This window comes from Pseudonocardia yuanmonensis, from assembly GCF_039542425.1.
In the GTDB taxonomy this organism is placed as follows: domain Bacteria; phylum Actinomycetota; class Actinomycetes; order Mycobacteriales; family Pseudonocardiaceae; genus Pseudonocardia; species Pseudonocardia yuanmonensis.
In genome coordinates, this window is record NZ_BAABIC010000001.1 from 172,174 (window position 1) to 229,844 (window position 57,671).

Annotated in this window: 47 protein-coding genes and 3 tRNA genes (2 of these 50 only partly in view); 24 read left to right on the plus strand and 26 right to left on the minus strand. The window is 72.9% G+C overall.

Features of this window, described 5'->3' with window-relative positions; all coding sequences use genetic code 11:
* The 3 genes from ABD990_RS00785 to ABD990_RS00795 form a co-directional block, all read left to right on the plus strand.
* Nucleotides 1-68, plus strand: partial view of a M14 family metallopeptidase gene (locus ABD990_RS00785; RefSeq protein ID WP_345377656.1) — the end only. Its footprint begins 1,054 nt before the window's first position; the window shows 68 of its 1,122 coding nt (coding positions 1,055-1,122); its start codon lies off the left edge, out of view; its stop codon occupies nt 66-68.
* A gap of 30 nt (nt 69-98) precedes the next feature.
* A complete protein-coding gene (locus ABD990_RS00790; protein WP_345377657.1) occupies nt 99-359 on the plus strand; it encodes a hypothetical protein in 261 nt (86 codons plus the stop codon).
* Nucleotides 360-517: 158 nt separating this feature from the next.
* Entirely contained in the window at nt 518-3,592 is a 3,075-nt protein-coding gene (locus ABD990_RS00795) for a TIR domain-containing protein (RefSeq protein WP_345377658.1), read from the plus strand.
* Nucleotides 3,593-3,657: 65 nt separating this feature from the next.
* On the opposite strand, the gene ABD990_RS00800 is transcribed toward ABD990_RS00795, so the two are convergent.
* The gene (locus ABD990_RS00800) at nt 3,658-4,503 is read right to left on the minus strand and encodes a hypothetical protein (protein WP_345377659.1); all 846 of its coding nucleotides are present in this window, start codon (nt 4,501-4,503) and stop codon (nt 3,658-3,660) included.
* Nucleotides 4,504-4,632: 129 nt separating this feature from the next.
* On the opposite strand from ABD990_RS00800, the gene ABD990_RS00805 reads away from it, so the two are divergent.
* Nucleotides 4,633-5,436 carry a neutral zinc metallopeptidase gene (locus ABD990_RS00805; RefSeq protein WP_345377660.1) on the plus strand — a complete coding sequence of 268 codons (804 nt, stop codon included), beginning with the start codon at nt 4,633-4,635 and terminating at the stop codon, nt 5,434-5,436.
* A gap of 90 nt (nt 5,437-5,526) precedes the next feature.
* Here ABD990_RS00805 and ABD990_RS00810 read toward each other — a convergent pair whose 3' ends face one another.
* Both ABD990_RS00810 and ABD990_RS00815 read right to left on the minus strand, forming a co-directional pair.
* Complete coding sequence (locus ABD990_RS00810; RefSeq protein WP_345377661.1) at nt 5,527-7,128, minus strand: serine hydrolase; 1,602 nt, start codon at nt 7,126-7,128, stop codon at nt 5,527-5,529.
* Nucleotides 7,129-7,298: 170 nt separating this feature from the next.
* On the minus strand, nt 7,299-8,528 hold the full coding sequence (locus tag ABD990_RS00815; protein ID WP_345377662.1) for an MFS transporter: 1,230 nt from the start codon (nt 8,526-8,528) through the stop codon (nt 7,299-7,301).
* A 131-nt stretch (nt 8,529-8,659) separates the two neighbouring features.
* On the opposite strand from ABD990_RS00815, the gene ABD990_RS00820 reads away from it, so the two are divergent.
* Nucleotides 8,660-9,289 carry a class I SAM-dependent methyltransferase gene (locus ABD990_RS00820; RefSeq protein WP_345377663.1) on the plus strand — a complete coding sequence of 210 codons (630 nt, stop codon included), beginning with the start codon at nt 8,660-8,662 and terminating at the stop codon, nt 9,287-9,289.
* Between the two features lie 3 nt (nt 9,290-9,292).
* Here ABD990_RS00820 and ABD990_RS00825 read toward each other — a convergent pair whose 3' ends face one another.
* The gene (locus ABD990_RS00825) at nt 9,293-10,642 is read right to left on the minus strand and encodes an NAD-dependent epimerase/dehydratase family protein (RefSeq protein ID WP_345377664.1); all 1,350 of its coding nucleotides are present in this window, start codon (nt 10,640-10,642) and stop codon (nt 9,293-9,295) included.
* A 429-nt stretch (nt 10,643-11,071) separates the two neighbouring features.
* On the opposite strand from ABD990_RS00825, the gene ABD990_RS00830 reads away from it, so the two are divergent.
* The 5 genes from ABD990_RS00830 (at nt 11,072) to ABD990_RS00850 (ending at nt 17,739) form a co-directional block, all read left to right on the plus strand.
* Nucleotides 11,072-12,109 carry a UDP-glucuronic acid decarboxylase family protein gene (locus ABD990_RS00830; RefSeq protein ID WP_345377665.1) on the plus strand — a complete coding sequence of 346 codons (1,038 nt, stop codon included), beginning with the start codon at nt 11,072-11,074 and terminating at the stop codon, nt 12,107-12,109.
* Between the two features lie 239 nt (nt 12,110-12,348).
* Complete coding sequence (locus ABD990_RS00835; protein ID WP_345377666.1) at nt 12,349-14,133, plus strand: glycosyltransferase family 2 protein; 1,785 nt, start codon at nt 12,349-12,351, stop codon at nt 14,131-14,133.
* Between the two features lie 16 nt (nt 14,134-14,149).
* On the plus strand, nt 14,150-15,172 hold the full coding sequence (gene galE / locus ABD990_RS00840; RefSeq protein WP_345377667.1) for a UDP-glucose 4-epimerase GalE: 1,023 nt from the start codon (nt 14,150-14,152) through the stop codon (nt 15,170-15,172).
* A gap of 16 nt (nt 15,173-15,188) precedes the next feature.
* Entirely contained in the window at nt 15,189-16,505 is a 1,317-nt protein-coding gene (locus tag ABD990_RS00845; RefSeq protein ID WP_345377668.1) for a UDP-glucose dehydrogenase family protein, read from the plus strand.
* 91 nt (nt 16,506-16,596) lie between these two features.
* The gene (locus tag ABD990_RS00850; protein ID WP_345377669.1) at nt 16,597-17,739 is read left to right on the plus strand and encodes a glycoside hydrolase family 53 protein; all 1,143 of its coding nucleotides are present in this window, start codon (nt 16,597-16,599) and stop codon (nt 17,737-17,739) included.
* Between the two features lie 174 nt (nt 17,740-17,913).
* Here the strand turns inward: ABD990_RS00850 and ABD990_RS00855 are convergent, their stop codons facing one another.
* Entirely contained in the window at nt 17,914-18,411 is a 498-nt protein-coding gene (locus ABD990_RS00855) for an HNH endonuclease (RefSeq protein WP_345377670.1), read from the minus strand.
* Nucleotides 18,412-18,657: 246 nt separating this feature from the next.
* Entirely contained in the window at nt 18,658-19,506 is an 849-nt protein-coding gene (locus tag ABD990_RS00860) for an SDR family NAD(P)-dependent oxidoreductase (protein WP_345377671.1), read from the minus strand.
* Between the two features lie 167 nt (nt 19,507-19,673).
* Between ABD990_RS00860 and ABD990_RS00865 the strand changes: the two genes are divergently transcribed.
* Genes ABD990_RS00865 through ABD990_RS00875 form a run of 3 tightly spaced genes read left to right on the plus strand, consistent with a single transcriptional unit; the run spans nt 19,674 to nt 20,781 of the window.
* Nucleotides 19,674-19,904: a hypothetical protein gene (locus tag ABD990_RS00865; RefSeq protein WP_345377672.1), complete on the plus strand. Its 231-nt coding sequence runs from the start codon at nt 19,674-19,676 to the stop codon at nt 19,902-19,904.
* Between the two features lie 33 nt (nt 19,905-19,937).
* On the plus strand, nt 19,938-20,267 hold the full coding sequence (locus tag ABD990_RS00870; protein ID WP_345377673.1) for a DMT family transporter: 330 nt from the start codon (nt 19,938-19,940) through the stop codon (nt 20,265-20,267).
* A complete protein-coding gene (locus ABD990_RS00875) occupies nt 20,257-20,781 on the plus strand; it encodes a TetR/AcrR family transcriptional regulator (protein WP_345377674.1) in 525 nt (174 codons plus the stop codon). The genes ABD990_RS00870 and ABD990_RS00875 overlap by 11 nt, the downstream gene beginning before the upstream one ends.
* A gap of 240 nt (nt 20,782-21,021) precedes the next feature.
* Here the strand turns inward: ABD990_RS00875 and ABD990_RS00880 are convergent, their stop codons facing one another.
* The 4 genes from ABD990_RS00880 to ABD990_RS00895 all read right to left on the minus strand — a co-directional run bounded on the left by ABD990_RS00880 (nt 21,022) and on the right by ABD990_RS00895 (nt 24,568).
* On the minus strand, nt 21,022-21,582 hold the full coding sequence (locus ABD990_RS00880) for a YdeI/OmpD-associated family protein (RefSeq protein WP_345377675.1): 561 nt from the start codon (nt 21,580-21,582) through the stop codon (nt 21,022-21,024).
* Between the two features lie 48 nt (nt 21,583-21,630).
* Nucleotides 21,631-22,737 carry a cystathionine gamma-lyase gene (locus ABD990_RS00885; RefSeq protein WP_345377676.1) on the minus strand — a complete coding sequence of 369 codons (1,107 nt, stop codon included), beginning with the start codon at nt 22,735-22,737 and terminating at the stop codon, nt 21,631-21,633.
* Nucleotides 22,738-22,805: 68 nt separating this feature from the next.
* Nucleotides 22,806-23,813 (minus strand): NAD(P)H-dependent glycerol-3-phosphate dehydrogenase, encoded by a 1,008-nt coding sequence (locus tag ABD990_RS00890; protein ID WP_345377677.1) that lies wholly within the window; start codon nt 23,811-23,813, stop codon nt 22,806-22,808.
* Nucleotides 23,810-24,568 carry a lysophospholipid acyltransferase family protein gene (locus ABD990_RS00895; protein ID WP_345377678.1) on the minus strand — a complete coding sequence of 253 codons (759 nt, stop codon included), beginning with the start codon at nt 24,566-24,568 and terminating at the stop codon, nt 23,810-23,812. Before ABD990_RS00895 ends, ABD990_RS00890 begins: the two co-directional genes overlap by 4 nt.
* A 94-nt stretch (nt 24,569-24,662) precedes the next feature.
* Here ABD990_RS00895 and cofC point away from each other — a divergent pair, with 94 nt between their 5' ends.
* The 4 genes from cofC (at nt 24,663) to ABD990_RS00915 (ending at nt 29,821) form a co-directional block, all read left to right on the plus strand.
* Nucleotides 24,663-25,292 (plus strand): 2-phospho-L-lactate guanylyltransferase, encoded by a 630-nt coding sequence (gene cofC / locus ABD990_RS00900; protein ID WP_345377679.1) that lies wholly within the window; start codon nt 24,663-24,665, stop codon nt 25,290-25,292.
* Between the two features lie 72 nt (nt 25,293-25,364).
* Nucleotides 25,365-26,384: an SPFH domain-containing protein gene (locus tag ABD990_RS00905; RefSeq protein WP_345377999.1), complete on the plus strand. Its 1,020-nt coding sequence runs from the start codon at nt 25,365-25,367 to the stop codon at nt 26,382-26,384.
* Nucleotides 26,385-26,524: 140 nt separating this feature from the next.
* Nucleotides 26,525-28,885, plus strand: a complete 2,361-nt coding sequence (locus tag ABD990_RS00910) for an RNA degradosome polyphosphate kinase (protein ID WP_425569349.1) — start codon at nt 26,525-26,527, stop codon at nt 28,883-28,885.
* Between the two features lie 15 nt (nt 28,886-28,900).
* Entirely contained in the window at nt 28,901-29,821 is a 921-nt protein-coding gene (locus ABD990_RS00915; RefSeq protein ID WP_345377681.1) for an NUDIX hydrolase, read from the plus strand.
* Between the two features lie 40 nt (nt 29,822-29,861).
* Here the strand turns inward: ABD990_RS00915 and ABD990_RS00920 are convergent, their stop codons facing one another.
* From ABD990_RS00920 to leuC, 3 genes are all read right to left on the minus strand, one after another.
* Complete coding sequence (locus ABD990_RS00920) at nt 29,862-30,428, minus strand: HU family DNA-binding protein (RefSeq protein ID WP_345377682.1); 567 nt, start codon at nt 30,426-30,428, stop codon at nt 29,862-29,864.
* Nucleotides 30,429-30,577: 149 nt separating this feature from the next.
* Entirely contained in the window at nt 30,578-31,168 is a 591-nt protein-coding gene (leuD, locus tag ABD990_RS00925; protein ID WP_345377683.1) for a 3-isopropylmalate dehydratase small subunit, read from the minus strand.
* Nucleotides 31,168-32,592: a 3-isopropylmalate dehydratase large subunit gene (gene leuC, locus ABD990_RS00930; protein ID WP_345377684.1), complete on the minus strand. Its 1,425-nt coding sequence runs from the start codon at nt 32,590-32,592 to the stop codon at nt 31,168-31,170. The genes leuD and leuC overlap by 1 nt, the downstream gene beginning before the upstream one ends.
* Nucleotides 32,593-32,667: 75 nt before the next feature.
* On the opposite strand from leuC, the gene ABD990_RS00935 reads away from it, so the two are divergent.
* Both ABD990_RS00935 and ABD990_RS00940 read left to right on the plus strand, forming a co-directional pair.
* Nucleotides 32,668-33,369 (plus strand): IclR family transcriptional regulator, encoded by a 702-nt coding sequence (locus ABD990_RS00935; protein ID WP_345377685.1) that lies wholly within the window; start codon nt 32,668-32,670, stop codon nt 33,367-33,369.
* A gap of 86 nt (nt 33,370-33,455) precedes the next feature.
* Nucleotides 33,456-35,444, plus strand: coding sequence for an Hsp70 family protein (locus ABD990_RS00940; RefSeq protein ID WP_345377686.1), 1,989 nt, complete (start codon nt 33,456-33,458; stop codon nt 35,442-35,444).
* A 603-nt stretch (nt 35,445-36,047) separates the two neighbouring features.
* On the opposite strand, the gene ABD990_RS00945 is transcribed toward ABD990_RS00940, so the two are convergent.
* The 4 genes from ABD990_RS00945 to gltX all read right to left on the minus strand — a co-directional run bounded on the left by ABD990_RS00945 (nt 36,048) and on the right by gltX (nt 37,918).
* Nucleotides 36,048-36,120: transfer RNA gene (locus tag ABD990_RS00945), tRNA-Glu, on the minus strand.
* Nucleotides 36,121-36,194: 74 nt separating this feature from the next.
* Nucleotides 36,195-36,267: transfer RNA gene (locus ABD990_RS00950), tRNA-Glu, on the minus strand.
* A gap of 40 nt (nt 36,268-36,307) precedes the next feature.
* A tRNA-Gln gene (locus tag ABD990_RS00955) sits at nt 36,308-36,379 on the minus strand.
* Between the two features lie 66 nt (nt 36,380-36,445).
* The gene (gene gltX / locus ABD990_RS00960) at nt 36,446-37,918 is read right to left on the minus strand and encodes a glutamate--tRNA ligase (RefSeq protein WP_345377687.1); all 1,473 of its coding nucleotides are present in this window, start codon (nt 37,916-37,918) and stop codon (nt 36,446-36,448) included.
* Between the two features lie 55 nt (nt 37,919-37,973).
* Between gltX and ABD990_RS00965 the strand changes: the two genes are divergently transcribed.
* On the plus strand, nt 37,974-39,254 hold the full coding sequence (locus tag ABD990_RS00965) for an FAD-dependent oxidoreductase (protein WP_345377688.1): 1,281 nt from the start codon (nt 37,974-37,976) through the stop codon (nt 39,252-39,254).
* 165 nt (nt 39,255-39,419) lie between these two features.
* Here the strand turns inward: ABD990_RS00965 and cimA are convergent, their stop codons facing one another.
* The gene (gene cimA, locus ABD990_RS00970) at nt 39,420-41,045 is read right to left on the minus strand and encodes a citramalate synthase (RefSeq protein WP_345377689.1); all 1,626 of its coding nucleotides are present in this window, start codon (nt 41,043-41,045) and stop codon (nt 39,420-39,422) included.
* Between the two features lie 285 nt (nt 41,046-41,330).
* On the opposite strand from cimA, the gene ABD990_RS00975 reads away from it, so the two are divergent.
* Complete coding sequence (locus ABD990_RS00975) at nt 41,331-41,645, plus strand: EthD family reductase (protein WP_345377690.1); 315 nt, start codon at nt 41,331-41,333, stop codon at nt 41,643-41,645.
* 63 nt (nt 41,646-41,708) lie between these two features.
* Here the strand turns inward: ABD990_RS00975 and ABD990_RS00980 are convergent, their stop codons facing one another.
* From ABD990_RS00980 to ABD990_RS01015, 8 genes are all read right to left on the minus strand, one after another.
* Nucleotides 41,709-42,704, minus strand: a complete 996-nt coding sequence (locus ABD990_RS00980; RefSeq protein ID WP_345377691.1) for an iron-siderophore ABC transporter substrate-binding protein — start codon at nt 42,702-42,704, stop codon at nt 41,709-41,711.
* Between the two features lie 103 nt (nt 42,705-42,807).
* Complete coding sequence (locus tag ABD990_RS00985) at nt 42,808-43,860, minus strand: 3-isopropylmalate dehydrogenase (protein WP_345377692.1); 1,053 nt, start codon at nt 43,858-43,860, stop codon at nt 42,808-42,810.
* 236 nt (nt 43,861-44,096) lie between these two features.
* Entirely contained in the window at nt 44,097-47,246 is a 3,150-nt protein-coding gene (locus ABD990_RS00990; RefSeq protein ID WP_345377693.1) for a S8 family serine peptidase, read from the minus strand.
* Nucleotides 47,247-47,626: 380 nt separating this feature from the next.
* Nucleotides 47,627-49,234 carry a phosphoglycerate dehydrogenase gene (gene serA / locus ABD990_RS00995; RefSeq protein ID WP_345377694.1) on the minus strand — a complete coding sequence of 536 codons (1,608 nt, stop codon included), beginning with the start codon at nt 49,232-49,234 and terminating at the stop codon, nt 47,627-47,629.
* A 146-nt stretch (nt 49,235-49,380) separates the two neighbouring features.
* The gene (locus ABD990_RS01000; protein WP_345378001.1) at nt 49,381-50,370 is read right to left on the minus strand and encodes an LLM class flavin-dependent oxidoreductase; all 990 of its coding nucleotides are present in this window, start codon (nt 50,368-50,370) and stop codon (nt 49,381-49,383) included.
* 204 nt (nt 50,371-50,574) lie between these two features.
* Nucleotides 50,575-51,579: a ketol-acid reductoisomerase gene (gene ilvC, locus ABD990_RS01005; protein WP_345377695.1), complete on the minus strand. Its 1,005-nt coding sequence runs from the start codon at nt 51,577-51,579 to the stop codon at nt 50,575-50,577.
* 75 nt (nt 51,580-51,654) lie between these two features.
* Nucleotides 51,655-52,164, minus strand: a complete 510-nt coding sequence (ilvN, locus tag ABD990_RS01010) for an acetolactate synthase small subunit (RefSeq protein WP_345377696.1) — start codon at nt 52,162-52,164, stop codon at nt 51,655-51,657.
* Nucleotides 52,157-54,106: an acetolactate synthase large subunit gene (locus tag ABD990_RS01015; RefSeq protein ID WP_345378002.1), complete on the minus strand. Its 1,950-nt coding sequence runs from the start codon at nt 54,104-54,106 to the stop codon at nt 52,157-52,159. The genes ilvN and ABD990_RS01015 overlap by 8 nt, the downstream gene beginning before the upstream one ends.
* A 296-nt stretch (nt 54,107-54,402) precedes the next feature.
* On the opposite strand from ABD990_RS01015, the gene ABD990_RS01020 reads away from it, so the two are divergent.
* The 3 genes in view from ABD990_RS01020 to ABD990_RS01030 are tightly spaced (at most 40 nt apart) and all read left to right on the plus strand, a layout consistent with a single transcriptional unit that may run on beyond the window.
* A complete protein-coding gene (locus tag ABD990_RS01020) occupies nt 54,403-54,900 on the plus strand; it encodes a PH domain-containing protein (protein ID WP_345377697.1) in 498 nt (165 codons plus the stop codon).
* Nucleotides 54,901-54,906: 6 nt separating this feature from the next.
* Nucleotides 54,907-56,748, plus strand: a complete 1,842-nt coding sequence (ilvD, locus tag ABD990_RS01025; RefSeq protein WP_345377698.1) for a dihydroxy-acid dehydratase — start codon at nt 54,907-54,909, stop codon at nt 56,746-56,748.
* Nucleotides 56,749-56,788: 40 nt separating this feature from the next.
* Nucleotides 56,789-57,671: the 5' portion of an aldo/keto reductase gene (locus ABD990_RS01030; protein ID WP_345377699.1), read on the plus strand. It continues 95 nt past the right edge of the window; only the first 883 of its 978 coding nucleotides appear in the window; the start codon lies at nt 56,789-56,791; its stop codon lies beyond the right edge, outside the window.

Consider the following 57,671-nt stretch of genomic DNA (forward strand, 5'->3'; position numbering starts at 1 on the left):
CGTGCTGGGAGGAGAACCGCCCGGCTGCTCACGCGTTCATCGGGCACGTACTGGAGAAACCGGCGTGACGAGCACGGGCATGACGAGAAGGAGCTCCGGTGGCCGGCAGGGGCGAGACCTGGATCGCACGTCTGACGCCCGCGTCGGGCAGGAGCGTCGACGACCTCCTCGCCGCGCGGCTCGGGCTGGACGTGTGGGAGCGGCACCCGGACCACCTCGTGGTCGCCGCGACCGAGGGCCAGCTCGGGGAGGTGGAGCGGCGACACCTCGCCGAGGTCGAACGGCTTGTGACCCGCTCGCAGTACGAGGCGCGCACGGACGACGGGCCGGGAACGACGTCGTCCGCGACATCGCCGTGAAACCAGGCCGCAAGGTCGCAGAAGTACGTATGTGAAGGCGCTGTGGGTGCGGGTGCGTATGGACAGCGCCGGACCGTCAGACGTGCCACCGGCCCGCGTAACGCACCGGACACTCTCCGCGACCCTGGTGACACGTGTGTCGAAGGTCAGGGGAGTCGGTGGGCCGCGAGGGCTACGCGCTGGGCGTGGACGTCGGCATGTCCACAGTGGCCGCTGCGGTGTGTCGACAGGGGATCACCGACACGGTCGTCCTGGCCGGCGCGGCTGCCGTCGTGCCCGCCCGCTACCGGCTCGACGAGCACGCGCAGGCGGTTCTCGGTGAGCCCGAAGGGCCGATCCGACCTCTCGGCGACGACGCCCCGCCCGGTGCCCTCGTCCGTCTCCTCCGGACGATCGTCGACGTCGTCTCCGAACAGGAGGGCGGCCCGCCGGACGCGGTGGTGATCGCGCACCCGACCTCGTGGGACGGGGCGCACCGGGACCGGCTCGCCACCGCCGTCCGCCTCCTCGACCTGCCCACGACGCGGATCGTCACGGCGCACGAGGCCGTGGCCGCATACCTCGCCGACACCGAGGAGGAGGGCGACGCACGCTCCGTGGCCGTGCTCGACGCCGGCGCGACGCAGTGCACCGCGGCCGTCGTCGTGCTGCGCGCCGGTCGGTACGAGCTCATGCCCCCGGAGTCGACGCCCGGGGCCGACGAGGCCGACGAGACGCTCGGCGACACACTGCGCCGGCGTCTCGGTCCCGACGTCGACCTGCCCGCCTCCGCGGTACGCCGCACCCGGGAGGAACTGACCACCGCCTCCGAGACGACGCTCGAGGTCGAGGGCGGCGAGGTCCGCCTCGACCGACGGCAGCTCGAGGTGGTGCTGGCCCTGCCGATCAGCAGCGCGGTCCTCGCGCTGATGGCGACCCTCCGAGCGGCCGGCTTCGCCGAGGGGCGGGGCGACGGGCTGCGATGCGTGGCGGTCGTCGGCGGCTGGTCGCGCACACCGCTCCTGCGCGAACTCCTGGAACAGCACCTCCCTGCCTCGGTACTGCGCTTCCCGCCCGAGCCGGACACCGTCGCCGCACGAGGCGCCGCCGTCCTCGCCGACCACGACCGTCCGGCGCTCGCGGAGCCGAAGCCCCCCGCGTGGGACGACGACGTCCAGTTCACCGTCCACCGGCCCGCGACGGTACGGGCGGCGACCTGGACCCCGCTGCTGGTCTTCGCCCACAAGACCGACGCGGTCGTCGACCCCGACTCGGGGGAGACGGTCGACCCGACGCACCTCGTGCAGAAGGCCGCCGAGCGGGCCGTCGCCGACCGTCCCGAGCCGTACGGGTCCGTCGCCGCGCCCGCCGCCCAGCCGTTGGCCCACGGCGACGAGATCGTGGTCGAGCCCTGGCTGCGGGAGGGCGAGGTCAACCCGCCGTCGGCCGCCTTCCGCTGGGAAGAGGCCGTGCACAAGGTCGAGTTCCGCATCCGGGCACCGGAGCGGGCGATCGGCCGGTCGGTGAGCGGCGGGGTGCGGATCTTCCTCGGCGTCCTGCTCGTCGGCGAGGTCACGTTCCGGATCACCGTCACACGGGACCGGCAGGCGGCGAGCCCTCCGCGGGAGCGCGACGTCGCGGTCCGGTACCGCAAGATCTTCGCCTCGTACTCGCACCGGGACGCGGACATCGTGCGGGCCGTGTCCTCGGCGGTGTCGGTGATCGGGGACCGGTACATCGTGGACTCCGCGGCGCTGCGGGCCGGGGAGCGGTGGGAGCCGCGGCTGCGGGAGCTGATCGAGGAGGCGGACGTCTTCCAGCTCTTCTGGTCGCACAACGCGATGCGCTCGACACACGTGCGCGACGAGTGGGAGTACGCCCTGGGGCTGGGCCGCGAGGGGTTCGTCCGGCCGGTGTTCTGGGAGGATCCCCGGCCCGAGGACGTGGCCGCCGGGTTGCCCCCGGCCTCGCTCGACCGGCTGCACTGGTCGTGGCTCCACTCCCCCGTGCCGACGGCGGAACGGCGGCCCACCGGTCCGCCGCCACGTCCGGCAACCGAGCCGCCGGACGCCGTGACGATGCCGCACTTCCGGCCACCGCCCCCGGCTGCGGCGCCACCTCCGGTCCCGCGTGCGCCGCTACCGTACGGACCCGTGAGGGTCGGGTCCCCCGACCTCCAGCCACCGTTCGGGGCACCGGGCGAACCGCAACCCCCGACGGCCGCACCGCGCCGGAGACGGCACCTCGCCCTCGTGGCCGCCGCGGCGGCGGTCGTGATCGCCGGCGGCGTGGCGGTGGTCGGCCAGGTGAGCAGCGGTCCGTCGGGCGGCGGAGCCGTGGCAGCGCCGCCCGCGGCCGTCGCCGAGGCTCCTCCAGCCGCAGGCGCCGCAGCAGTCGGGTCGTTCACGACCATCGGGACCGACCGCTCCGCCCTCTCCCCCGACGGCGCGACCCTCTACCTCGCGGCGAGAGGTGGGGTGCGCGCACTACCGACCACCGACCTCGCCGGCGGAACCACCATCCCGGTCGCGGGCGGCGAGGTCCGAGCCCTGTCGGTCTCCCCCGACGGGACGCAGCTGTTCGCGAGCGTCGGCGGTGCCGCGCCGGCCGTCGTCGTGCTCGATCCCGTGGCGCGGTCGGAGATCGGGCGCTTCCCGCTGCCTGCTGCCGCTGCTTCGGTCCGACCCGTCCCCGGACGCCCCCAGGTGGTGGCGGCCCTTCCCGGTCGCCGGGCGGTCGCGCTCGTCGACACGAGCACGGGCACCGTCTCGACCACGCCCTCGCCCCTCGCGGCGGACTGGCTGCGGATCGGGCTCGACGGCCGGGCATGGTTCCTCGCGAACGCCGACACGCCCGCCCTCGGCGTGACGCTCGCGGACACCGCCGTCGGCACCACCATCCCGCTGCCCGGTCCACCCGCGGTCGTCGCGATCCGGGAGACAGGTGTCCGGCAACAGCTGGCCGTGGCGACCGGGGCGACCGTCGCCGTGCTCGAATGGCCGGGCGGCGCGGCGACCGCGTCCGTGCAGGTTCCGAGCGGGCCGCGCGCCCTCGCCTGGGCACCGGAGGGCCCCACGCTGTACGTGGCGGACGGCCAGGGCTCGCTCCTGGTCGTCGACGCCGCACGGGCGACCATCACCAGAACCATCCCGGCCGGAGCGGTGGCGGCGGAGCTCGTCGTGAGTCCCGACGGGCGCTACGGCTACCAGTACAACGCGGACGGGTCCGTGACCAAGGTGGCCCTCGCCGGCTGACGGGAGCGCTGCGGAACGATCATCTCGGTGCTCACGGTGGAGCGCTACCGACGCCCGACTCCGAGCTATCCGTCGTCGTCCTCGTCGCCGTCGTCCTGGGACGTCGAGCTACTCGTGCTCCCGGTCGTGGTCGTGGTCGTCGTCCGCGAGGTCGTGGGCCTCGGTGTGGTCGTGGTGGGGCGTGTCGTCGTGCGGGGCTTCGGTCGGGTCGTCGGAGTCGTCGGGGTCGGTGCAGGCGCGACGGTCGTCGGCCTGGGCCGAGTGGTCGTCGTGGGCTTCGGCTTCGTGGTCGCGGTCGTAGTCCTGGTCGGAGGACGCGACGACGAGGTCGCTGGGGCCGCGGGCGGTGGGGCCGGAGGTGCGGCCTCGTTCTCCGGAGTCAGCGGGTTGTCCGTGACCCCGGCCGCGGAGCGGACGAAGACCGGGCTCGCGCCGCCGGGGCAGCTCACGGCGGCGGGCTCGACGCGGTTCAGCGTCACGTTCAGGGCGGTGAAGACCGCACAGCGGGGCAGCCGCCGGTCCGGGCCGAGACCGTTCCAACCGAAGGTGCTCGCCTTCTGGAAGTGCGCGAGGGCGCCGGACTGGTCACCGCGGCACATCTGGATCGCGGAGGCGAACAGCAGGACCTCGCGCGGGCTGGTGAGCCGGTCCCACCGCGACTCCAGGGCCTTCTGCCCGGCATCGCACCCAGTCCGCAGGGCCCGGTAGACCTCGGCATCCGGGCCGTCGCCGCTGATGTCGGCGACCAGCGCCCAGTCGTGGCTCGGCGGAAAGGTCGGCAACGGCCGGGTGCCGCCGCCCGCGGCACACCCGGCCGGCAGGAGGACCACCCCCGCCGCGAGGACGGCCAGCAGGCGAGACCCGTCCCGGCGGACGGACCGAGCCGTACGGCGCGCGTCCTCGCCGGCCATCCGGCGAGGGTCCCAGTCGAGGCGGCAGGCGTCATCGGCCTGATGGCGGAGGCAGGAGACAGGTAGGTGGGGACCGGGCGAGGTCCGTGCGTCGCAATCGTGGACGACACCGGAAACGAATGCGCAGGAGTGTGCGACCCAGCCCAGACACCGGCCGAGGACGGCGGAGGCGGCCGGTGGAGAGGCTTGGGGGCGATGAGCATGCGGATCACGCAGAGCGTGCGGCAGGTCACGGGGGTGCTCGCCGCAGGCGCGGTACTGATGCTCGGACTCAGCGGGACCGCGACGGCGCAGCCGGCCCAGGCGCCCGCCTGCCCCACGCTCGAGGGCTGCTACGGCTACCAGGACATGCAGGCCTTCTACGACGAGCTCATCGCGCTCGTCGACGGGTTCTCCGCGGCCAGCTATTCGAGCATGTCGCGCCCGGTCTACCGGTACGTCCCGAGCGGGACGCAGCGATCGACGGCCTGCATCGACACCACCGGCGCACCCGCGGTCGCCGACGGGACCACCTTCAACTACTGCCCGGCCGACCAGACCGTGTACGTCGGCCAGGACTCCCTCCACGAGCTGTACTCCCTGTCCGGCGACGCGGCCGCGGCGCTCGGGTTGGCCCACGAGTGGGGCCATCACGTGCAGACCGTCGTCGGAGTCTCCGCCACCGTCGTCAGCCAACTCGGCGCGATCCAGTCCGAGAACCAGGCCGACTGCATCGCCGGCGCCTTCCTGGGCCACCTCGATGCCCGGGGGATCCTCGAGCCGGACGACTACGCCGACGTCAACACGGTGCTGCCGAAGATCGCCTCCGGCGAGGACGACCTCGGACGCGTCCACGGGACCATCTCGGAGCGTGCAGCGGCGGTGGACCTGGGTCTGGGGCAGGGGCTCGGGGCGTGCAACACGTACTTCCCGGACACGCCCGTCATCGTGTGAGCCGGGGCTGCCTGCTCCAGCCGCCCAGGACCGGACCGACGGGACGATCTTCTCGACGTCTGTGATCGACGACGGGTCCGGGCAGCACCACTACGCCCCGCGCGTGAAGGTGCCGAGCCCGCGCTGGTCGTAGAAGGTCAGTGTCACGCCGTCGATCCGGCCGTCCGGGCCCGGCTTGAAGATCGCTCCGGAGGTGCCGGTCGCGTTCTCGCCGATGCTGGCGAACGTGAAGGTGTCGCCGTCGTAGGCGGTCAGCGGGAAGGTCGTCGGCTTCTCCGGCGGCCCCATGGTGATCTGCAGCTTCCCATTGCCCTCGGCGACGGTGAGGGGGCCGTAGTAGGGGCTGTCGTAGGTCCCGGTGTAGGCGGTGAGGGCCTGCGGGGGCTTCGGGTGGGCCGGCGCGGTGTCGTACGGGTTCGGCGGCTGCTCCTCCGACGCCGCCAGGGCCTTCCCGTAGAAGCCGAGCCAGTCCACCGTGGGCCTGCCGTTCTGCGCGGCGTCGAAGAAGGCGTTGTTGACGGCCTCCGGCACGCCGATCGGGTAGCCGTTGGTGAACGTGACGATGCCCAGCTGCTCCACCGGCAGGAGGGCGACGTTGGTGGCCGCACCGAGGGCGAAGGCGCCCGAGTGGTCGAGCCGGAGCCGACCCTGGTCGTCATAGGAGACGTTCCAGCCGAGCCCGTAGAACTGCGTCCGCGCGCCGGGCTGCTGCGGCGTGTGGAGGTCCTGGTGCGGGATGTGCGTCTCCTGCAGGGCCGCGGGGTCGATCACCTGGGTGCCGCCGAACTTCCCGGCGCCGAGCTGCAACCGGATGAACTGCGCCATGTCCCGCACGGACGAGCTGAGCCCGCCGGCCGGGGCCTCGGCGTCGGCGTCGCGCAGGTACTTCGCCTGCCACGTGGCGCCGTTCGCACCGTCCTCCCGGACGTGGATCAACGCCTTGTTCGGCCGCGACTCGTAGACGCTGTGCTCATAGCTCGACGAGGTCATCCCGAGTGGTCCGAACAGGGTGTCCTGGGCCAGGGCGTCCCAGGACTGCTTCGCGGCGTCGGCGGCCGCGACGCCGCCCTCCGTGTAGCCGAAGTTGCTGTAGTTGTAGCTGGCGCGGAAGGCGTCGAGGGGCTGCTGGTTCAGCCTGGGGAGGATGTAGTCCTGGTCGAAGCCCAGGTCCTCGAGCAGGTCCCCGGCCCCGGTGTAGAGCCCGCTCCGGTGCGACATCAGGTCGGCGAAGGACGCGTTGGCGGTCACGAACGGGTCTCGCAACGAGAACGACGGGTTGTACTTGATCACCGGGTCGTCCCACGCGATCGTCTTCCGGCCGACCACGCCGGCGACGATCGTCGAGGCGACCGGCTTCGACACCGAGGCGACCTGGAAGACCGTGTCGGGGTCGACGGCGTCGGGCTTGCCGACCTCCCGGACGCCGAACCCCTTCGAGTACACGACCTGGTCCCGATACACGACCGCCACCGCGACGCCGGGGACGCCGGTCCGGGACATCGCGTCCTGCACGATCGAGTCGAGCTGGCCGACCGCGGTGTCCACCTGCTGCTCGCCGAGCCGTGCGGTCGGACCGGGTGGCTGGGGCAGGAGGGACCGGGTGCCCGAAGTGGGGACGGCGGAGCTGCTCGTCGCGGTGTCGGTACACCCGGCGGCGGCGAGCGCCAGCACGGCCACCGCCGCGAGGACCACCGGTCCACGATGGATCCGAGACGGACGGGTGGTCATGGGGTCTCCTGGCGTCGTGGACGGGGGCTCGGGCGATCACTCGTGCGTGGCGATCACTCCGTTACGCCGGAAGGCGCAAAGCCGTGGTCCGGCCTCCTCCCCGTAGTGCGACATTCCGACGGCTCGAGATCCGGTCAGAGGCGAGGTGAGGCGCGGCGGCCCCTCCTGGCAGACAGACCGCCGCCGAACACCCCGGCCGTTGCTGCCACCGCAATCCCCAGCCCGCCGACGGTCAGGACCGCCATCGCAGGCGAGGCCAGGTCGATCAGCAGCCCGGCCAGCGGGGTGCCGGCGGCCGCACCCAAGGTGATCGCCGAGGCGTGCAGCCCGGTGACCACGCCGCGCGCCGGCTCCGGGGCCAGCCGGCTGACCGCCTCCGAACTGGCGGCCAGCGACGGGGCGAGCAGCAGCCCGCACGGCAGCAGCAACAGCGCATAGGACCACCAGACCCCGCCCAGGGCCACCGGCAGCGCCGCCACCCCGACCGCGGCGGTGATCACCGGGAGGGACGGCGCCCTGGTCATCGCTCCGTAGACGAGGCCGCCGGTGAGCGAGGCGAGGCACCACACGGTGTTGACCACCGGGATCCAGGCCGCCTGCCCGCTGCTCTGGAGCCCGGCGATCATCGTCAGCTCGGTGCCGAACACCACGATCACCGCGGCCGCAGTGGCCAGCAGCGCGGCCAGCAGGCGGCGGTCGAGCCATTGCCGGATGGGCGGGGCAGCGCCCTCGTCGTCGGTGCGCGGGGCCCGGGTCAGGGGGTTGAGCAGCCACAACGCGGCCCCCGCCAGCACCCGCCCGCCGCCGACGGTCCACACGGCCAGCGGGGACGACGTCTGCAGCACCAGCACGGTGCCCAGGGCAGGCCCGATGATGTAGGACAGCTCGACGGCCATCGAGTCGACGGCGAAGGCCGGGCGCCGCTGCGCCTCGGGCACCAGCGCGCCGATCGACTGACGCACCACCGAGAACAGCGGAACCCCGAGGGTGCCGGCCAGCAGCGCGCCCACCACCAGCGCCGGGTAGGGCAGGACGGGCGCAACCGACCAGAACGCGGTCTCGGTGACCATGCCGAGCACCAGCACGGGGCGCAGGCCGACCCGGTCGATGAGTCGGCCGAGCAACGGCGCGCCCACGGCCATGCCGATCGTGCTGGCGGCCCCGACCGAACCGGCCGCGGCGTAGCCCTGGCCGAGGGTGAGCACGACGTGCAGGGTGAGCACGATGGCGGCACCGGACGCCGGGATGCGCGACAGCAGCGACAGCCCCAGCAGCGGCGGCAGCCCCGGTATCCGCAGGACCGCCCGGTACGGCTCGAACCTGCCCCTCGTCCCCGTCCTCGCCTTCCCGGCCGTCACCGCCACCTGGTCATCGTGCCTGCCGGGGCCGACCGGACACGACTCGATTCGGGCGCGTCCTCCCACGTCTGCCGCCGGCGGTGACGGGGCGGGTGCCGGCACGAGAAGATCCCGGTGGACGGGACGGGGGAACACGGGTGGTCACGGACAAGCAGCGGGCGCGGTGGGCGCGGTGTTGGGACAAGGGCGTCGACGCGACGGACCGATCCATGCGCCGGCTGGACAAGGTGCTCTTCCGCGACAGCCGTGCCTGGGTCTGCGGGCAGGCGGAGGGGACGGTCCTCGAGATCGGCGTGGGCACCGGGTTGAACCTGCCCCACTACCCGTCCGACGTCCGGCTGACCGGCATCGACCTGAGCCCCGGGATGATCCGAGCGGCGCAGGAGCGCGCGAGGGCACTGGGCCGCGAGGCCGATCTGCGGACCGGCGACGCGGAGCATCTCGACCTGCCCGACGCGTCCGTCGACACCGTCGTGTGCACCTTCGCGCTCTGCAGCATCCCGGACGACCGGCGGGCGCTCGACGAGATGGTGCGCGTGCTGCGGCCCGGCGGCCGCCTCCTGCTGGCCGACCACGTCGCGTCGTCCGTTCCGCCCCTGCGACTCGTGCAGCGCATGACGGAGTGGATCTCGATCCCGGTCGGCGGGGAGCACTTCCGCCGCCGTCCCCTGCTCCACGTCCTCGCCGCAGGGCTGCAGGTGGAGCAACGCGAGCGGTTCGCCGCCGGGATCGTCGAGCGGCTCGTCGCACGCAGGCCCGGCGTCTGAGCCTCAGACCCCCGCGGCCAGCCCGCCCGGGCGCACGGCCTCGGCGACGGCGTCGTCGATCAGGACGTGGTCGGGGTCGATCACCTCGCCCGGGTGGGCGGAGGCGGCGAACCGGCCGAAGCGCTGCAGGTCCTCCGCCGGTGCGGAGTGGAGGCTCGCGCGAAGTGCCGACCACGTCGCCGCGGTCAGGATCGCGCGCAGCCGGGCGTCGGAGGCGCCACCTGCGCAGGCCGAGGCCAACTCCGCGACGCGCACCTTGACCGCCTCCGACTGCCTGCCCCGCAGACTGATCCGGTTCGCCTGGTCCGCGAGGATCGCCTCGCACGAGTACGACTCGAGGGCGTTGATCAGCGGGCCGGCGTCACCTGCCGTCGCCGGGTCGTACGAGGCGGGGTGCACGCCGGCCTCGTAGCCCGCCTCGTACCCGCAGAAGTAGATCGGCGCGTTGCTGCCCGCATCGCTGCGGACGCCCAGTGCGAGGTCGAGCAGCGAGAAGGGCCACTGCAGGTTCCGGAGCGTCACCAGACCGGACCGCTCGGCCGCAGCCGTCATCAGCTGCGCGGACTCCAGCGCCGACTGGCCGTAGAAGGCGATGTCCGGTGAGTGCAGCCGGATGGTGCCGCCCTCGCACCATCGGCGCAGCTTGCCGAGGATGAGGCTGTTGTCCACGACGTGCGTGAAACGGACGGCCGAGGTCACCGGCAGGGACACGCCGGACAGCAGGGCCTCGCCGATCTTCTTGGTGGCGGCGTAGACGTCGCGGGTGAAGTAGCGCACGGCCTTGCCCGTCGAGGCGAACACGAGGCGGCCGGCCCGCACCTCCTCGGCCGCCCTGAACACGTTCCGGCTCCCGAGCACGTTCGTCTCGACGGTCCGGCGCACCTCACGCTCTGCCGCGCCCGGGTCACGGACGGCCGCCAGGTGGAAGACGGCGTCGGGCCGGATCCGGCGGAACGCCGCGCCGACGTCGTCGGCCGACCGGACGTCGACCTGTTCGTACTCGACGCCGGGCACGAGGCGTCGAGGACGGGTCAGACCTCGGCTGAGACTGACGACGCGGCGGCGCGGGGAAGTTGCGAGCTGTTCCAGGAGCGCGGTCCCGATGCACCCCGTCCCCCCGGTGACGAGCACCGTCTCCCCGGCGAGGTCCAGGGACCGGAGCCCCGCGACTCCCCGCCGGGTGACGGCTCTGAACCGGTCGTACTCGGCGGACCCGTCGGAGGTCCGGGCGAGCTCGTCGGCAAGGACGGACAACCGGGACGCCTGCTGCACATCCAGTGTGGACAGAGCAGGAGGGCCGGTGTCCCGCATGCGGCGGACGATCTCGGCGCGGGTGCCCGTGGGCGGGGCCATGCGGGTCTCCTCCGGGTATGGACGAGGGAGCGACGGATGTTTCCTCGACGTCTCCCATTGCCGAAAACCGAGCATCATCGGGCGGTCACAATGGGCGACGTCCGCGGTCGATCGACCCGCGAACACGCTCCAGTTCGTCCGCCCAGCGGAGATCGTTACCGTTCTCGGGACCACCGATGCCGAGCTGAGACGATCTCGCGCCCGACATCCTGTCCGTGATCACCACTGCGACGGGTCGACCACAAAGAGTGAACAGCTCTGTACCAATTCAGGTCGTTGCGCTGCGATGACACTTGCTTGCTGTGATCGCCACCACGTGAGGTAACGACTGAGCGTGGCAAGCCGAGCCTTGCCGCAACGTGACGACGCCGTCCGTGTCCGCTCCCCCGGAACAGCACGCACACACTCACTCCCGCCCTTGGAGAAATCATGCGAATTGTGGTGACCGGCGGCGCCGGATTCCTGGGATCACACCTGTGTGACGCCCTGATCGCACGCGGTGACACCGTTGTCTGCGTCGACGACCTCTCGACCGGTCGCGCCGGAAACGTCCGGAATCTGACCGGGAATTCACGCTTCTCCCTGATCGTCGCGGATGTGTCGGCGGAGCTCGAGGTTCCCGGTCCGGTCGACGCCGTGGCGCACCTCGCCAGCCCGGCATCTCCGCCCGACTACCACCGCCGTCCACTGGAGACGATGGCGGTGGGTAGCCGTGGGACCGAGAACGCGCTGCGCCTGGCCGAGGTGAACGGCGCCCGGTTCGTGCTCGCCTCGACCAGCGAGATCTACGGCGACCCCCTGGTACACCCGCAGCCGGAGTCGTACTGGGGCAACGCCAACCCCATCGGGCCGCGCAGCATCTACGACGAGGCCAAGCGCTTCGCCGAGGCGTTGACGTCGGCGTACCGGCGGACCCTGGACGTGAACACCGGCATCGTGCGCATCTTCAACACCTACGGCCCTCGCATGCGGCCGCACGACGGCCGCGTGGTGACCAGCTTCATCGCCCAGGCGCTCAACGGCGACCCGCTGACCATCTACGGCGACGGCAGGCAGACCCGCAGCTTCTGCTACGTCGACGACCTCGTGGCCGGCCTCGTCGCGATGATCGACTCCGATGACGCGGGCCCGGTCAACCTCGGCAACCCGGTCGAGCGCACCGTCGCCGAGCTCGCCGAGCTGGTCCTCGAGATCACCGGCTCCGACTCGCCCATCGAGTACCACCCGCTGCCGGTCGACGACCCCACCCGCCGCAAGCCCGTGATCACCCGGGCGCAGGAGGTGCTCGGCTGGAACCCCGAGATCCCTGCCGAGGTCGGCCTGCAGCTCACCGTCGACTACTTCCGGCGGCACCTCGACGAGGTCGTGGCGGCCCGCCCCGCGATCGCCGGCGGGCAGATGGACGGCGGCCCCGCCGTCGCGGTCCCCGCGCAGGTGGCCTCGGCCACCCGCGCAGCGGTCGCCTGACGCTCGTCCGTCCGTCCGACACCTCCATGACCAACGCGATGCCCGACGCCGGCGACGGACACCTCGCCGGAGCGCCCTTCCCCACCCGAGAGGCCCATCCGATGCACGGAGCCGCGCGCCGACCCTCGGCCGCAGAGGCTCGAGAGGACCTGGCCGGAGCGGTCACCACCCGACTGCGGGTCGTGCCGCCTGCTCCGCCGTCGCCCGGGCCGGCGCGACCTGCCGACCCCTATGAAGCCGTGATCGAGCTGTCCCAGGGCCAGATCTCGCGGGTCGACAGGAACGGCCCCTTCTTCGACCGTCACCGCAACCGCCGCCGCAGGCTCGGTCGCGGGTCGTTCGTGCCCGTCCTGTCGACGCGGGACCGGGTGGTCGTCGCCCTGCTGTCGGCCGGCTGGGTGGCCTGCCTGGCCTGGTTCTGGGTGTGGTGGTTCCAGCCCGACCACCGTGTGACCTGGGTGGGCCTGGCCATCAACAGCTGTCTATTGGTCTACCTGTCCTGCCTGCCGATCTACTTCGTCGTGGGGGTCAACCGGCTGAAGCGCATCGCGCCTCATATCGATGTACCGCCGCTGCGGGTCGCATTCGTGGTCACGCGGGCTCCCTCGGAACCGTTCGAGGTCGCCGAGGCGACGCTGCGGGCGATGCTCGCGCAGGACTACCCGCACCCGTACGACGTCTGGTTGTGCGACGAGGCGCCGACGGACGAGATCTGGAAGTGGTGCGCCACGCACGGGGTCCGGATCTCGACCAGGCAGGGCGTGACCGCCTACCACCGCGACTCCTGGCCGCGCCGGACGAAGGTCAAGGAGGGCAACCTCGCCTACTTCTACGACCACCACGGCTACGAGCACTACGACGTGGTCTCGCAGCTGGACTGCGACCACAAGCCGGAGCCCGGCTACCTCGCGGAGATGGTCCGGCCGTTCGCCGACGACGCCATCGGCTACGTCTCCGCCCCGAGCGTCTGCGACACCAATGTGGACCAGTCGTGGTCCGCGCGGGGACGGCTGCACCGGGAGGCGACGTTCCACGGACCGGCCCAGCTGGGGCACAGCGCCGGCCTGGCGCCGGTGTGCATCGGTTCGCACTACGCGGTGCGGACCCAGGCGCTCCGCCAGATCGGAGGCCTGGGCCCCGAGCTGGCGGAGGACTTCTCCACCACGTTCCTGCTGAACTCCGCGGGCTGGCACGGCGCCTTCGCGATCGACGCTCACGCGCACGGAGACGGACCGCTGACCTTCTCGGCCATGCTGGTCCAGGAGTTCCAGTGGTCCCGGAGCCTGACGGTGGTGATGCTGGGCCTGGTCCCCCGACATCTGCCCCGGCTGCCCTGGCGTCTTCGGATCCGGTTCGTCTACGCCCTCATCTTCTACGCACTCCTGGCCGCGACGACGGTCGGTGGGCTCACGCTGGCGCCGATCGCCGCGGTCGCCGGGGTGCCGTGGATCAACGTCGACTACCTGGGCTTTCTCCTGCACTGGTGGTCGATCTCGATCTGGGTCCTCGTCCTGGCGATGCTGCTCAAGCGACGAGGTCTCCTCCGACCGGCCGACGCCCCGCTGGTCAGCTGGCAGAACTACCTGTACTGCCTGACACGGTGGCCGTACATCGCGCGGGGCGTCGCCGTCGGGATCCGGTACGCGATCCGGCCCCGGCCGACGACCTTCAAGGTCACGCCCAAGGGCGCGGGTGGGCTGGAACCGCTGCCGCTGCGGCTGATCCTGCCCTACGTCCTGGTCACGCTCGTGATGTCGGGCGCCTCGCTCTACGCCGAGAGCTTCACGCAGGCGGCGGGCTACGTCTTCCTCTGCCTCCTCGCCGGGGTGACCTACGCCGGCGTCGGCATCGCCGTCCCCCTGCTGCACGCCCGGGAGGCAGCCCGCATCGCCGGGCGGCGGTTCGCCTCCGCCGCCCGCGAGACGGTCGCGGTGCCGCTGACCGTGGCCGGCCTGGCGGTCGTGCCCGTCGCCGTCGCCGTCGCCCGGTACCCCGCCTACTTCGTCGCCGTCTTCGGCGGCTGACCGGAAGGACCACCCGATGCCCGAGACCGTCCTGGTGACCGGCGGCGCCGGCTTCATCGGCAGCCACACCTGCGTCGAGCTGCTCGACCACGGCCACGAGGTCGTCGTGGTCGACGACTTCTCCAACAGCTCACCCAGCGCCGTCGACGCCGTGGCGAAGCTGGCCGGCCGGCCGCTGACCCTGCACGAAGCGGACCTGCGGGACCGCGCGGCGCTCGACGCCGTCTTCGCTGCCCACGACATCGACGCCGTCATCCACTTCGCGGCGAAGAAGGCGGTCGGCGAGTCCGCCCGCATCCCGCTGGAGTACTTCGACATCAACATCGGCGGCACCACCGCCCTGCTCCGCGCGATGAACGACCACGGCGTGCACAGGCTCGTGTTCTCGTCGTCGTGCTCGATCTACGGCGACACCAGCAAGGTCCCGCTCGACGAGGACGACCCGGCCGGCCCGACCAATCCCTACGCCCGCACCAAGTACGTCTGTGAGCAGCTGCTCGGCGACGCCTGCGTGCGGTACCCCGAGATGTCCGTGATCGCGCTCCGGTACTTCAACCCGATCGGCGCGCACCCCAGCGGCATGCTCGGGGAGGACCCGACCGGCGTGCCCAACAACGTCCTGCCCTACATGGCGCAGGTCGCAGTCGGGCGGCTCGACGAGCTGCCCGTCTTCGGGAACGACTACCCGACACCGGACGGCACCTGCGTCCGGGACTACATCCACGTCGTCGACGTCGCCGACGGGCACCGCGTGGCGCTCGACCATCTCGACGACGAGACGGGGCTGCGCGTGTTCAACCTGGGGACCGGCCGGGGTGCCTCGGTGCTCGAACTCGTCGCCGAGTTCGGTCGCGCCGTCGGGCGGCCGATCCCCTACCGCATCGAGGGCCGCCGCACCGGCGACGTCCCGATGCTCATCGCCGATCCCGGCCGCGTCGAGCGGGCGTGGGGTTGGCGGACGACCCGCGACCTCACCGCGATGTGCGAGGACGCGTGGCGCTTCCAGCGACTCAACCCGGCGGGCTACCCCGCCTCCTGATCTCACGAGGACACCCATGCGCATCACCGTCATCGGCACCGGCTACCTCGGGGCCGTGCACGCCGCCTGCATGGCCGACGCCGGCCACGAGGTCCTCGGCGTGGACGTCGACCCCCGCAAGCTCGCCGCCCTCTCCGAGGGGCGCCCACCCTTCTTCGAGCCCGGCCTGCCGGAGCTCCTGCGCCGCACCGTCGACGCGGGGTCCCTCCGCTTCACCGACTCGCTGCAGGAGGCGGGCGAGTTCGGTGAGGTCCACTTCGTCTGTGTCGGCACGCCGCAGCAGCCGGGCTCGTACGCGGCGGACATGAAGTACGTCGACGCCGTGGTCGACGGGCTGACCCCGCACCTGCGGAACGGCAGCCTCGTCGTCGGGAAGTCGACGGTGCCGGTCGGGACCGCGGCTCGGCTGGCGCAGCGCATCGCCGAGCTGAACCCGGCTGTCGACGCCGAGCTCGCGTGGAACCCCGAGTTCCTCAGGGAGGGGTTCGCGGTGCAGGACACCCTGCGTCCGGACCGGCTGGTGGTCGGCGTGACCTCGGAGCGGGCCGATGCGATGCTGCGCGAGGTCTACGCCCCGATGCTCGAGGCCGGCTGCCCCTACATCAGCACCGACCTCGCGACGTCCGAGCTGGTCAAGGTCGCCGCCAACTCGTTCCTGGCCACGAAGATCTCGTTCGTCAACGCGATGGCCGAGATCTGCGACGCCGCCGGGGGCGACGTCGTCACCCTTGCCGACGCGATCGGGCACGACACGCGCATCGGCCGCCGGTTCCTCTCCGCGGGAATCGGGTTCGGCGGCGGGTGCCTGCCCAAGGACATCCGGGCGTTCATGGCCCGCGCGGGCGAGCTCGGCGTGGGCGAGGCGCTGTCGTTCCTGCAGGCCGTCGACGAGGTCAACATGCGACGCAGGCAGCGCACGGTCGACCTGGCCCGTGAGCTGGTCGGCGGGTCCTTCCTCGGTCGCAACGTCGCCATCCTCGGTGCCGCCTTCAAGCCGGACAGCGACGACGTCCGGGACTCGCCCGCGCTGAACATCGCGGCGGCCATCCAGCTGCAGGGCGGACAGGTCCGGGTCCACGACCCGGAGGCCATCGACAACGCCCGCGCCCAGTTCCCGACGCTCGACTACGCCCTGGACATCGAGAAGGCGTGCGAGCGGGCCGACCTCGTGCTGCACCTCACCGAGTGGACGCAGTACCGGGAGCTCGACCCCGGCCGCCTGCTCACCGTGGTCCGCGAGGCGGTGCTGATCGACGGCCGCAACACGCTGGACATCGCCGCGTGGCGTGCGGCGGGCTGGACCGTCCGCGCGCTCGGCCGCTCGCAGCACTGAGCGGCGCTACGGTGACCCGGCCGGCGACCCGCGGCGGGTCGCCGGCCGGCGGCCGTTCCCTCGCACGTCCCGACCCGACCGGAGGACCTTCGTGCCCACCCGACGGCAACTGCTGTCCGCCGCCGGACTCCTCCTCGGCGGCTCGGCGATGACCGGCTGCTCCTCGGCGTCGCCGGCAGCGACCGCAGCCCGGGCCCCGGTCCGGCGCGTGGTGCGGGGTGCGGACCTCTCGTTCACCCTGCAGATGGAGGCGATCGGGGCGCGCTACCGCGACGGCGGCGCGGTCGCGCCCGTCGAGCGACTGCTGGCCGCGCGGGGCGCGAACCTCGTGCGGCTGCGGGCCTGGGTCGCTCCGCCGGCCGGGTACAGCACGCTCGAGTCGGCCCTCACCCTCGGCCGACGGGCGCACGACGAGGGCTGCGACATCCTCCTCGACCTGCACTACTCGGACTTCTGGGCCGACCAGTACAGCCAGTCCGTCCCCGCGGCCTGGGCCGACCAGGACCTCGGCCGGCTCGTCGACACCGTCCGCAGCTACACCCGCGACGCCGTCGCCGCCTTCGCCCGGCAGGGCACACCACTGTCGATGATCCAGATCGGCAACGAGATCACCACCGGCATGCTCTGGCCGGCCGGCAAGGTCTACGACCGGGGTCACGAGCACTGGGACGACTTCGTCCGGCTGCTGAAGGCGGGCCTCGACGGCGCCCTCGACGGGGCGACGGCACGGCTCGAGACGATGATCCACATCGACCGCGGGGGAGACACCGGCGGAGCCCGCTACTTCTACGACGCGATCACGGCCCGCGGCGTGACGTTCGACCTGATCGGCCTGTCCTACTACCCGTTCTGGCACGGCTCCCTCGACACGCTGGCCGCCAACCTCGGCGATCTCGCGCGGCGGTACGGGAAGGACGTCCTCGTCGTCGAGACCTCGTACCCCTGGACCCTGCAGCAGGCCGACGGCACGGAGTACTACGCGGCGCGCCTCGACGAGCTCCCCGACGTCGCCAGGTTCCCGGTGAGCCCGGAGGGCCAGGCCGCGTACTTCGAGGGACTGCGGGCCGTGGTGGACGCGGTGCCCGACGGGCGGGGCCGAGGCTTCGTCGTCTGGGAGCCGGAGTGGCTCCCGGGCGTCGGCTGGGACGTGGGTGAGGGCAATCCCTACGCCAACCTCACGATGTTCGACTGGACCGGGGCGGGCCTGCCCTCGTTGGCCGCCTTCCGGGCCTGACCCGTCATCGATTCTGGGGATTTCGGCGGCGCGGGGTTAACGGGCGGCGACCTACCGGCGACCATCCGTGCGTGGAAGGCCTCCGCCACCAGGCGGAGTCGTACTGATCGGCCCACCGCCCCGATCAGTACGCGGACGGCCCGCCCCCGCGCTCGGGGGCGGGCCGTTTGCACGTCAGGCGGCCTGGGCGAGCCAGGGCTCCCACGCCGGGTGCGGCTCGACGGCAAGCACCAGCACCCCGCCGGCCGCTCGATTGGGCGGCTTGGGCGTGATCCGCAGGGTCCAGCCGATCTCGTCGATGAGCCGGTCGGCCTTCTTCGAGTTGCAGGTGCGGCAGGCGGCGACGCAGTTCTCCCAGCTGTGCGCACCGCCGCGACTGCGCGGGATCACGTGGTCGATCGTGTCGGCCTTCTTGCCGCAGTAGGCGCACCGGCGCAGGTCGCGGCGCAGGACGCCGGCCCGGGTCATCGGAACCGCTCGGCGGTACGGCACCCGCACGTAGCGGGAGAGTCGCATGACCGAGGGGGCGGGGACGGTCAAGTTCTCCGAATGAAAGGCCGCCCCTTCGAGGGCGGCCTGCACACACTCCGCTTTACCGGAGAGCATCAGGACGATCGCGCGTTTGGCCGTGACGACGGCGAGAGGCTCGAAGCTCGCGTTGAGCAGCAGCACCCGTGAACCCGGCGGGAGAGCCGTTACCCCGGCACTCCCTGCCCCCGTCTCCCCCTCCCCGGGTTCGGGGACGGCGACGAGGGGTTGGGGTTGTCGATCCGGCACGCGACCACCTCCGCTCGGATGAGGTAAGTCGACCATACGAGAGCCGGGTTACGCACGTGTGATATTGAGGCGGACACGCGGCGCTGGTGGACGGCGCGAGCGACCGGTCGACCGGACTCGTCACTCGCGTAGGCCCGGACTTCACCGTACGTCGAGCCCGCGTGGTCCGACCGGCTCGCCCCGCCTCTCCGGGCGGTTCACGAGTTCGCGCAAGTGCTGGACTCCGGCAGTATCGCGAACACGGGGCGGAAGCCGCAGGTACGCCGATCGCGCTACGCGCATCGGAAGAGCGCGGGGTGCATGAGTACCGAGATCGACGCGCGGTCGGCCCTCGGCCCAAGCGTCGAGTGCTGCGCGTGCGACTGCCGCAGGCTGCAGCCACTCTTCGGGCCGTACCGCCGAGACGTCCTGGCCTGCTCTGCAGTGCCACTCGGTGCGCGTGTAGCCAGGGCTGACGATGGTGACGCCGACTCCACGGGCAGCGACCTCCTGACGGAGCGCCTCGAAGAACAGGTCGATGAACGCCTTGGAAGCCGCGTACGCCGCCAATCGAGGCTTCGGCCGCTGCCCCGCTGGACTGCTCACGGCGATCACTCCGCCGGCGCCTGCGTCCACCATCCGAGGTAGGGCAGCGCGAGTGAGCCGAACCGGCGCCTCGACGTTGACGGCGACCGTGGCAGCGAGTGCTCCGAGATCCTGGCCCGAGACCGGACCGTAGACGCCGAGACCAGCATTGTTGACGAGGAGGCCGACAGGCGACTCCTCGATCACCCGCTCGACGTCGGCGAGTCCCTCCTCGGTCGACAGGTCGGCCGGGACGACCCGCACGGCCGTCGGGAGATCGGCTGCCAGCGCCTCGAGCCGCTCGCGCCGACGAGCCACGACGATCAGATCGTGACCGCGGGCTGCGAGCTCGCGGGCGAAGGCCTCTCCGATGCCTGCGGAGGCACCGGTAACCAGCGCGAGGGGCCGAAGACCGCCATCTGCCATGAGGCGGATTCAACCGCTCTGAATCGATCGTTGCATAGCGCGACGGGCAGTTCGTCCGCTTCGTGCCTTTGCCACCGAGACGACGCGTCCTCATCCTTGAGGATGCCTGTCACGCGCGCCGATCGCGCGACGATGAGCATGACGAGGCCCGCCGAGAGAGGAACGCCGTGTCAAGCCCCCGCCGCCCGCTCGTCCTGCCCGACATCGAGCCCGCCACCCAGCTCCTGCCCGTGGTGCCGCGGCACGGGGTGCCCGAGCCCCGGGTCGAGGTCGACGACTACCTCGCCGAGCTGCCCGAGCCCGTCGCCGTGAGCCGGCGGCGCGATCCGCTGCTGTGGGCCGCGGCGGCGCTGCCGGTGCTGGCGCTGCTCGCGATCCTGCTGATCATGTTCCTCTGATTCTGGAGCGATCGCTCAAGTAGTCTGGCGGGCATGTGGTTCTGGCTCGCCGGTGCGATCGTGGCCGAGGTGACCGGCACGGTCGCCCTCCGCTTCTCCGAGGGGTTCTCGCGGCTCTTGCCGTCGCTGATCGTGGTGCTGGGCTACGGCATCGCCTTCTACTCGCTGTCCCGGGCGCTCGCCGGCGGGATGCCGATCGGCGTCGCCTACGGGGTGTGGGCCGCCGTCGGGGTCGCGCTGATCGCGATCATCGGGGCGGTGTTCCTCAAGGAGCCGCTGACGTGGGTGCAGATCGGGGGGATCGTGCTCGTCATCGCCGGCGTGCTCGCACTGGAGCTCGGCCGGACGCCGCATGCCGCCTGAGATCACCGACGGCCGGCTCCGCAAGGGCGCGGCCCGGCGGCGGGCGCTGCTCGACGCCGCCCTCCGGCTGGTGGGGCGCTCCGGCGTCGCGGCCGTGACGCAGCGGGCCGTGGCCGCGGAGGCGGGGCTGCCGCCGAGTGCGGTGCTGTACTACTTCGCGAGCGTCGACGAGCTGCTGGTCACCGGCCTGCGGGAGGTCAACGACCGGTACGTCGAGGACCTGAGCACGGTCGAGTCGGCCGACGACCTGGCCGGCCTGCTCGCCGCCTACTCCGCCCAGGCCCGCCTGCTGACGATCGCCGAGTACGACCTCTACCTCCTCGCCGCCCGCCGCCCCGACCTGCGCGACGAGCTGGAGCGCTGGGACCGGGCGTTGGACGACCTGGCCCGGCGCCTATGTCCCGACCGCGCCGAACTCCTCGCGGCCGCGGTCAACGGTCTCTACCTCCGCGCCGCCACGAGCGGGATCGACCGCGCGACGGTCGTCCGGGTCCTCGAAGCGGCAGGGCTGTGATCGTGGCCGGACCGACGAAGTGGGGAACGTGCGGCCACGCTGCGGAGGGGGGATCCCGCAGCGTGGCCGCACCGACGACGGGTGCCGGTGTAGGGGGGACATCCGCCGCCGTCCGTGACGTTGCGGGGTGGTTCGCCGGGTGACGGCTGGCCGTTATCAGTACGTGATGTTGGTGTGGAAGTTCGACCCGGCCGCCCCTGCTCGCGCGGTCGGCGGCTCCCCGCGGCTTGCTCGGCGCCCTCAGCGGGCCTCGCCCCGCGCTGTCGCGACCGTGGCCGCGATACGGCGCACCCGGGTCTCCGGCTTCTTGGCCCGGGCGAGGGCCTCGAGCTCGGCCCTGCGGGCGGAGGGCGACATCGCCTCCCACCCCGCGGTGGCGGCCGGGTCGTCGTCGAGCGCCGAACGCAGGTCGGGAGGGAGGATCCCGGCCTGGGCGTCGGCGAGCAGCGTCCACATGCCGGTGGCCTTGGCGGCGTCGATCGTCGCCTGCCCGGCCGGCGTCATCCGCCCCTCCGCGATCAGCCGCGCGACCAGTTCGCGGTTGATCGTGCTCCACGCGCTCCGCGGGCTCCGGGGGCTGAACCGCTGCCGTCGTGACGACGCATCGTGCTTGCGGGAGAGGCCGTCGATCCAGCCGAAGCACAGCGCCTCCTCGAGCGCCTGCCGCTGGGTCAGACCGGGCCGGCCGGAGCGGGCGTGCGGGATGACGACCCATGCCTCGCGGGCGGTCGCCGCGTGCTCGGAGAGCCACGCACGCCATTCGGCCGGGGTGGTCACGTCGAGCGGGACGTCGTCGTCCATCCGGCAAGCCTGTCAGGAGGCAGGCCGGCCGGGCACCTCAGATCCACCTCAGATCCGCACGGCGTCCAACGCCCCGAGCACGTCCGCGACCAGGTCGTCCGTGTCCTCGCAGCCCGCGGAGAGCCGGAGCAGGCCGGGCGGCACCGCGTCCCCCCACCGCTCCCGACGGTCGGCGGAGGTCTGCAGCCCGCCGAAGCTCGTCGTCGACGACACCAGGTGCGAGGCCGCGAGGAACTCCCCCACCGCCTCGGCCGAGGGCAGGGTGAACCGCAGGACCCCGTTCCAGCGGCGCATCTGCCGGGAGGCCACCGCGTGCGCACGGTCGGAGGGCAGGCCGGGCCACCGGACGTCCCTCGCGGCGGGGTGCCCGAGCAGCGCCTGGACCAGCGCGTGCGCGTTCTTCGCCTGCCGCTCCAGCCGCAGGTCCAGCGTGCCGAGGCCGCGGTGCGCGAGCCAGATCTCCATCGGCCCGGGGATCGCGCCGCCGCGGGTGCGGGCGGCCCGCACCCGCCCGGCCAGGATCGGGTCGGCGCAGGTCACGTGCCCGAGGACGACGTCGCCGTGCCCGGACAGCGCCTTGGTGTCGCTGGCGATCACGAAGTCGGCGCCGAGCGGCAGCGGCTTCTGCCCCAGCGGCGTCGCGGTGGTGTTGTCGACGGCCACCATCGCGCCCGCGGCGTGCGCGGCGTCGGCGATGGCCGGGATGTCGCACACCTCGAGCCCGGGGTTCGACGGCGTCTCGAGCAGCACGAGGGAGGCGCCGTGGAGCGGCTCCCACGCCCCCGCCGTCGCGAACTCGCGGACCTCGACGCCCATCGGCGCGAGCTCCTCGGAGGCGACGAGCCGGGCGATGTAGTAGCCGTCGCTGGGCAGCACGACCGCGGTGCCGGGGCGGGCGCACAGCCGCATCACGGTGGACAGGGCGGCCATCCCGGAGGAGAAGGCGACGCACTCCCCGCCCTCCAGCTCCCCCACCGCGGCCTCGTACGCGCGCCAGGTGGGGTTGTCGGCGCGGCCGTAGAAGAACTCCGGCTGCGGGTCGTGCGGGAGCCCCAGCTCGAAGGTCGCCGACAGCACCGGGCCGGGGTGCGCGGGCTCGCCCACCGCACCCGGCGGGTGCCCGCCCCGGACGCAGCGCGTCCCGTCCCCGCTCATCGTCCTCCCAGGTCAGTCGTGGTCGTGTGTGACGACTGCCGTTCTCCCGGGCAGTCGCCGCTCACGGGTCACTCGGGCTTCGGCGCCCGCGAGATCAGTTCCTTCGCCATGGCGGTGGCGGAGTAGCCCTCGTGGCACACCCGCCGCACGGCGTCGGCGATCGGCAGTTCCACCCCGTGCCGTTCCCCGAGCTCGCAGATCGACACGCACGACTTCACGCCCTCGGCGACCTGCCCGTGGTTGGCCGCCTCGGCCTGGGCGAGGGTCTCGCCGCGGCCGAGGTGCTCGCCGAAGGTGCGGTTGCGGGAGAGCGGCGAGGAGCACGTCGCCACCAGGTCGCCCAGGCCCGCGAGCCCGGCGAAGGTCAACGGGTCCGCCCCCAGCTCCGCGCCCAGCCGGGCGGTCTCGGCCAGCCCGCGGGTGATCAGCGAGGCGCGGCTGTTGTCGCCCAGCCCCATGCCCGCCGCGATCCCGACGGCCAGCGCGATCACGTTCTTGCCCGCGCCGCCCAGCTCGCAGCCCACGACGTCCGTGTTGGTGTACGAGCGGAAGTAGTCGTTCGAGGTCGCGGACTGCAGCTCCACGGCGCGGTCGTGGTCGGCGCACGCGATCACCGTGGCCGTCGGCTCCCCCTGCGCGATCTCCCGCGCCAGGTTGGGCCCGGACACGACGGCGATCTGGTCCGCGGGCACCTCCGCGACCTCGGCGATCACCTGGCTCATCCGCTTGAGCGTGCCCAGCTCGACGCCCTTGGCCAGGCTCACCAGCGTGCGCCCGGGCGGGAGCAACGGCTTCCAGTCCGCCAGGTTCGCCCGCAGGGTCTGCGACGGCACCGCGAGAACCACGGCGTCGGCCCCCTCGAGCGCGGCCGCCGCGCTGGACGTCGCGGACAGGTTGTCCGGCAGCCTGATGTCGGGCAGGTAGTCGGGGTTGGCGCGGGTCTCGCGGATCGCGCCGGCGACCTCGGGCCGCCGCGCCCAGAGCACGACCTCGCGGCCGGCGTCGGCGACGACCTTGGCGAACGCCGTGCCCCACGACCCGGCACCGAGGACCGCGATCTTCGCGAGCCCCGTCACGCCGGCCCGCCGTCCCGCTCGGCCTCCGGCGTCGCGGCCTCCGGCGTGCGCCCCTCGACGGCGCGGCGGTAGAAGCCCGGCGGGGGCGTCTCGTCCCGGACCTCGGCCAGCAGCTCCTTGCAGCGGGTCATGAACAGCTCGGTCACCTCGCGGAGGATCGTCGCGTCGATCGGCTTGCCGCGGTAGGCGGACAGGTCGATCGGCTCGCCGGCGCGCACCGTGATCCGCCTGCGCGGGAGCGGCCGGACCTTCTTGTTGTAGTGGTCGTACACCTCCCGGGTTCCCCAGTGGACCATGGGCAACACCGGCGCGTCCGACGACAGCGCGAGCCGCGCCGCCCCCGTGCGCGAGTGCATCGGCCAGCCCTCGGGGTCCCGCGTGATCGTGCCCTCCGGGTAGATCACCACGACCTTGCCGTTCGCCAGGCCCTCGACGCCGGCCGAGAGGCTCTGCTGCGCGTCGGCCGAGTCCCGGTAGACCGGGATCTGCTCGGTGCCGAGCAACACCTTCCCGAGCACCGGGACCTTCCACAGGCTCGCCTTGGCCAGGAACCGCGGCACCCGGCGGGCGCTGTGCACCCACAGCGCCGTGTACACGGGGTCCAGGTAGGAGATGTGGTTGGCGACGACCAGCGCGCCGCCCTGCGCGGGCAGGTGCTCGCGGCCTTCGTAGTGCGGGCTGCCGGCCGCGTACGACAGCGGGTAGAAGACCGCCGCCGCGAAGTTGACCCAGAACCCGCCCTTCTCGCGCGCCACCGGTGCCCCTCTCCTGTCGTCGATCGACGCCGATCCTTCCCTGCCGGCCCGGGCGCGGTCCACCGACACCCTGGGCGGGTGGAACGATGGGGTGGTGAGCAGCCGCGAAGTGGGTCTGGTCGTGCCCGTCAAGGGGCTCGACGCGGCCAAGTCCCGGCTGCGCGGGGCGGCCGACGGCGGGGTGGGCGACCCGGCCGCGCACGCCGAGCTCGCCCTCGCGCTCGCCCTGGACACCCTGGACGCCGTGCTGGCCGCCGGGCGGGTGGCCGCGGTCGTCGTCGTGACGAGCGACGAGACGGTCGGGCGCGAGCTGGCCGGGACGGGTGTGCGGATCGTCCGCGACGAGCCGGCGGCCGGCCTCAACGCCGCACTGGTCCACGGCGCCGCCCTGCTGCCCGCCGAGCTGCGGCACGGGGCGCTGCAGGCGGACCTCCCCGCGCTCAAGCCCGAGGAGCTCGACGAGGCGCTCGCCCGAGCGTCGGGACGGGCCTTCTGCGCCGACGCCCGGGGGGACGGCACCACCCTGCTCCTCGCCCCCGCCGGCGCCCCGCTGGACCCGCGGTTCGGGCCCGGGTCGGCCGCCGCGCACCGGGCGTCCGGCGCCGTCCCGCTGGGCGGCGAGCTGCCCGGCCTGCGCCGGGACGTCGACACCGAGGCCGACCTCCGGGAGGCCTGCGCACTGGGCGTCGGACCCCGGACGGCAGGGCTGTTCGTCTGCCGGTAAGCCCTGGTCAACGGGCCGGGAGCGGGTCGATAATCCGGGCCTGCAGGGAGGCGCGTCATGACCGTTCTCTGGATGGTGCTCCTGATCCTCGGGCTCGTGGTGCTCGTCGGGGCCGCGACGAGCGTCCGAGTGGTCCAGCAGTTCGAGCGGGGTGTGGTGTTCCGGTTCGGCCGGCTCCAGCCGCAGACGAGAGGCCCGGGCCTGGCGGTGCTGGCGCCGCTGGCGGACCGGATGCACAAGGTCAACATGCAGGTCATCACCCTGCCGATCCCGGCGCAGGACGGGATCACGAGCGACAACGTCACCGTCCGGGTCGACGCCGTCGTCTACTACCGGGTGGTCGACCCCGTGCGCGTGGCCGTCGACGTCCAGGACTACGGCTCGGCGATCCTGCAGGTGGCGCAGGCGTCCCTGCGGTCGATCATCGGCAAGAGCGAGCTCGACGACCTGCTGTCCAACCGCGAGCGGCTCAACCAGGGCCTCGAGCTGATGCTGGACAACCCCGCCGTCGGCTGGGGCGTGCACATCGACCGCGTGGAGATCAAGGACGTGGTGCTGCCGGAGTCGATGAAGCGGTCGATGTCGCGGCAGGCCGAGGCCGAGCGCGAGCGCCGGTCCCGGGTGATCACGGCCGACGGCGAGCTGCAGGCGTCGCAGCAGCTCGCCAAGGCGGCCGAGGTGATGACCTCCCACCCGGCCGCCCTCCAGCTGCGGCTGCTGCAGACCGTCGTCGAGGTGGCGGCGGAGAAGAACTCCACCCTGGTCCTGCCCTTCCCCGTGGAGCTGCTGCGGTTCCTGGAGCGCTCGACGCCCTCAGGCCCGCCGCCGGCGCAGGACGACGAACGCGCGCCGGCCCGCGACGACCAGCGCGGCGATCCCGGCGAGATCGCCGCCGGTGAGCCCGTGGGTGGGGGCGACGACGAGGAGGACCGGCCCCTCCATCCGCCCGTTGACGAGGAACCAGAGCAGCGCGACGGCGGCGAGCGCGACCGCCCCGCCGAGGCCGGTCTCCCCGCTGACGGCGGCGAGCACGACGAGGGCGACCAGCACCAGGGAGGCGAGCACCGGTTCAGCCTGCCGGGCCGGGCGTGAGGCCCGCGCCAAGCCTGCGATCTCCGGCACAACCCACCCCGCCTCCGCAGGTCAACCGCCACTCGTGACCCGCCCGTGACCGAGAGTTCACCCGGATGTCGGTCGCTCCGACGGGTCGCACGGCCGGTGCGTGCGGAAGAATCCCGCCGGTGAGCACGGGCCCCGAGAACACCGAGACCGGACCCGCCGGGAGCAACGGCCGCCGCCGGACGAGCGCGAAGAAGCCGGCCCCGCGGCGGCGGGCCACGCCGGTGCGCGCCTCGCAGACCGGGAGCCGCGTCGAGACCGCCGCGCCCGGCCCGGCGCCGGTGCCCACGAGCGCGAGCACCGCCACCGCCCCGACCACCGCCGCGCCCAACGGCAGCGGCGCCGCCCCGATCGGCCCGCCCGCGCCGACCACCCTCGCCGCGCCGAGCGGACTGCCGGACGACCGCTACCTCAACCGCGAGCTCTCCTGGCTGGACTTCAACGCCCGGGTGCTCGCGCTGGCCGAGGACACCAGCCAGCCGCTGCTGGAGCGGGCCAAGTTCCTCGCGATCTTCGCCAGCAACCTCGACGAGTTCTACATGGTCCGGGTCGCCGGGCTGAAGCGTCGGGACGAGACCGGTCTGGCCGTGCGCAGCGCCGACGGCCTGTCCCCGCGCGAGCAGCTGGCCCGGATCGCCGAGCGCAGCCAGGCGATCTCCGAGGCGCACGCGCGCGTGTTCCTCGACGAGGTCCGCCCCGAGCTCGACCAGAACGGCATCCACATCCGCCGCTGGAGCGACCTGTCCGACGCGCAGCGCCTGCGCCTGTCGGACTACTTCGCCGCGCAGGTCTTCCCGGTGCTCACGCCGCTGGCCGTGGACCCCGCGCACCCCTTCCCGTACATCTCGGGCCTGTCGCTCAACCTGGCGGTCACGGTCCGGGACACCGACAGTCGCACCGAGCGCTTCGCCCGGGTCAAGGTGCCCAACAACGTCCCGCGCCTGGTCCGGGTGCAGGACGACGAGGGCAAGCCCGGCCGGGACGTCACGTTCCTGCCGATCGAGGACCTCATCGCCGCCCACCTCGGCGAGCTGTTCCCGGGCCTCGAGGTCGCCGAGGTGCACGCCTTCCGCGTGACCCGCAACGCCGACCTCGAGGTCGAGGAGGACCGGGACGAGGACCTGCTCCAGGCCCTGGAGCGCGAGCTCGCCCGCCGCCGCTTCGGCCCGCCCGTGCGGCTCGAGGTCGTCGACACCATGTCCGAGCACGTGCTGGAGCTGCTGCTGCGCGAGCTGGACGTGGACCCGGGCGACGTCGTCACCGTGCCCGGGCTGCTCGACCTCACCTGCCTGTGGGAGGTCTACGGCACGGACCGGCCCGACCTGAAGGACGAGCCCTTCCGCCCCGCCACGCACCCGGCGTTCGGGGAGCGGGAGACCCCGCGCAGCATCTTCGCCACCCTCCGGGACGGGGACGTGCTGGTCCACCACCCGTACGACTCCTTCTCGACGAGCGTGCAGCGCTTCGTCGAGCAGGCGGCGGCGGACCCGAACGTGTTGGCCATCAAGCAGACGCTGTACCGGACGTCCGGCGACTCCCCGATCGTCGACGCCCTGATCGACGCGGCGGCCGCGGGCAAGCAGGTCGTGGCCCTGGTCGAGATCAAGGCGCGGTTCGACGAGCAGGCCAACATCCGCTGGGCGCGCGAGCTGGAGAAGTCCGGCGTGCACGTCGTCTACGGGCTCGTCGGCCTGAAGACGCACTGCAAGACCTCGCTGGTCGTACGCCAGGAGGGCTCGACCATCCGCCGCTACTGCCACATCGGCACCGGCAACTACAACCCCAAGACCGCGCGGCTCTACGAGGACATCGGCGTGCTCACCGCCGACCCGACGATCGGCGCCGACCTCACGGACCTGTTCAACTCGCTCACCGGCTACTCGCGACAGACCTCGTACCGCAGCCTGCTCGTGGCGCCCTACGGCGTCCGGCGCGGGATCGTCCGGCGCATCGAGGACGAGCTCGAGGCGCACCGGGCCGGCGACACGTCGGCCCGGGTCCGGATCAAGGTCAACTCGCTGGTCGACGAGCAGGTGATCGACGCGCTGTACCGGGCCTCGCAGGCCGGCGTGCCGGTCGACATCGTGGTCCGCGGGATCTGCGCGATCCGCCCGGGCGTGCCGGGGCTGTCGGAGAACATCCAGGTCCGCTCGATCCTCGGGCGCTTCCTGGAGCACTCGCGGATCTTCCACTTCGGGGCGGCCGACGAGTACTGGCTCGGCAGCGCCGACATGATGCACCGCAACCTCGACCGCCGCGTCGAGGTGCTGCTGCGGGTGGCGGACCCGAAGCTCGCCGCGCAGCTGGGCGGGGTCTTCGATTCCTGCCTCGACCCCGCCACGCGCTGCTGGACGCTGGAGGGCGACGGCGGGTGGGAGCCCTCGCCACCGAAGGGCACGGAACTGGAGAAGGTGCGCGACCACCAGGCGGAGCTGATGATCGCGCACGCGTCGCGGTCCCAGGTCGACGAGTGAGGGCCGGCGGCGCGGATGTCTGACCTCTACGCCGCGCTCGGGGCCGACGTGCTCGCCGGGGGGACGGTCCTGTGGCGCGCCACCAACGGGGGTCCGCAGGTGGCGCTCGTGCACCGGCCGAAGTACGACGACTGGGGCCTGCCCAAGGGCAAGCTCGACAACGGCGAGACCCTCGCCTCCTGCGCGCTGCGCGAGACCTGGGAGGAGACGGGGGTGCGGGCCCGGCTGGGCGCCCGGCTCGGCGACGTCCGCTACCTCGTCCCCGAGGGCAGCAAGCTCGTGCGGTACTGGGCGGCCGAGGCCCTGGAGGTGCCGGACTTCGGCCCGAACACCGAGATCGACGAGCTGGTCTGGGTCCCGCCCGCCGAGGCCGTCGAGCGGCTGAGCTACGCCCACGACGTCGAGATCCTCCGGCGGTTCACGCCCCCGGCGACCGTGCTGCTCCTGGTCCGGCACGCCAAGGCCGGCAGCCGCAAGGACTGGGACGACGACGACGACCTGCGCCCGCTCTCCGGGGTCGGCCGCACCCAGGCCGAGCACATGACGGAGTTCCTCGCCGGCTTCGCCCCGGAACGCCTCCACTCGGCGCCGCCGGTGCGCTGCGTGGACACGATCGCCCCGTACGGCACCGCGCGCGGCCTGAAGATCGAGCGCGAGCCGCTGCTCGGCGAGGAGGGCTACTGGGTGGACCCGGCCGCCGGTCTCGCCCGCTTCCGCGAGCTGCTCGCCCTGCCCGGCGTCACGGTGCTGTGCAGCCAGGGCGGGGTGATCCCGGACGTCGTCGAGAACCTGCTCGACGAGAGCGCCGCCGACGTCACGGGCGTGCCGGACCCGGAGAAGACCCCCGTGCCCTCCCGCAAGGGCAGCACGTGGGTGCTGACGACGGACGGCACGGGCGCCCTCCGCACCGCCGACTACTACCCCAGCCCCACATAGCGGCCCGCGCCATGGAGCCGTAGCGCGCTGCGCGAGGCGGCTACTTCTTCGCCTTGGCCTTCTTGGCGGGCTTGTCCTTGACGACCTTGGCGATCGGTTCCTTGGCCGACTTCTTCGCGGCCGGCTTGGCGGTCGCCTTCTCGGGCGCCTTCTCCGTCGCCTTCTCGGTCGCCCTGGCCTTGGCGGCGGTCGTCTTGGCGGCCGTGGAGCGGGCCGTCTTCTTCGGCGCCGGGGCCTCGACGACCTCCTCCGCGACGAAGGAGCCCGACGTCCGGGCCGTGGCCGGACGCGGCGTGCGGGCCGGGGCCCGCTTCGCCGTGGCGGCGGCACCGTCGTTGCCCGCCACCGTGGTGCGGAAGGCGGTGCCCGGGCGGAAGGACGGCACGGTCGTCGGCGGCACCGGGACCGTCTCCCCGGTCCGCGGGTTGCGGGCCACGCGTGCGGCGCGCGCCCGCGCCTCGAACACCCCGAAGCCGGTGAGGGTCACCGACCCGCCGGAGCCGACCGTGTCCACGATGATGTCCAGGACTCCGTCCACTGCGGACGCCGCGGTGCGCCGGTCACCGAGGCGCGCCGCCAGCGCGTCCACCAGCTGGGTCTTGTTCATGGCCCCGCACGGTAGAGCCTCCTCCTCCGTTCGCCAAGGGGCGGAGGGCCGAAGAGCCGTTGGCGCACAAGGAAAAACCGCCGTCGGCACCCTGCGTGACCACTGTGGTCACGCGCAGTGCCGACGGCGGTCGTCCGTCGGGGTCGCGCTCAGGCCGTGGTGACCGGCTTGTGCGCGGGCCGGGAGCGCTCGAAGGCGTCGATGGCCTCCTCGTGGCGCAGGGTCAGCCCGATGTCGTCGAGCCCCTCGAGCAGGCGCCAGCGGATGTAGTCGTCGATCTGGAAGGGCACGGTCAGGTCCTTGGCCTGCACCGTCTTCTCCTGCAGGTCGACGGTCACCTCGGTGCCCGGCTCGTTCTCCAGCAGCTTCCACAGCAGCTCGACGTCCGGCTGCTCGACCTGGGCGGCGACGAGGCCGGCCTTGGCCGAGTTGCCGCGGAAGATGTCGGCGAACCGCGCCGAGATCACCACGCGGAAGCCGTAGTCCATCAACGCCCAGACGGCGTGCTCACGCGAGGAGCCGGTGCCGAAGTCCGGGCCCGCGACCAGCACCGAACCGCGGCTGAACGGCTCCTGGTTGAGGATGAACGACCCGTCCGTCCGCCAGGCCGAGAACAGCCCGTCCTCGAACCCGGTGCGCGTCACGCGCTTGAGGTAGACCGCCGGGATGATCTGGTCGGTGTCCACGTTGGAGCGGCGCAGCGGGACGCCGATGCCGGTGTGGGTGGTGAACTTCTCCATCAGCTCAGGTCCTCCGGGCTCGACAGGGTCCCGCGCACCGCGGTCGCCGCGGCGACCAGCGGGGAGACCAGGTGGGTGCGGCCGCCCTTGCCCTGGCGGCCCTCGAAGTTGCGGTTGGAGGTCGACGCGCTGCGCTCCCCCGGAGCCAGCTGGTCGGGGTTCATGCCCAGGCACATCGAGCAACCCGCGGAGCGCCACTCGGCGCCGGCGGCGGTGAAGACCTTGTCCAGGCCCTCCTCCTCGGCCTGGAACCGCACCCGCATCGAGCCGGGCACGACCAGCATCCGCACACCCTTCGCGATCTGCCGGCCGTCGAGGATCTCCGCGGCGGCCCGCAGGTCCTCGATCCGCCCGTTGGTGCAGGAACCGACGAACACGGTGTCGACCTTGATCGAGCGCAGCGGCTGGCCCGCCTCCAGGCCCATGTAGGCCAGCGCCTTCTCCGCGGCGACCCGCTCGTTCTCGTCGACGATGGCCTCGGGGTCCGGCACGCTCTCGCCCAGCGGGAGCCCCTGGCCGGGGTTGGTGCCCCAGGTGACGAACGGGGTCAGCGCGTCCGCGTCGATGTCCACCTCGGCGTCGAACACCGCGTCCGGGTCCGTGCGCAGCTCGCGCCAGGCCTCGACCGCCTCGTCCCACTGCTCGCCCTTCGGCGCGTGGTCGCGGCCCTTCAGGTAGGCGAAGGTGGTCTCGTCCGGGGCGATCATGCCCGCGCGGGCGCCGGCCTCGATGGACATGTTGCAGATCGTCATCCGGGCTTCCATCGACAGGTTGTCGATGACGTTGCCGCGGTACTCCAGCACGTAGCCCTGCCCACCGCCGGTGCCGATCTGCGCGATGATCGCCAGCACGACGTCCTTGCTCGTGACGCCCGGGCGCAGCCGGCCGTCCTCCGAGTGGACGTTGATCGCCATGGTCTTGAACGGTTTGAGCGGCAGCGTCTGGGTGGCCAGCACGTGCTCCACCTCGGAGGTGCCGATGCCGAAGGCCATCGCGCCGAACGCGCCGTGGGTCGAGGTGTGCGAGTCGCCGCAGACGACCGTGGTGCCCGGCTGGGTCAGCCCCAGCTGCGGCCCGACGACGTGCACGATGCCCTGCTCGGTGTGGTTCATCGGGTAGAGCCGGACGCCGAACTCCTCGCAGTTGCGCCGCAGGGTCTCCACCTGCGTGCGCGAGACGGGGTCGGCGATCGGGGCCAGGACGTCGAGCGTGGGGACGTTGTGGTCCTCGGTGGCGAGGGTGAGGTCGGGGCGGCGGACCTTCCGGCCGGCGAGCCGCAGCCCGTCGAACGCCTGCGGGCTCGTCACCTCGTGCACGAGGTGCAGGTCGATGTAGAGCAGGTCGGGCTCCTGCCCGGCGCCGTTGACAGCGCCCTTGCGGACCAGGTGCTGGTCCCAGACCTTCTCGGCCAGCGTGCGTCCCACCGCTGCCGCCTCCTTCGCGTTGAACTGTGCGTCCCGGTGGTGGTGTCCCAGATCGTGGGAAGTTAATATCGAGACGTGAGACAGTCTAGCGGCATCGGCGTGCTCGACAAGGCCGTGGGGGTGTTACGTGCGGCGGCGGACGAGCCCATGGGGCTCTCCGAGCTCTGCGAGGCCACCGGCCTGCCCCGCGCCACCGCGCACCGGCTGGCCGTCGGACTGGAGGTGCACGGCCTGCTGCAGCGGGGGTCCGACGGCCGCTGGCGGCCCGGCCCCACCCTCGCCGAGCTGGCCGGCGGCCACTCGGACCCGCTGCTCGAGGCCGCGGGTGCGGTGCTGCCGCGGCTGCGCGACATCACCGGGGAGAGCGTCCAGCTCTACCGGCGTGACGGGATGCACCGGGTCTGCATCGCGGCGGCCGAGCCCGCGTCCGGACTGCGGGACACCGTGCCCGTCGGCACGCGGCTACCGATGAACGCCGGGTCCGGGGCGAAGGTCCTCGCGGCCTGGGCCGATCCCGCCACGCAGCGGGCCGTGCTCGCCACCGCCACCTTCACCGAACGGGTGCTGGTCGACGTCCGGCGACGGGGCTGGGCGCAGAGCGTCGCCGAGCGGGAGTCCGGCGTGGCCAGTGTCTCGGCGCCGGTGCGGGACGCGCAGGGCCAGGTCGTGGCGGCCGTGTCGGTCTCCGGGCCGGTCGAGCGGATCGGCAGGCGGCCGGGCGTGCGGTGGGCGGCCGATCTGCTGGCGGCGGCGGAGGCCCTGCAGCACCGTCTGTAGATCCGGTGACACCGCGTGGCGCAGGGCCGGTGCCCCGTGCCCGAATCGGGCGGTCCGTGACGCTAACGTGATCTCCCACTCCGTCGATGGACAGAGTGGACGGGCGCCCCGCTCCCCAGCACGTCGGCGCCGAGGACCGACCGAAGACGGTGACGATGACCTACCTGCTCGGTGTCGACGTGGGCACGACGAGGACCGCCGCGGCGGTCTCGCGCGCCGACCGGCCCGGGTCGCCCGAGATGGTGTCGCTCGGCGACCGCTCCACCGACGTCCCCTCCGTGCTCTTCCTGGGCCCCGACGGCGAGGTGCTCGTCGGCGAGGCCGCCGAGCGCCGCGCGGTGACCGACCCCGACCGCGTGGTCCGCGAGTTCAAGCGGCGCGTGGGCGACCCGACCCCGATCGTGGTCGGCGGCCGCGCCTGGGCCGCCGAGGAGCTCTGTGCCCGGCTGCTGCGCTGGGTGGTCGACAAGGTCGCGATGCAGGAGGGCGGGCCGGCCGACCGGATCGCTGTCACGCACCCCGCCTCCTGGGGCAGCCACAAGCGGGACCTCATGGCGGCCGCCGCGCACGCGCAGGGCCTCACCGTGACCTTCCTGGCCGAACCGCAGGCCGCCGCGCTGCACTACGCGGCCGGCGAGCGGGTCCCCACCGGGTCCACGATCGCCGTCTACGACCTCGGCGGCGGCACGTTCGACGCCGCCGTGGTGCGCAAGGACGGCGGGTTCGGCCTGCTCGGGCGGCCCGAGGGCCTGGAGCACCTGGGCGGCGTCGACTTCGACCAGGTGGTGTTCGACCACGTCGCCGAGGGCGCGCCCGAGGCGTTCGCCGGCATCGACGAGACCGACCCGGCCGTGCTGGCCGCCGTCGCCCGGCTGCGCCGCGAGTGCACCGAGGCCAAGGAGGCGCTCTCCGCGGACACCGAGGTCACCATCCCGGTGCTCATGCCGGCCTACCGCGGGTCGGTGCGGCTGCACCGCAGCGAGTTCGAGGAGGCCATCCGGCCCTCGATCGCCGAGACGGTCGACGCGCTGCGCCGGGCCGTCGAGTCCGCCGGCACCGACCCGGAGCGGCTCAGCGTGGTGCTGCTGGTGGGCGGGTCCTCGCGGATCCCGCTCGTGGCGCAGCTGGTCTCCGAACAGCTCGGGCGGCCGGTCGCGGTGGACACGGACCCGAAGAACGCGATCGCCAAGGGCGCGGTGCTGGCCTTTCTCCCGCAGGCGCTCCTGGGCGCCACCGGCGCGCACCCGGCGGTGGGTGGCGCGCTCGCGGCCGGCGCAGCCTTCACCGGCGTCCAGGGCGCGATCGGGGCGGACGGCGGTCCGCCGACCCAGCTCGCGGGGACCGGGGCCTGGCCGGCACCGGGTGCGACGGGACAGTGGGCGCCGGGCGCCACGGAGATGTGGGCCGGGCAGCCGGGTCAGCCCGGGCAGCCCGGTCCGCCGGTGCAGGGCGGCGGGGACCCGTACACCGCCCCCGCCTACGGCCTGTACTCCGGCCCCGACTCCGAGGCGGTCACCGAGGCGTTGCCCACCAGCGCCGGTGCCACCCGCTTCGACGGGCCGCCGGCCCGTCCCGCGGTCGGCGGGGGGCTCTTCGACTCCTACGCCGAGTACGACGACACCCCGGCGAGGAAGGGCCGCTCCCCCTTCATCATGATCGGCGCGGGCGGTCTGGTCGCCGCGGTCGCGCTGGTCGCGGGGGTGGCACTGTGGCCGGACAGCAGCTCGGTGGGCAACGCCAACTCCCGGATCGACAACAGCGTGCTCGCGCCGGTCCCCACCCCCGACCCTGCATCGCCCGCCCCCACCGCCACCCTCGCCCCGCCGTCGGACGAGCCGGCGCCGCCGCCGGAGGCGGGCGGCAACCCGGCGGCCCCGGCGCCGCGCACGCAGGCGCCGGCTCCGAACCCGCGACCGGTTGATCCGCCGCCGCCCGTGGTCACCACGAGCACTCAGCCGACGACCACGACCACACAGCCACAGCCGACGACCACCACGACTGTTGCGCCGCCTCCGACGACGACCACCACGGTGGTGGTACCGCCGCCGCCGTCCGGCCAGCAGCCGCCGCCTTAGCCGTAGCGCGTTGCTACGTCTGCTGCGCTGCGACTGAGCGCCCTGCGCCAACGCGACGGGGGCGCTGCAGGCCGTTCTCGTCACGTGCTGATCGCCAGCGCCTGGTCGAGATGAACATGAGGGCTGTTCCCGGCGCCTGGGACAGCCCTGATGTTCATCTCGCACCGCCGTCCCCCGGGTGTCCAGGACACTGATCGGCGGCTGCGTGCAGTAGCGGTACCTCGCACAGCCCGCGCTGCACAGCAGTGCGGATCATCGACAGCCGGGCACCGGCAGGGCTCGGCCAGAGCCCGGCCGGTCAGCTGTCCGAGCCGCGGCACCCTCGTCGAACCGTCGAGAGGAATACCACCGCCCCGTGCCCGAGGGTCGTCTCGAGCCGACAAAGCACTGAGATGAGCACCACTGCTCTTCGACGCCACCTCGGGAACCGTGGCGCTCATCTCACGACCCGATCCGTCCGCCCCAAGACGTGCCCACCACTGCGTTCCCGCTCACCGGAAGAACCCGCAGTCCGACCATTCGCGGGCCGACCGTCGAGCCATTCGCGAAATGCCCGGAAATGCGACGATCCCCACCCCGCGGAACGGGATGGGGATCATCGAGTAGCCCCGACGGGATTTGAACCCGCGCTACCGCCTTGAGAGGGCGGCGTCCTAGGCCGCTAGACGACGGGGCCCTGGGACAACACACATATACGCTTCTCACCTGCGAAGATGCCCATCCCGGCGCACCGGGATGCGAACCTTCGAGTAGCCCCGACGGGATTTGAACCCGCGCTACCGCCTTGAGAGGGCGGCGTCCTAGGCCGCTAGACGACGGGGCCGCGGCTGGCCGTACAACCGAAGGAAACGGGAGTGTTTCCGCTGGGGTACCAGGACTCGAACCTAGACTAACTGAACCAGAATCAGTCGTGCTGCCAATTACACCATACCCCAAGGAGACACGCTCACCGGCGGGCTGCCGGAGCAGTTCCGGTGTCCGCGTCCCTTGCAGAGAAGACTCTAGACCACGCCTCCCGAGGCCTGCACGGCACCCCCCAGTCTGCGCAGGGAGCGGTCGCGTCCGAGCAGCTCCATGGACTCGTAGAGGGGCGGCGACACGGTCCGGCCGCTGATCGCGACACGCACCGGACCGAAGGCCTTCCGCGGCTTGAGGCCCAGCCCGTCGACCAGCGAGGCCTTGAGCGACTCCTCGATGGCCGTCGTGGTCCACTCCTCGACCTGCTCGAGGCCCTTCACGGCGGCCGTGAGCACGGGCTCGGCGTCGGCGCCCAGGGTCTTGGCCGCGGCGTCCGGGTCGAGCTCGAAGTCCTCCTCGGGCACGAAGAGGAACCTGAGCATCCGCGCGGCGTCGGAGAGCACCTGGCTGCGCTCCTGCACCAGCGGCGCGGCGGCGGCGAGGACCGGGTCGTCCGCGGAGACCGCGACGCCCTGGGCCGCCAGGTAGGGCACCAGGCGCCGGGCGAAGTCGGCCGGTTCGAGTGCCCGCAGGTGTGCGGCGTTGATCGCCTCGGCCTTCTTGAGGTCGAAGCGGGCGGTGTTGGACGACACCCGCGAGACGTCGAAGGCGGCGACCATCTCGTCGAGGGAGAAGACGTCCCGGTCGTCGGCGATCGACCAGCCGAGCAGGGCGAGGTAGTTGAGCAGGCCCTCCGGGACGAAGCCGCGGTCGCGGTAGTGGAAGAGGTTCGACTCGGGGTCGCGCTTCGACAGCTTGCGGTTGCCCTCGCCGGTCACCAGCGGCAGGTGCGCGTACTGGAACGGGCCGTTGCCGATGCCGACGCGCTGCAGCGCCTCCAGCAGCGCGATCTGCCGCGGGGTGGACGAGAGGAGATCCTCGCCGCGTAGGACGTGCGTGATGTCCATGAGGGCGTCGTCGAGCGGGTTGGTGAGGGGGTAGAGCGGGGTGCCGTCCCCACGGGCCAGCACGAAGTCCGGCACCTGGCCGTGCTTGAACGTGATCTCCCCGCGGATCAGGTCCGTGAAGGTGATGTCGCGGTCCGGCATCCGCAGCCGGAAGACCGGCTTGCGGCCCTCGACGCGGAAGGCCTGCTTCTGCTCCTCGGTGAGGTCGCGGTCGGCGTTGTCGTAGCCGAGCTTGGGGTCGCGGCCGGCCGCGCGGTGCCGCGCCTCGATCTCCTCCGCGGTGGAGTACGACTCGTAGACCTCCCCGGCCTGGACGAGCCGGCCGAGGGCGTCCCGGTAGAGGTCGCGGCGCTCGCTCTGCCGGTACGGGCCGTGCGGGCCCCCCTTCTCGGGGCCCTCGTCCCAGTCGAGGCCGAGCCAGCGCAGGGCGTCGAGGATCGCCTCGTACGACTCGATACTGTCGCGCTGGGCGTCCGTGTCCTCGATCCGGAACACGAACACGCCCTCGTGGTGGCGGGCGTGCGCCCAGTTGAACAGGGCGGTGCGGATGAGCCCCACGTGCGGGGTCCCGGTGGGCGACGGGCAGAAGCGGACGCGAACTGTACTCATGGTGGCGCCAGCGTATCCCTGGCGCGCAGGCCCGATCGCGAGTACATTTCAACGCATGATGAATAACGACCGCACCACCGCCTGCGTCGTCGGTGGCGGTCCCGCAGGGATGGTCCTCGGGCTGTTGCTGGCCCGGGCGGGCGTCGAGGTCACCGTGCTGGAGAAGCACGCGGACTTCCTGCGGGACTTCCGCGGCGACACGGTTCATCCCTCGACCCTCGAACTGCTCGACGAGCTGGGCCTCGGCGCGCGGTTCGACGCGATGCCGCACCGCCGGGTCGACAGCATCACGGCGATGCTCGACGGCGGCGCCGTGCAGATCGGGAACTTCTCGCTGCTGCGCCACCCGCGGCCGTACATCGCGCTCGCGCCGCAGTGGGACTTCCTGGACCTGCTCGCGACGGCCGGCGCGGAGGAGCCGACCTTCACGCTGGTGCGCAACGCCGAGGTCACCGGCCTGCTCACCGAGGACGGCCGGGTCACCGGCGTGCGCTGGCGGGACCGGACCACCGGCGCCGAGCACACGCTGCAGGCCACGCTCACGATCGGCTGCGACGGCCGGAGCTCGACCGTGCGGGCGGCGTCCGGGTTGCGGAGCCGGGCGTTCGGCGTGCCGCTCGACGTCGAGTGGTTCCGCCTGCCCCGCCTCGAGGGCGACACCGCGGGCGGCGTCGGGCGGTTCACCCGAGGACACTTCGCGGTGATGATCGACCGCGGCGACTACTGGCAGTGCGGGTACCTGATCCGCAAGGGCGGCGACGCGGAGCTGCGCGCGAAGGGCATCGACACCCTGCGGACCCGGATGTCGCGGCTCATCCCGTGGACCACCGACCGCGTCGGTGCGCTACGGAGCTGGGACGACGTCTCGCTGCTCGACGTCCGGCTCGACCGGCTGCGCCGCTGGTCGAAGCCCGGGCTGCTGCTCATCGGGGACGCCGCGCACGCCATGTCCCCGGTCGGCGGGGTCGGCATCAACCTCGCGGTGGCCGACGCCGTCGCCGCGGCCCGGATCGTCGGCCCGGCCCTGCGCTCGGGTCCGGCGTCGCCGGCGCGGTTGGCCGCGGTGCAGGCCCGCCGGTGGCTGCCGGCGGCGGTGATCCAGGCGGTCCAGCGCGGACTGCACCGGGTGATCCTGGGCGCGGCGCTCGACGTCGTCGACCCCGACGCGCCGATCCCGGCCGCGACCGAGCTGCCGCGGGTGGTGCGGTTCGTCCGGCGCCACCCGAAGCTGCAGCTCGTACCGGCGCGGCTGTTCGGGCTCGGCCTGCTGCCCGAACACGCCCCCGAGTGGGCCCGGCGGCCACAGGCCTCGGTGGCGGAGCCTGCCGCGGTGTAGGAGCACTCCTCAGCACTGCTCGCGGATCCGCGGGAGGGGACGCCCTCTCCGCGGCTCCGCGTCCCTCGGCAAGATCATCGGTCGTGGACGGAGACGGTCGACTTCCGACCCTCCGCGTCCACAAGTGGTGATCACCGCAGGGGTGAGCGATCAGGCGGCGAGCGCTCAGACCGCCACGGGGGTGCGGGTGCGGAGGGCGGCGAAGGCCAGTGCGTCGACCAGCGCCAGCCAGCTCGCCTCGACGACGTTGGAGTGCACACCGACCGTCGTCCACTCCCCGTGGTGGTCGCTCGTCCCCACCAGCACCCGTGTGACGGCGTGCGTGCCGGCCGATCCGCCGGGCGTCAGGATCCGGACCTTGTAGTCCGACAGCTCGATGTCGGCCAGCCACGGGCAGGAGGGCTCCAGCGCGGCGCGCAGGGCGGCGTCGAGGGCGTGCACCGGCCCGTTGCCCTCCCGCGTGGCGATCCGGCGCTCGCCCGCGACCAGCAGCTTCACCGTGGCCTCGGCGACCGCGTCGGCGCCCGCGCGCTTCTCGATGATCACGCGGTAGGACTCGAGCGCGAACGGCACCGGCGACTCCTCCCCCAGCGCCCCGCGCATGAGGAGCTCGAGCGAGGCGTCGGCGGCCTCGAAGGACCAGCCCTGCGCCTCCCGCTCCTTCACCGTGCCGACGACGGCCGACACGGCCTCGGGGCTGCCCGCCATGTCCAGCCCCAGCTCGGCGCCCTTGAGCTCGACGGACGCGCGCCCGGCCATCTCGGTCACCAGCACCCGCTGCGTGTTGCCGACCTCGGCGGGGTCCATGTGGTTGTAGAGCTCCGGGTCGACCTTGATGGCGCTGGCGTGCAGTCCCGCCTTGTGCGCGAAGGCCGACGCCCCGACGTAGGGCTGATGGGTGTCCGGCGCGAGGTTGGCGATCTCGGCCAGGGCGTGCGAGGTCCGGGTCAGGTCGGCGAGGCCACCGGACGGCAGCACCGGCATGTCCAGCTTCGTCGCCAGGTTCCCGACGACGGCGAACAGGTCGGCGTTGCCCGTCCGCTCGCCGTAGCCGTTGGCCGTGCACTGCACGTGCGTCGCCCCGGCCTGCACCGCGGCGACGGAGTTGGCGACGGCGCAGCCCGTGTCGTCCTGGCAGTGGATGCCGAGCCGGAAGCCGGTGCGCTCGGCCACCTCCCGCACCACCTCGGCGAGCCCGAGCGGGAGCATCCCGCCGTTGGTGTCGCACAGCACGGCGACGTCGGCGCCCGCGGTCATGGCCGCGTCGAGCACCCGCAGCGAGGTGTCCGGGTCGAACCGGTAGCCGTCGAAGAAGTGCTCGGCGTCGACGAACACCCGGCGGCCCTCGCCCCGCAGGAAGGCCACGGTGTCGGCCACCATGGCGCAGTTCTCGGCGACGTCCGTGCGCAGCGCCCGCTCGACGTGCCGGCGGTCCGACTTCGCCACCAGGGTGACGACGGGTGCCTGCGAGTCGAGCAGCGCGCGGACCTGCGGGTCCGCCTCGGCCCGGACCCCGGCCTTGCGCGTCGAGCCGAACGCGACGAGCACGGCGTGGCGCAGCTGCAGCTCCCCGGCCGCGGCGCGGGCGAAGAACTCGGTGTCCTTGGGCAGCGCCCCGGGCCACCCGCCCTCGACGAACCCGACGCCGAGCGCGTCGAGGTGCCGGGCGACGGCGAGCTTGTCGGCGACCGAGTACGAGATGCCCTCGCGCTGGGCCCCGTCCCGCAGCGTGGTGTCGTAGACGTGGAAGGCGTCGCCGAGGGGCGTGCCGGCGGGCGTGGTGCGGGACATCCGGGTTCTCCGTGTGGTGGGGTGGGGGCTGGGGCGGGCAACAAAAAAGACCCCCCGCGGGATGCGAGAGGTCTGCGCGTCGGCTCCGGTGAGCTGCCGACGCGCTAGCAGATAATGATCACGCTGGTGAGGCGCACGCAGGCAGTCTGCCCCGCGCGTCCCGCGATGTCACACAGGCGTCCCAGATCGTGGGAGCCCCTGTTGTCGTGAAGCAGCCGCATCGAAGATGGGGGACGACGTCGCGGACGCCGGTGTCCGCGACCCGTACGAACCGGAGGACAGTTCGTGTCGATCTCCCTGACCGTCCTGTACAACCCGCCCGCAGACCCCGCGGCCTTCGACAAGCACTACGACGAGGTGCACGCCCCGCTCGCCTCGAAGATGCCGGACCTGCAGTCCTACACGATCGTCCGGCCGGGCCCCGGTCCCGACGGCTCCGCCCCGCAGTACCACCTCGTCGCCACCCTGACCTGGCCGTCGGCGGAGGCGATGCAGGCGGCGATGGGAGGCCCGGAGGGCAAGGCCGCCAACGACGACCTCGGCAACTTCGCGCAGGCCGGCGTCACGATCCTGGTCGGCGAGGAGCAGAAGGTCGTCTGATCCCCTGACCCGACGACGGCCCGGCACCCCACCGCAGGTGCCGGGCCGTCCTCGAGTCGGGGGTCAGGCCTTCGCGGCTGCGGTCAGCTTCGGCACGAAGGAGTCGAGCAGGTAGGGCAGCGACAGCGCGCTGGCGAACTGCAGCGCGTCGTAGTCGGCGCCCTCCACGAACAGCGAGCGGCCCTGCGCGACCGCCGGCACCGTCCGGAGGATCGGGTCGGCCGCGATCGCGGCCTTCTCCTGCTCCGACCCCGCCTGGAACACCAGGACGTCCTCGTTCAGCATCCCGGCCTGCTCGCGGCTGAGGTACCCGTAGAACTGGTCGCCCGCGATCGCGTCGAGCTCCGGCGGGACCACCATGCCGAGCTCGCCGAAGAACCGGGTGCGGGTGTCGGCGCTCGCGTGGAAGGGATAGCGGCCGTCGTAGGAGGGCCCGGAGAGCACGAGCGACCTGCCCACCAGGTCCGGGTTCGCGGCCTTGACCTGGGCGAACTTCGCCTCGACCTGCGCGACGAGTTCGTCGGCCCGGTCGCTCTGCCCGAGCGCCCGCCCGGTGAGGCGCGTCTGGTCCTGCCACGGCACCCCGAAGTCCTGGAACTCCTTCGGCGGCACGACGACCGGCGCGATCCGGCTCAGCACGTCGTACTGGTTCTGGTCCAGCCCGGCCGTCACGGCCATGATCAGGTCCGGCTTCAGCGCGGCCACGGCCTCGGGATCGACCTCCTCCCGCGGCAGGATCGTCGGCTTCGCCGCGCCCGCGGCCGCGTCCGCCCAGGGGAAGAAGACGTCGTCCTGCGGGCCGAAGGCGTAGCGCACGCCGACCGGGACGACACCGAAGGCCAGGATCGCGTCCTGCTCGGTGTAGCCGAGCGACACCACGCGCTGCGGCGCGGCCGGGATCGTGGTGCTGCCGAACTTGTGCTCGATGGTCACCGGGTGGGCGGCGCCGGGCGCGGCGGAGGCCGGTGCGGCCTGGTCGGTCGGGGCCGAGGAACAGCCGGCGAGCAGGGCGAGTGCCGCGAGGCCGGCGGCGAGCAGGGGAACGAGGCGGGAACGCACGCGCCGTTTCTACCGGAAGTTAGGCAAACCTTCCATAACCTCGTGGCGAGAACGGCGACGGCCCGGCAACCCGTCGCGGGGTGCCGGGCCGTCGTCGTCGGGCTCAGGCCTCTGAGGAGGCGGGCTCCGCGGTGCGGCTGGACACCAGCGCGGCGAGCCGGTCGCCGATCGCCTGGGTGTGCCCGGTGGCGCCGTGGTCCCGGGTCGCCAGGTCGAACGCGACGGCGGCCTCGACGCGCCGCGCCGCGTCCTGCTGGCCGACGTGGTCGAGCAGCAGCGCGACCGACAGGACCGCGGCGGTCGGGTCGGCGATGCCCTGGCCGGCGATGTCCGGCGCCGAGCCGTGCACCGGCTCGAACATGCTCGGGTTCCGGCCGCTGGCGTCGAGGTTGCCGCTGGCCGCGAGGCCGATGCCGCCGGTCACGGCCGCCGCGAGGTCGGTGAGGATGTCGCCGAAGAGGTTGTCGGTGACGATCACGTCGAACCGGCTCGGGTCGGTGACCATGTGGATCGTGGTGGCGTCGACGTGCTGGTAGGCGACCGAGACCTCCGGGTGCTCCAGCGACACCTCCTCCACGATCCGCGACCACAGCGCGCCGGCGAAGGTCAGCACGTTGGTCTTGTGGACCAGGGTGAGGTGCTTGCGCGGGCGGCGCTCGGCGCGGGCGAAGGCGTCCCGCACCACGCGCTCGATGCCGAACGCGGTGTTGGTGCTGACCTCGGTCGCGACCTCGTGCGGGGTGTCCTTGCGGAGCAGGCCGCCGGTGCCGACGTACGGGCCCTCGGTGCCCTCGCGCACGACGACCATGTCGATCTCGGGGTTGCCGGCCAGCGGGCCGCGGACGCCCGGGTAGAGCCGCGCCGGGCGCAGGTTGACGTGGTGGTCGAGCTCGAAGCGCAGGCGCAGCAGCAGCCCGCGCTCGAGGATGCCGCTGGGCACCGACGGGTCGCCGACCGCGCCGAGGAGGATCGCGTCGTGCTGCTGCAGCTCGGTGAGGACCGACTCGGGCAGCAGCTCGCCGGTGGAGTGCCACCGGGCCGCGCCGAGGTCGTAGGTGGTGGTCTGGACGTCCGGGGAGACCTCGTGCAAGACCTTCAGGGCCTCGTCGATGACCTCCGGCCCGATGCCGTCACCGGGAATGACCGCAAGGCGCATGCTGCGAAATGTCCTCTCTCGATACGCCCCACCACGGCGTGCGATCGGGCGGCCATCGAACGCTACCCGCTGCAGCGGCGGTGACCGGGCACCCTCCACTCCACCGGGGTCACCCGGGGCGGTGAAGTCGTGCCAGCCGGCGCGCCGATCCGGCCCGACACACCCCCGAGCGGGTCAGATTGTGCGCCTCCGGCCGGACCCGGCCGACGGCGGGGTCCCGGCCCGGGTGCCGCCCTTCACCCGGATGGAGCAGCAGCAGGGGCGAGCGGGGCGGTGACGAGATCACCGGCGGAGGCGCCGGCGGCGGCCGCGGTGGGCCCGTCGAGGGTGGTGGCGTGTGCCCCGGTGGGGTTCTGCGGGAGCACGACGAGCAGCGGGCCGGCCGGGGCGGGCAGGCGCGTGCCCGGGTCGGCGGGGCACAGCAGCGGCTCGGCGGTGCCCCGCTCGGCGAGCGGGTCCCAGGACTCCGGGACGTCCACGGTGTCGACTGGTGCGGTCGGCTCGGCACCCGGGTTGCCGACGTCGGTCGGGCCGTAGTCGCCCTCGACCACGACCTGCATGCGCAGCGGCGCCGAGGCGGCGGCGGGGTCGACGCCGAGCGCCGACAGCCGCACCGGCAGGACCCAGGTGTCGGTGTCGAAGACGTTCGTGTCGGTGTCGCCCTCGAACCCGTTCACCGGCTGCGCGTCGACCTCTGCGTACCCGTCCGGGGTCTCCGTGCGCAGGTCCAGGACCTGCGCGACGAGCACGTCCGTGCCGGGCCGGTCGACCAGGCCGACCGCGCGGTCCACGGACCCGTCCCCGTCGACGTCGAACCCGACGGTCGGCACGGTCGTCGCGCCGACGTCCGGCAGGGTGCCCCACATCGACACCGCGATCCCGATGGTGTCCCCGGAGCGGGCCGCGCCGACCCACCGGACGTCGCCGCCCTGGCCGGTGTCGTTGGCGACGCAGCCGACGGACAGCCCGGACCGGCAGCGCGGCAGCCGAGGGCTCGTCGCGAGGAGCCGGAACACCCCGGCCCGCGAGCGGTAGGCCTGCGCGCCGCTCCCCTGGTCCACGGCGGCGCCGGCGAGCACGACCTCGCCGCCCGTGCGCGTCGCGGCCAGGGTCGACACGGGCTTGGGCGCGGAGGTCACCGGCACCCGCACCTCGCGCCCGCCCGCGACGAGCACGATCCGGCCGGACGCGTCGGCGACGAACTGGCGCGGCCGACCGCCCTGGGTCGCGGTCATGGTCGGGTCGCGGGTCTTGCGCAGTGCATCGGCCTGCGCGGTGAGCCGCACGGTGACGGTCGCGGGCCCGACGACCTGCGCGGGCTCGACGGCGATCGTCACGCCGGGCATCGTGGTGATCGGCTCGTAGCGCAGGGTCACCGGAGTTCCCGCACCGCTGACGCGCACCGTTCTCGTCAGCGTGACCGTCCGTCCCGCCGGGACCTCGACCACCCCGAAGGCGACGCCGACACTGCCGGGATCCTCCGCGTCGGCGGCGAGGACGGGCGGGTCCTGCGCGGCGCGGGCGTCCACCCGGCCCACCCCGACCCGCATCGGTGCCATCAGGTCCCCGCCCGGGCCGCGGACGTCGGCGGCCGTGGTCACGATCGCGGCCTTCACCTCGGCCGGCGACCACTCCGGGTGCGCCTCCCGCACCAGCGCCGCGACGCCGGCGACGAACGGGCTGGCCATCGAGGTCCCGGTCTTGCTCGCCCGCCCGGCCCCGCTGCCGACCGCCGCGGAGACGATCGACTCGCCCGGGGCCGCGACGTCCGGCTTCACGCCCGGACCGCGCCCACCGCGCGACGAGCTCTCGCTGATCGTGTCGGCGATGCCCGGGACCTGCACGGACGCGGACTGGGCGAGCCGGCCGTCGAGGTGGACGCGCAGCGTGCCCGCCTGCAGGGCGGGGCGGAGGGCGGCGGTCGAGGGCCCGTCGAGCTGGAACATCGGCACGGTGGCGTTGCCCGCGATGCCGACGCCGCCGGGCTCGGGGGCCGACGAGGTCAGCAGCACCCCCGCCGCGCCGGCGGCCTGCGCGTGGTCGGCGCGGACCGCGGAACCGCAGGCCCGGGCGTCGTCGCCGTCCGGCCACTCGAGCCAGACGACCTTCCCCGCGACCCCGGAGAAGGGTTCGCAGCCCTGCACGTTCGCCGCGGGCAGGGCGACCACGTCACCGGTCACGTCGGGTGTCCCGGAGAAGTCGACGCTGTACTGGCCGGTGACCTGCCGCGGTTCGGGGGCGACGACCTCGGCGCCGTCGAGCAGCACGCCCGCGTCCCGGACGTTGGCCACGGCGATGGCCCCGGGCGTGGTCGCCGGGGCACCGGCCGCGTCGGTGAGGTCGCCGGCGTTGCCCGCCGCGGCCACCACGGTCACCCCGTTGTCGATCAGCTGCTGCACGAAGTCGTTGACCGGGTCGTCCGCGGGCGCGAAGTCCGAGCCCAGCGAGAGGTTGACGACGTCCAGGCGGTCGGAGAAGTCGCCGTCGCCGTCCGGGTCGAGGGCCCGGTCGAGGGCCAGCGGGGTGAGCGCGGTGGAGCCGGAGCAGCCGAACACACGGATCGCGTACAGCTCGGCCAGCGGGGCGGCGCCGGGACCGATCCGCATGGCGTTCAGCGCGTCGGGGGTGAGGCCGGCGTAGTCGCCGCGGAAGGTGGTGCCGTCGGCGTTCACCCCGTACCCGGCCGCGGTACCGGCGACGTGGGTGCCGTGGCCCTCGCAGTCCAGCGGGTCGTCGTCCGGCTTCGGCACGGTTCGGGCGGGGTCGGTGGCCGACGAGTCGTAGTCGTCGCCGGCGAGGTCGATCCCACCGACGACCTTGTCGGTCGGGAAGATGCCGCGGCCGGCGCGGGCGGCGTCGTAGGCCGCGACCGTGCCGGGGCCGCCGAAGTCCGCGTGGGTGTAGTCGACGCCGGTGTCGACGATGCCGATCCGCACTCCGCGGCCGAGACGGCCGGTGTCCTGCCAGGTCTGCAGGGTGCGGCCGAGCTGGTCGGCGGAGGCGTTGCTGGGCCGGGCGTCGGTGATCCGGCGGACCGAGCGCACGCCCGGGCGGCTCGCGAGCCGGGTGGCGGTGGCGGCGTCGGCCCGGACCGCGACGCCCGGGACGGCGTTGGTGGTGCGGTAGAGCTCGCGCTCGCCCTCCGTGCCGCCCAGGCCGCCGAGCACGTCCGCGACCTTCGAGTCGATGCGGGCGCGGGTCTCGGCGGCGACCTGCGCGGCGGCATCACGGCCGCGGGGCAGGGCCGAGGTGTAGTCGGCGACGGCGGAGGTGTCGTCGAACTCGACGAAGACGTTCTGCAGGGTCGCCGCCGGTGCCGCGGCAGCGGGTCCGGCGCTGAGGAGGAGCAGCGACGCGGCCAGCCCCGCGACCACCGGACAGGTCACCCTCCGCCACCGCGCGCCGTGCACCGACCACCCCTTCCACCGACCGGCGGACGCGGTACGGCGGAGAGGAACCTAGATCGGCGGACGCTGCGTGATCGCCGATCCGCGGCCCGGGCACCGCATCGGGTGAGGAGTTCGTACACGGGCGGGTGTGATCATCAGCGGCTCACTTGACGCCCCGGATCGCCCGAACGGCACCCTCGCTCAGTAGCTGTGAGCGAACGGCACCCTCGCTCACCAGGAGTGAGCGAACGGCGCGCTCGCTCATACCTAGTGCGCGAACGGCGCGCTCGCTCACCGGGTACGGCGCGCCCCGGAATGCACGAACGGCACCCTCGCTCACCAGGAATGAGCGAGAGTGCCGTTCGTTCAGGTGCGGGTCAGTCGTCGAAGCTGATCAGACGCGTGGTGCGGGCGCCGACCGAGGCGCCGATCGGCTCGAGCACACCCGGATCGATCGCGCGGTCGACGCGGAGAAGCATGATCGCGTCCGTCCCGTCCGTGGTCTGGCTGATCTGCGCGGCCTCGATGTTGACCGCGGCCTCGCCGAGCAGCGAGCCGACGCGGCCCATGACGCCCGGGCGGTCGGCGTACTCGAGGAGCAGGACCTCGCCCTCGGCGCGCAGGTCGAAGTGCCGGCCGTTGACCTCGACCAGCTTCTCGACCTGGGCACGCCCGGTGAGGGTGCCGGAGACGGTGATGGCCTCGCCGTCGGGCATCGCGGCGCGCAGCTGCACGACCGAGCGGTGGTTCTCGCTCTCCGGGGTGGTGGTCAGCTCGACCGAGACACCCCGCTCGGCGGCCAGCGCCGGGACGTTGACGAACGTGACCTGGTCGTCGACGACGTGCGTGAACACGCCGCGCAGCGCGGCCAGCGACAGCACCGAGACGTCCTCGGAGGCGAGCTCGCCCGCCACGTCGACCGTGACCGAGGTGGGCACCCGGCCGGCGACGGCGTAGAGCACCGTGCCCAGCTTCTGCACCAGCGGCAGCCAGGGCCGGACCTCCTCGCCGACCGCACCGTTGATCTGCACGTTCACGGCGTCGGGCACGAACTCGCCGGCCAGGGCGAGCTGCACCGACTTCGCCACGTCCGTGCCCGCGCGGTCCTGCGCCTCGACGGTCGACGCCCCGAGGTGCGGGGTCACCGTGACGTTCTCCAGCTCGAACAGCGGGCTGGAGGTGGTGGGCTCGGAGACGTAGACGTCGATGCCGGCGCCGCCGACGTGGCCGGAGCGGACCGCCTCGGCCAGCGCGTCCTCGTCGATCAGGCCGCCGCGGGCGGCGTTGACGATGATCACGCCGGGCTTGGTCAGCGCGAGCTGGTCCTTGCCGATCAGGCCCAGGGTCTCCGGGGTCTTCGGCAGGTGGATGGTGATGAAGTCCGACGTCCGCAGCACGTCCTCGAGCGACAGGAGCTCGATGCCCAGCTGGGCGGCCCGCGCCGGGGCGACGTAGGGGTCGTAGGCGACGAGCCGGACGTCGAACGCCGCGAGGCGCTGCGCCACGAGCTGGCCGATCTTGCCGAGCCCGACCACGCCGACGGTCTTGCCCTGCAGCTCGACACCGCCGAACTGGCTGCGCTTCCACTGGCCCTGGCGCAGGCTGGCGTCGGCCGGCGGGATGCGCCGGGCGGTGGCGAGCAGCAGCGCGATGGCGTGCTCGGCGGCGGAGACGATGTTCGAGGTCGGGGCGTTGACGACCATGACGCCGCGGGCGGTGGCGGCGGGCACGTCGACGTTGTCGAGGCCGACCCCGGCGCGCGCGACGACCTTCAGCCGGGTCGACGCGGCCAGCGCCTCCGCGTCCACCGTGGTGGCGGAGCGGACGAGCAGGGCGTCGGCGTCGGCGATGGCCTCGAGCAGCGCGGGACGGTCCGTGCCGTCGACGTGGCGGATCTCGACGTCCGGTCCCAGCATCTCCACCGCGGAGGGCGCGAGCTTCTCCGCGAGCAGGACGACGGGACGGGTGGCGGCTGCGGTACTCACGACGACGCGATGCTCCACGGCTAGATGCGGGCAGGACAGGACCGACCCGATTCTAGGTGGACGATCCGACAGGACGACCCCCGGCGGGCGCCCGCTGATACCGCGCCGGCGTCACACCGGGGTGAAGTGTGCGAACCGGACAACCCTCAGCCCGCGTTCTGCACCTTGTCCGCCAGCAGCTCCCAGCTGCGCCACCAGCTCTCGCGGTCGGCGACGGGGTTGGCGACGATCAGCTCGTCGGCGTCGGCGGTGCCGGCGAACTCCTCCAGGTACGTCGCGACGACGTCCGGCGTGCCGACGGCGGTGTAGCGGGTCATGGACCGGATCTGCTCGCCCGCGTGGGTGTCGAGCACGGCCTCGGCCTCCTCGTCCGTGAGCTTCCGGCCGCCGCGGCTGTAGAACAGCCGCACCCGCTGGCGCTGCACGGCCCGGCGCAGGGTCTCGGCCTCCTCGGGCGAGTCGGCGGCGATCACGTTCACTCCCGCCATCACGTGCGGCTCAGCCAGCTGCGCGGACGGGCGGAACTCCTGGCGGTAGAGGGCGACGGCCTGCTGCAGGGCCTCGGGCGCGAAGTGCGAGGCGAAGACGTAGGGCAGGCCGAGCAGGGCGGCGACCTGGGCGCCGTAGAGCGACGAGCCGAGGATCGACAGCGGGACGCCGGTGCCGCGGCCCGGGTACGCGTTCACGTTCGGGACCAGACTGGTGTCGCCGAGGAAGGCCTGCAGCTCCTGGACGTCCTGCGGGAAGCGCTCCGACGCCGTCGGGTCCCGGCGCAGGGCGCGGAAGGTCTCCTGGTCGGTGCCGGGCGCGCGACCCAGCCCCAGCTCGATGCGGCCGGGGTGCAGCTCGGCGAGGGTGCCGAACTGCTCGGCGACCTGCAACGGCGAGTGGTTGGGCAGCATCACGCCGCCGGCGCCGAGGGTGATCCGCTCGGTGTGCGCGGCGACGTGGGCGATGAGCACGCTGGTCGCCGACGAGGCGATCGAGCGCATGTTGTGGTGCTCGGCGTACCAGATGCGCCGGAAGCCCCACTGCTCGGCGCGCTGCGCCAGCCGGGTGCTCGCCGCCAGGCCCTCGCGGACGGTCTCGCCCTCGGAGACGGTGGCGAGGTCCAGGATCGACAGCGGAAGGGGCAGGGACACGGCGGGCACCTCTCGTCCGGCGGGCACAGACCCTCCGCACAACATCGCCGGGGCACCGTCTCTTCCGCCGCGGCCCGGCGAGCGAGCGGCGACACACGGCGGCGGCGCCCCCGCTCGTGCAGGGACGCCGCCGGAACCGCAGGCCGGTGGGGTCGTGAGCGGCGAGTGCCCCTCTCGGGGCAGTTGCCGCTCACGGGGTCACTTGGCCTTCTCGCCCACCCAGCTCATCAGGCCGCGGAGCTTCTCGCCGACCTGCTCGATCGGGTGCTCGGCACCCTCCTTCTGCAGGCGGGTGAAGTTCGGGCGGCCGTTCTCGTCCTCGGCGACCCACTCACGGGCGAAGGTGCCGTCCTGGATCTCGCCCAGGATCTTCTTCATCTCCTCCTTGGTCGCGGCGTTGACCACGCGCGGACCGCGGGTGAGGTCGCCGTACTCGGCGGTGTCGGAGATGGAGAAGCGCTCGTTGGCGATGCCGCCCTCGTACATGAGGTCGACGATGAGCTTGAGCTCGTGCAGGCACTCGAAGTACGCGATCTCCGGGGCGTAGCCGGCCTCGGTGAGCACCTCGAACCCGGTCTGCACCAGGGCCGCGGCACCGCCGCAGAGCACCGCCTGCTCGCCGAACAGGTCGGTCTCGGTCTCCTCCTTGAAGGTGGTCTCGATGACGCCCGCGCGGGCGCCGCCGATCCCGGCCGCGTAGGAGAGGGCGATCGCCTTCGCGTTCCCGGAGGCGTCCTGCTCGACGGCGATGAGCGCGGGCACGCCCTTGCCGTCCACGTACTGGCGGCGGACCAGGTGGCCCGGCCCCTTCGGGGCGATCATGACGACGTCGACGTCCGACGGCGGCTTGATCAGGTCGTAGCGGATGTTGAAGCCGTGGCCGAAGGCCAGCACGTCGCCGCTCTTCAGGTTCGGCGCGACGTCGTCCGCGTAGATGAAGCGCTGCTTCGTGTCCGGCGCCAGGATCATGATCAGGTCGGCCCACGCCGACGCCTCGGCCGGGGTGAGCACCTCCAGACCCTCGTCCTGCGCCTTCTGCCGGCTCTTGGAACCCTCCGGCAGGCCGATCTTCACCTCCACGCCCGAGTCACGGAGCGAGAGCGCGTGCGCGTGCCCCTGCGAGCCGTAGCCGATCACCGCGACCTTGCGGCCCTGGATGATCGACAGGTCGGCATCGTCGTCGTAGTAGATGTTGACGCTCATGACGGGTGGGAAGTCCTCTCCAAGGGGGTGGTGCTCAGTATCAGTGCCGTTGTCCGGACCCGGGCAAGCAGGTCCTCAGCGGGCCGACGTGGCGGTGATGGACCGGGGTCCGCGGCCCACGGCCACCATCCCGGACTGCACCATCTCGCGGATCCCGTAGGGCTCCAGCATCCGGAGCAGCGCGTTCAGCTTGTCCATCGTCCCGGTGGCCTCGACGGTGAGGGCCTCGGGGGCCACGTCGACCACCTTCGCCCGGAACAGCTGCACGGTCTCCAGGACCTGGCTGCGCACGCTCGCGTCGGCGCGCACCTTGACGAGCAGGAGCTCGCGCTGCACCGAGGCGGCGGGCTCGAGCTCGACGATCTTGATCACGTTGATCAGCTTGTTGAGCTGCTTGGTGACCTGCTCGAGGGGGAAGTCCTCGACGGAGACGACGATCGTCATCCGCGAGATCCCCGGTGTCTCGGTCTGCCCGACGGCGAGCGAGATGATGTTGAACCCGCGGCGCGAGAACAGGCCCGACACCCGGGCCAGCACACCCGGCTTGTCCTCGACGAGGACGGACAGCGTGTGGGTCTCAGTCATCGGACGCCCCGTCCTCCAGTGCCCGCTCGGTGACCTCGCTGACCTCGTCGACGCCGGCGGACAGCTCGTCGCCGTCGAACAGGGGGCGGATGTTGCGGGCCGCCATGACCTCGTCGTTGCCGGTGCCGGCCGCGACCATCGGCCAGACCTGTGCGTCCGCGCCGACGGTGAAGTCGATGACGACGGGCTGGTCATTGATCTCCATCGCCTGCCGGATGACCCGGTCGACGTCGTCCTTCGACTCCGCGCGCAGCCCGACGCAGCCCATCGCCTCGGCGAGGAGCTTGAAGTCCGGGATCCGGTGCTTGTGCGTGCCGAGGTCGGTGTTGGAGTAGCGCTCCGAGTAGAAGAGCGTCTGCCACTGCCGGACCATGCCCAGGTTGCCGTTGTTGATCACGGCGACCTTGATCGGGATGCCCTCGATCGCGCAGGTGGCGAGCTCCTGGTTGGTCATCTGGAAACAGCCGTCGCCGTCGATGGCCCACACGACCTTGTCCGGCGCGCCGGTCTTGGCGCCCATGGCCGCGGGGACCGCGTAGCCCATGGTCCCCAGGCCGCCGGAGTTGAGCCAGGTGCGCGGGTTCTCGTACTTGACGAACTGCGCCGCCCACATCTGGTGCTGACCGACGCCCGCGGCGTACAGCGCGTCCGGGCCGGCGATCGCCCCGATCCGCTCGATGACGTACTGCGGCGACAGCGAGCCGTCGTCCGGCCAGTCGTAGCCGAGCGGGAAGGTGCCGCGCCAGTGGTCGAGCTGCCGCCACCAGGCCGTCAGGTCGGCGACGGTGCCCTCCCGCTCGGCCCGCACCGCCTCGAGCAGCTCGGTGATGATCTCCTTGCAGTCGCCGACGATCGGGACGTCCGCACGTCGGTTCTTGCTGATCTCCGCCGGGTCGATGTCGGCGTGGACGATCTTCGCGTCGGGCGCGAAGGTCGACAGCTGACCGGTGACCCGGTCGTCGAACCGGGCGCCGAGCGCGATCAGCAGGTCGGCCTTCTGCATCGCGCCGACCGCCGCGACGGTGCCGTGCATGCCGGGCATGCCGACGTGCTGCGGGTGGCTGTCCGGGAAGGCCCCCCGCGCCATCAGCGTGGTGACGACCGGGATGTTCGTGAGCTCGGCGAGCTGCAGCAGCTCGGCCGACGCCTCGGCCTTGATGACGCCGCCGCCGACGTAGAGCACCGGACGGCGCGCGGCGGCGATCATGCGGGCCGCCTCGCGGATCTGCTTGCCGTGGGGCCGCGTGGTCGGGCGGTAGCCCGGCAGCCTGAGCTCCGGCGGCCACGAGAACGTGGTCCGGGCCTGCAGCGCGTCCTTGGAGATGTCCACCAGCACCGGGCCGGGTCGGCCCGTGGCGGCCAGGTGGAACGCCTCGGCGATCGCCCGCGGGATCTCCGCGGCTTCGGTCACCAGCATGTTGTGCTTGGTCACCGGCATGGTGATGCCGGTGATGTCGGCCTCCTGGAACGCGTCCGTGCCGATCAGCGGCCGGGCCACCTGGCCCGTGATCGCGACGATCGGCACCGAGTCCATGTGCGCGTCGGCGAGCGGGGTGATGAGGTTCGTCGCACCCGGGCCCGAGGTCGCCATGCAGACCCCGACCTTGCCGGTGGCCTGCGCGTACCCGGTGGCCGCGTGCCCCGCGCCCTGCTCGTGCCGCACGAGGACGTGCCGCACGCTCGTCGAGTCCAGCAGCGGGTCGTACGCCGGCAGGATCGCCCCGCCGGGGATGCCGAAGACGGTGTCGCACCCGATCGACTCGAGCGAACGCACGAGGGACTGGGCCCCGGTCACCTGCTCCGGGCCGGATCGCGGCCCGGGCACGACGTCGGGACGCTGGCCGGGGGCGCCGTTCTGGCGGCCCGCGGACACTCCTGCGCGTCCCGGCGGCGGTGCCGGTTTGGGTCCCGGGGTGCCGGGACGGGGCGTGGCGGTGGTCATCTGCGCTGCCTCGCTGCTGTCGATGCCGACGATCGGTGCTGGGGTGGGCGCCCTGGACATGAAAAAACCCCCGCCGCCTGGGCCAGGCGTGACGAGGGTGGCGCGTCGTGGTCCGAGTACTCGGGAGCTACTCAGGCGTGGACGCGCCTGGGAAGTACGAGAATTCGGAGGGCGGACATGGCGACGACGTTAACACGCGCGCGGAGGCGGGCGTCAACCGGCTGGGACTGGAGGTCCCGGATCGTGGGAGGCGCACCCCGTCCGGACCGTCGGGGGAAGGTGCCACCATGGAGGACGTGAGCGCAGAGCAGACCAGCAGGCCGGGCCTCGCGGAGGGGCGCGTCGCCTCGACGGACAGGCTGCCCCCGCGGACCACCCCGACGCGGCTGTCCTTCCGCCGCTCGCCGCTGGCCCTGGCCGCCGCCGCCTTCTTCCTGGTCACGGCGATCCCGTTCGCGTTCGGGGCGCCGTGGCTGTGGCTGGTGTACGTGCTCCCGGTCGCGTTCTCGTACTGGATCCTGCGGATCCGGACCGTCGTCGACGCGGAGTCGGTCACCGTCCGTCGTCTGTTCTCCTCGCGGCGCGTACCGTGGGACGAGATCAGCTCGCTGCGACTGGGCAAGAAATCCCGGGTCAGTGCGGTGCTGACGGACGGGACCGAGCTACCGCTGCCGACCGTCCACGTCCGCGACCTTCCCGCACTGGCCGCCGTGTCCGGCGGCAGGCTGCCCGATCCGGCACAGGCGGAGGCCCCGACGACGTCGGAGCCCCCGTCGACCCCCGAAAGGACCTGACGTCGAATGCCGGCCCTTCGTTCGAGAGTCACCACGCACGGCCGCAACGCCGCCGGTGCCCGTTCCCTGTGGCGCGCCACCGGTATGGGCGACGACGACTTCGGCAAGCCGATCGTCGCCATCGCCAACTCCTACACCCAGTTCGTGCCCGGGCACGTGCACCTCAAGGACCTCGGCGACCTCGTCGCCTCGGCGATCCGCGAGGCCGGGGGCGTGCCGCGCGAGTTCAACACCATCGCGGTGGACGACGGCATCGCCATGGGCCACGGCGGCATGCTCTACTCGCTGCCCTCCCGCGAGATCATCTCCGACGCCGTCGAGTACATGGTCAACGGGCACGCGGCGGACGCGCTGGTCTGCATCTCCAACTGCGACAAGATCACCCCGGGCATGCTCAACGCCGCGATGCGGCTCAACATCCCCACGGTCTTCGTGTCCGGCGGGCCGATGGAGGCCGGCAAGGCCGTCGTCGTCGACGGGGTGGCGCACGCTCCCACCGACCTGATCACCGCGATTTCCGCGTCGGCGTCCTCGGCGGTGGACGAGGACGGGCTGTCGATCGTCGAGCGCTCCGCGTGCCCGACCTGCGGCTCCTGCTCCGGGATGTTCACCGCGAACTCGATGAACTGCCTCACCGAGGCCCTCGGGCTCTCGCTGCCGGGCAACGGCTCGACCCTCGCCACGCACGCCGCCCGCCGCGAGCTGTTCCTCGAGGCCGGCCGCACCGTGATGGCCCTGGCGAAGCGCTGGTACGCCCACGACGACGAGTCCGCGCTCCCGCGGAACATCGCCACCAAGGAGGCGTTCGAGAACGCCATGGCGCTCGACGTCGCGATGGGCGGCTCCACCAACACGGTGCTGCACATCCTGGCCGCGGCGCAGGAGGGCGAGGTCGACTTCACCCTCGCCGACATCGACGCGATCTCCCGCCGGGTGCCCTGCCTGGCCAAGGTCTCGCCGAACTCGGACTACCACATGGAGGACGTGCACCGGGCCGGCGGCATCCCCGCCATCCTGGGCGAGCTGTGGCGGGCCGGGCTGCTCAACGAGGGCGTGCACACGGTGCACTCCCCCTCGCTCGAGCAGTGGCTCTCGACATGGGACATCCGCTCCTCGGCCCCCTCGGAGACGGCGGTGGAGCTCTTCCACGCCGCGCCGGGCGGGGTCCGCACCACCGAGGCGTTCTCCACGGAGAACCGCTGGTCGTCACTGGACACGGACGCGGCGGGCGGCTGCATCCGGGACCGTGAGCACGCCTACACCGCGGACGGCGGGCTGGCCGTGCTGCGCGGCAACCTCTCCGAGAACGGCGCGGTGATCAAGACCGCCGGCATCCCGGAGGACATCTGGCGGTTCGAGGGCCCGGCCCGGGTCGTCGAGAGCCAGGAGGAGGCCGTGTCGGTCATCCTCACCAAGCAGATCCAGCCCGGGGACGTGCTCGTCGTCCGGTACGAGGGCCCCGCGGGCGGGCCGGGCATGCAGGAGATGCTGCACCCGACCGCGTTCCTCAAGGGCGCGGGCCTGGGCGCGAAGTGCGCCCTGGTCACGGACGGGCGGTTCTCCGGCGGCTCCAGCGGCATCTCGGTCGGCCACGTCGCCCCCGAGGCCGCGGCCGGCGGCGCGATCGGGCTGGTCGAGGACGGGGACCGGATCCTCATCGACGTCCGTGAGCGCACCCTGCAGATCCTCGTCGACGACGAGGTGCTCGCCGAGCGCCGCGCCAAGATGGAGGCCTCCGAGCGGCCGTGGACCCCGAAGGACCGCGACCGCGTGGTCTCGAAGGCTCTGCGCGCCTACGCCGCGATGGCGACCTCCGCCGACACCGGCGCCGTCCGGCACGTGCCGTAAAGCGATCGACCGGCGGGCGGGTCGGCGTAGGTTCACGGTCATGACCCTTCCGACCCGCACGCTCGGCTCGCTGACCGTCTCCGCCCAGGGCCTCGGCTGCATGGGCATGAGCCAGAGCTACGGCACCGGGGACGAGACCGAGTCGATCGCGACGATCCACCGGGCGCTCGACCTGGGCGTCACGCTGCTCGACACCGCGAACGTCTACGGCGCCGGGGCGAACGAGGAGCTCGTCGGCCGGGCGATCCGGGACCGGCAGGACGAGGTCGTGCTCGCCACCAAGTTCGGCATCGTCCGGGACGCCGAGGGCAACCAGGCCGCGCGCGGCGACGCCGCCTACGTGAAGCAGTGCTGTGACGAGTCCCTCACCCGCCTCGGCGTGGACCACATCGACCTCTACTACCAGCACCGGGTGGACCCCGAGGTCCCGGTCGAGGAGACCTGGGGCGCGCTCGCCGAGCTCGTCGCGGCGGGCAAGATCCGGTACGCGGGCATCTCGGAGGCGGGCGCGGCCACGATCCGCCGCGCCCACGCCGTGCACCCGGTCACCGCGCTGCAGAGCGAGTGGTCGCTGTGGACCCGCGACATCGAGGCGGAGATCGCGCCCACCTGCGCGGAGCTCGGGATCGGGATCGTGCCGTTCTCCCCGCTCGGGCGGGGCTTCCTCACGGGCTCGATCACCTCGACGTCGCAGTTCGGCGAGAAGGACATGCGGGCCGGGCTGCCCCGCTTCAGCGAGGAGAACCTGTCCGCCAATCTCGCGATCGTCGAGACCGTGAAGGCGCTGGCGGAGAAGCGCGGCGTGACCGCGGGGCAGCTGGCGCTGGCCTGGGTGCAGGCCAAGGGCGAGCACGTCGTGCCGATCCCGGGCACCAAGCGCCGCACCTACCTGGAGCAGAACGTCGAGGCCGCGGCCCTGGAGC

Coding starts and splice junctions, on each gene's coding strand:
- ABD990_RS00830 (WP_345377665.1), top strand. CDS start 11,072: ATGCGAATTGTGGTGACCGGCGGCGCCGGATTCCTGGGATCACACCTG.
- ABD990_RS01015 (WP_345378002.1), bottom strand. CDS start 54,106: ATGACCACCGCCACGCCCCGTCCCGGCACCCCGGGACCCAAACCGGCA.
- ABD990_RS00845 (WP_345377668.1), top strand. CDS start 15,189: ATGCGCATCACCGTCATCGGCACCGGCTACCTCGGGGCCGTGCACGCC.
- ABD990_RS00875 (WP_345377674.1), top strand. CDS start 20,257: ATGCCGCCTGAGATCACCGACGGCCGGCTCCGCAAGGGCGCGGCCCGG.
- ABD990_RS00905 (WP_345377999.1), top strand. CDS start 25,365: ATGGTGCTCCTGATCCTCGGGCTCGTGGTGCTCGTCGGGGCCGCGACG.
- ABD990_RS00965 (WP_345377688.1), top strand. CDS start 37,974: ATGATGAATAACGACCGCACCACCGCCTGCGTCGTCGGTGGCGGTCCC.
- ABD990_RS00920 (WP_345377682.1), bottom strand. CDS start 30,428: ATGAACAAGACCCAGCTGGTGGACGCGCTGGCGGCGCGCCTCGGTGAC.
- ilvN (WP_345377696.1), bottom strand. CDS start 52,164: ATGACTGAGACCCACACGCTGTCCGTCCTCGTCGAGGACAAGCCGGGT.
- ABD990_RS00915 (WP_345377681.1), top strand. CDS start 28,901: ATGTCTGACCTCTACGCCGCGCTCGGGGCCGACGTGCTCGCCGGGGGG.
- cimA (WP_345377689.1), bottom strand. CDS start 41,045: ATGTCCCGCACCACGCCCGCCGGCACGCCCCTCGGCGACGCCTTCCAC.
- ABD990_RS00880 (WP_345377675.1), bottom strand. CDS start 21,582: ATGGACGACGACGTCCCGCTCGACGTGACCACCCCGGCCGAATGGCGT.
- gltX (WP_345377687.1), bottom strand. CDS start 37,918: ATGAGTACAGTTCGCGTCCGCTTCTGCCCGTCGCCCACCGGGACCCCG.
- ilvC (WP_345377695.1), bottom strand. CDS start 51,579: ATGAGCGTCAACATCTACTACGACGACGATGCCGACCTGTCGATCATC.
- ilvD (WP_345377698.1), top strand. CDS start 54,907: ATGCCGGCCCTTCGTTCGAGAGTCACCACGCACGGCCGCAACGCCGCC.
- leuD (WP_345377683.1), bottom strand. CDS start 31,168: ATGGAGAAGTTCACCACCCACACCGGCATCGGCGTCCCGCTGCGCCGC.
- ABD990_RS00860 (WP_345377671.1), bottom strand. CDS start 19,506: ATGGCAGATGGCGGTCTTCGGCCCCTCGCGCTGGTTACCGGTGCCTCC.
- ABD990_RS00985 (WP_345377692.1), bottom strand. CDS start 43,860: ATGCGCCTTGCGGTCATTCCCGGTGACGGCATCGGGCCGGAGGTCATC.
- galE (WP_345377667.1), top strand. CDS start 14,150: ATGCCCGAGACCGTCCTGGTGACCGGCGGCGCCGGCTTCATCGGCAGC.
- ABD990_RS00870 (WP_345377673.1), top strand. CDS start 19,938: ATGTGGTTCTGGCTCGCCGGTGCGATCGTGGCCGAGGTGACCGGCACG.
- ABD990_RS00825 (WP_345377664.1), bottom strand. CDS start 10,642: ATGGCCCCGCCCACGGGCACCCGCGCCGAGATCGTCCGCCGCATGCGG.
- ABD990_RS00940 (WP_345377686.1), top strand. CDS start 33,456: ATGGACAGAGTGGACGGGCGCCCCGCTCCCCAGCACGTCGGCGCCGAG.
- ABD990_RS00800 (WP_345377659.1), bottom strand. CDS start 4,503: ATGGCCGGCGAGGACGCGCGCCGTACGGCTCGGTCCGTCCGCCGGGAC.
- ABD990_RS00885 (WP_345377676.1), bottom strand. CDS start 22,737: ATGAGCGGGGACGGGACGCGCTGCGTCCGGGGCGGGCACCCGCCGGGT.